Genomic DNA, 57,671 nt, shown 5'->3' with positions numbered 1-57,671 from the left:
CATCACGGCGGATTGGAGGGTTTCCTTATATAAGATTTCCGGCTGGCCGAAGGAAATGGCAAAGCCAAACCGCTCCTTCACCAGCTGCTCCAATACCTCCAATTGAATCAGGCCCATAACCCGAATGTGAATCTCCTGCAAATTTTCGTCCCAAACCACATTCAGAGAAGGCTCCTCGGCCTCCAATATGCGGAATACACCGAGCACCTTCTGCACGTGGAGGGAATCGTCGAATAGCACCTTGGACTGCAGAGTCGGCTCCGATTCATAAACCAGCCTGTCCGAAATCAGGCCCAAGCCCTGTCCGGCCGGAGCGGCCGACAAACCGGCCACCGCAAACAAATCGCCTGCCGCCACTTGTTCCATCGGCTGGGACTTGAAGCCGTTAAACAACAGGAGCCGGGTAACCTTCTCCCCATAAGAGACTCCGCCGCTTTCATAATCAAGCTGCTCCCGAACCTTCAGCCTGCCGCTCAGCGCTTTCATAAACGTCAGCCGTACCCCGTTAGCATCATGCCGGATTTTATAGACCCGCCCCGCAAAAGGGACAGTCTCGTCATAAGTGGCAACCGTCAGCAGGTGGAGCTGCTCCAGGAATTCCACAATCCCCGTATCCTGAAGCGCCGAGCCGTAAGCACAGGGAAAAATCAGCTCCTCCCGCACCATCCGCTGCATGGCCTGCAGCCAGAAAGCGGGGTCATTCCTGCCCGCCAGGAACGCCTCCAATGCAGCCTCGTCCCGCTCCGCCATTGCCTCCCGCAGCGGTTCAGCGACCATACCATCGGCCAAGCTTGAGGTGATAGAACAAATATCCCCTGTCAGCTGTTGGCGTATATCCTCCTCGGTTCTGCCGACATCCGCGCCGGTCCGGTCGGTTTTGTTGATAAAGAAGAAGGTCGGAATCCGGTGCTTGCGCAACAGCTGCCAAACCGTCTCCGTATGGCCCTGGACACCTTCTACTGCGCTGACAATGACAACAGCGTAGTCAATCACCTGCATGGCCCGCTCCATCTCCGGGGAAAAATCCACGTGTCCGGGGGTATCCACCAAATAATAGGTGTCTCCCTTATATTCCATCACGGCCTGATCGGCAAACACGGTAATGCCCCTGGTCCGCTCAATGTCATGGCTGTCCAGGAAAGCATCCTGATGATCCACCCGCCCCCGCGACTTAATGCTGTTGGTATGATACAGCAGCTGTTCCGCAAAGGTCGTCTTTCCTGCATCCACATGGGCAAACAGCCCAATCGTCAGTCGTTTCATACGATCCTACACCTGCATTTTCGTGAAAATAGCCCCTATTCCGCGGCGCGAAACAGAAGCTTATCGTGTTCTGCAATTCCGGCTATTCCAGTATATTTTGCGGCAGCAGCACGGTGAAGGTTGCCCCTGTCCCTTCCCGGCTGCTTATATCAATCGTACCGTAATGATTGTTCCGAATAATATTTTGCGTAACCATTAATCCCAGACCGGTCCCCTTCTCCTTCGTGGAATAAAACGGTTCCCCCAGTTTTTTAAGGACGTCCGCCGAGATACCCGGTCCGTTATCCGTCACTTCAATAGCCACATTCGCCGTTTGATGAAATACTTTGATTTGGATGCTGCCATCCGGACGGTCCATGGCTTCAATCGCATTCTTGATCAGGTTGACCAGCACCTGCTTGATTTGATTTTTGATGCAACGGATATATACCGGACAGCAGCTTAATTCCGTGGAAATGACAGTATTTTTTAATAGAGCATGGGGCTCCATTAAAGTAACCACCTGGTGGATAATATCCCCTATATCCTCATTATTGTATTGGGAAACCGCCGGTTTGGAAAAGGTCAGCAGCTCCTGAATAATGGTCTCGATCCGCTCAAACTCGGAGCTCATAATGGCAATATGCCCGTCATTCACCTCTCGGTTCCGGTGCATAAGCTTCAAAAACCCTTTAAGGGACGTAATGGGATTCCGGATTTCATGGGCGATTCCCGCTGCCAGTTGGCCCACTGCCGACAATTTCTCCCACTCCACAATGAGCTGGTCCGTCCGGAGCTTCTCGGTTATATCCCGGAAAGTGATAACGCTTCCCACATGCTTGCCCTTTTCCATCATGGGCTTGGCGATATATTCCACGGGGAAATTGGAGCCATCCTTCCTCCAGAATATATCATCCTTGATAAACATGCTTTCACCATTGCTAAGAGCACGATAAACGGCACAATGCTGAAGAGACACATGCTCTCCCCGCGGATTCGTATGATGGATGAGATCGTGAAGATTGCGGTCTCCGATTTCCTCCAGAGAGTAACCTGTCAGGCATTCTGCCGCTTTGTTTCCAAACACCACATTTGCATTCAAATCAATTCCATAAATGCCTTCAGCAACGGTATCCAGGACAAGTTGATTGATATGGCTCAACCGGTTAATCTCATTTGAGCTGTCCTCATAATGATATGGCTTTTGGTTTGTCATGGGGCCATTTCCTTTACTCGGTTAGATACCTAAAGTATATCACAGGAAACATAAAATGAAAGAAGGATGGAGCCGACGTTCGCACTCCATCCTTCATATGAGCTCCCCTGCGCATTCCCAAAATGCCTTTCCCCCGTAATCGATTTTCCACTGGGCTTCTTTACTTCCCGCCGCATTAAGAGTCGTTCCTAAACTGATTCAAGCTTTGAGCGTATTCCTTGTACCATTTTTCCCATTCGTTTTCACGGGAGTCAAGGGTTTGTTCATCCAGCAATGCTTTGATTACGTCCAGGCATACATGCCAGCCTGCAAGATCCTTTGGTGTATGACTGGTAAGCTTATTTATCTTTTCAATCAGAACCAACCGACATCCATCAGCTTCAGGAAACAGTTCAAAACGAACCTGATCTTCTCCCCAAGTATACTCCAGCACCGAATGCAATTTGAGCTCGATAATTTTCAGTTCCTCGAATGTGCCATCCTGCATATCGAACTTAATTACCCCGCCTTGGCGAAGGTCTTCCACCTGCAATTCGGAAAACCATTTCTTCAGCTTGTCATTCTCCGTTAGCGAGGCCCACACCTTCTCAACAGAATGCTTTAGATGACGCTCAAAACGAGCAATATATCCATCCTTGGTTTGTTGTAAAACGGCTAACATGCTTTTCCTCCCTCCGCCTCTTTTCGGCATTAACCCTCTTGGTCAAGATGTCTCTCAAGATCATCCAGCTTATTCGACCAAAACCGTCTATACGGCTCGAACCAATTGTCTATCTCCTGCAGAGGGATTGGATTCAAACGGTACAAATGCTGCTTGGCATCCTTTCGCAATACAACTAAACCTGCTTCGCGCAAAATCCGCAAATGCTTTGATATCCCAGGTTGGCTTAAAGGCAATAAATCCACCAGTTCCCCCACAGACCGTTCCCGGACAAGAATCAGGTCCAAAATTCTCCTCCGGTTCGGTTCAGCCAATACCTCAAATAATTTATCCTTAGTCATGTTCATGCCTTCATATTACCCATTGGTTATATTTCTGTCAAGGAATACGTGTCTCGCCGCGGCGGCTGCAGGTTACCTATTCATATTCTCCCTTAATGACAAAAAACGATCCGCGAATGGTTCCCGCCAGCTTGGATTTTTGCGTAGCGAACTTAAACTTTCCTTCCAGCTCCTTGGGTACCTCCATCCCTTCGGAAAGCTTAAACCCAACCGCCCGCTTCTTCGGGTTGTCTATCGTATACATGACATTAATCCCCAGGCCGTCCTCATAAAAAACGAAGGTCCATTTAATATTTTCCACCTGAAAGCTTGATGTTTCCAGAGGTTTGGCCGCGAACTCGAGATTACGCTCTTCCTTCAGAATCCGGTTCACATACTGAAGGGTTTCCTGGCTTTCGCTAGCCGGCACAACCTTAAATTCATGCTTGTATTTATTCATGAAGTAACGGGCTTCATTCGCCCGTAAACCGGCAAGCGCTTCGGCTACAGGGGAGGACTCTACCCCGGCGGTTGACACATTTTTAAAATCAACTGGATTGGACATTCCCATCTCTCCTCCTTCGGCCGCATTATTTCCTGACAACAGGAGTCCACATCTCCCCAAAAACCAATCCGTCCCGCTGTCCCATCAAAACCCGCATCCCCTCTGTTTCCGCCATTCGGATGAGTTGGCCGGTTTCCTTAGCTGTAAACGAGTTGTCATTGTGGTTTTTTAAATCGAGCTTTTTCTGCATGACCCAGTAGATATAAGAAAGCAAACGCAGGAATTCTCATGATGGGAGCATGATCTAGTAAACCATAATCCCCCGCATTTTTTGTTATCAGTAGAGAAGCCGCTGTTAGCCCATCCTTCTTCGACCAATCTACGATAGCCTCAGTCTCTCTTATCTTTGGATTCTCACGATATTTGATTTCAATCAAAATTTTAGAATTGGGCATCATAACTACAATATCTATTTCCTTTTGTGAATTAGAATCTCTGTAATATCCAATCTTAGGGTTAAAATTATAATAAAATGTATTTATATGCTTGTACACAGCGGATTCGACGATCATGCCCATCTGATCTGGGTCCTGCAGCACTTCCTCACCTTGTAAAAGTACAGCATTTCTAATAGCGGCATCCGCTAGATAAACTTTCGGTTTTGCCTTCAGAACTTTCTTTCCATCCATATTAACAGGATAACCCATATAGGTAATGTTTGCCAGTTCGAGAAAATCGAGGTACTTCAATACCGTTGGCCGAGTAATGTCCATGTTATTCGAAATAGTAGTTACTTCCACAATGTTTCCCGTAGTCATGCATAGGTAAAGAAATATTCGTTCCAACTCGTCAATATGCCTTACATTAAAAAGAGATACCATGTCTCTTTTTAAGACCTTATCGACAACGTCTTCCCGGATTATTCTTTGTGCGTAAGACAAATCATCCGTTTGAGCAATTTCGGGAAACCCACCAATCAATAAATATCTGTGGAAATGACGTTCCAATAGTTGAAGCCGCCCCATTAATCCGACAAGCTCTTTCTGGCTCAATTCACTCAAAGCTGTAGGCTTGATTTTTTCATCAATTGTCGGCACCTCAATCCCACGAAGTTCAAGGTATTCATAGAAAGATAAAGTCGGAATCCGAATTTGAACCCAACGCCCAACGCCACTTTCCGGCATTTTCTCACTTAAAGCAGGGCTTGCTGATCCAGTTGCCATTACTCTATATAAAGGGTTGTTATCATATATCGCCTTTAACCACCCATTCCAATCATGGGCATATTGAATTTCATCTAAAAAGAGGTAAATACTCTCGTTAAGGGCAACATTGTTAATAAACACTTTTAGGATTCGGTCTATCTCAGAAACCTTTAGAAGCGGATGATCAAAAGAAACATAAAGAATATTCTTGGATTGAACCCCCGCATCTAATACATCTTGTATAGTCTGATACATAATTGTTGACTTTCCCACTCGACGTGGTCCTGTTAGTATTACATGCCGTCGAATCGTTGTATGCTCGAAGCTTTGTTTAGCATCATAATATGCAAATCTCTTTACAGGTTTGGCAAAATCATCAGGAACCTTGCTGGTTTCCCACCATTTGTTGTATCCCCTTAATACCTGTAAGACCCTTTCATCGGTAATTAAATCCTTCATGCTCCAACACCCCCTCATAACTCCTATTATAAATATTCACACCCAAAATGTAAAATATACTTTCTGTTTTGACGATATTTATTTCGTATTCACTGTTACTATTCATGAGAATCGAAAAACTCGCCGTTATTTGTGATACGATTCCCCGCGCTGTAGCCTCCGCTCCCGCAAGGGCTCAGGCAGCTGCTCAGTCATCTTCTTCCCGGGCGGGAGGGTCCAGGGAGGCGCGGCCGCTTAACCGAAATTCCGTCGGCGTAACACCGAAGCGTTTCCTGAAAAGTGTGAAGAAATGCTTCTTGTTCTCCCACCCGATCCGCTCCATCAGCTCGTCCATGGACAGCTTGGTCTCCCGCAATAGGGAAGCGGCTTCCTTCATGCGGACCTCGGTAATATATTCGGCGATGGAACAGGAGTTGGTTTCGCGGAACAGCTTGCCCAGGTAGGCGGCGGTCAATTGAAAATGATCGGCCACCATATTGGTGGACAGCGCCTTATTGCGGTAGTTCTGATCGATAAACCGGGTTGCATCGCCAATCAGGGAGGCAACCCGGCCGTCCCTGTTCACATTCATCCGCTCGTCCACGGTGCGGAAAATGCGTCCGAACTCGCTCTCGGCTTCGGCCAGCGTTTCGCAGGCTTTGATGGTGCGGTCAAATGCCATGTAATCCAGCCCAAAGGCGACTCTGCCGTTCTTCTCCATCAGGCTTAAGGTCTGGAAGACCGAAGCGGTCAGAATGGGCAGGGCAAAGATCATGTCATTGCATGAGCCTGTCTTCAAGGTTTCGATGATTTCCCGGCAATGGGCTTCCATATCGGTGAGCCGTCCTTTGCGGATCGCCGCAATCAGCTCCTGCAGCGGCTCGTCAAATGGGGGGCTCTCCCGGGGCTCTTCCGGGAGATTACCGGCATGCAGGAGGCAGCCTGTGCCGTATCGCATCCGGTATTGGGAAAGGGGCAGGAGCGTATCGTACAAGGTGCTGGCCTCGCGGATTCCGTTCTCCGTTTCGCTGACGAAAGCGGAGACGGACAGCCGGCAGCACTCAGCGGCGCTTATCTGGATGTCCCGGGCAAGCCCGGTCAGAGACTCCTTGTCTCCGGCGGCAGCATTGGTTATGGCGATGATATGGTCCTCCCCCATGTCCACACAGGCGCAAGCGTGATTCGTGGACAGCACTTCCTCCGCTATATTGACCAGCGCGTATTTCAACAAATCCCGGTCCCGCTTGGAATATCTTTCGCAGAACCCCGCATACCCGTCGATCTTCAGCATCACTAGCGCAATGCCGCCATACGGCTCCACTCCGATCTGAAACTCCCGGAACACCTTCTCCCAATCCTGAGGCACAGCCGCCGTCAGCAGCCCCCGCAGTATGGTTTGCCGCAAATTCGCCTGATTGGACCGTTTGAATGAACTCAGCGACAGCATCTGGTCATGAACCGACGCTACCGTCTCGGAAATAAAGCGGAATTCGTCGCTGCCGCCTGTTGCCGGCTTGATCCCGAGCTGCTGCCCAACCGAGTCGCGCAGGCGAAGAACAGGAGCGTGAAGCCGCTTCGCCAGCAGGAAAGCCGCAGTGATGCAGATCGCCAGCATTGCGCAGCTGATGAGAAGAATAAGGGATCTGATATGACTCACCGTGCCGGCGATGTATTTGTACGGAAGAATGCTCAACAGCAGCCAGTCCGAAGCGGGATCGGTCGAATAGGTGATAACGGACGACTCCCCCTGCACATCAGCCAAATAAACGCCGGATTTGTCCCCGGAAGCCAGCGCCCTCTTGGCATAAGGCTCGTCAGCCACATGGGTCAGGAACAGGCTTTGGTCCTTATCGGCAACCACTAGCCCCTTCCGGTCCACCAGCTGCACATGGCTGCCGTCCAGCGAGTCGTTCTCCGCATAGGATTGCAGGGCGTTAAACAGCCAATCCATCCGGACGTTGACAACAAGCGCGTTTTTGATCTTCGTCCGGTCGGCCATGTGATCCGCCAATATATAAGTAAACACGCTTACACTTCCATTCTCCGGATCGTCCGATACCGGCATCCTCCGGGGAATGGGAGACATGTCTATTTTTGCTCCGGGGTCCTTGAACAGGGAACGGATCTCCCGGTCATAGAACTCGCCGGTGCGAATGACCGGAGTCGGACCAACCGTATAATATGTATCCGTCCTGCCGTTATAGACGTAGACCGAATAAAGAAAAGGAGCGGCGCTGAGGGAGGTTTCCAAAGACCGCATGCTCCTGAGCGTATCGACAATCGACGGCTGCTGAGCCAGCATCAGCTGTGCCGCGTCGGGGTTGTTAAAGAGAGCGTTTGCATATATTTTGGCGTATTCGTCGATTTGCACCGTATTGGTGAACACCTGGTTCATGAATTTTTCGTTGGCGCTGTTGAGCAGACGAAAGCTGAAGCTCTTGAAATTGAAATACAGGAACGCGGACAGCACAAGCACGATTAGCGTGGCAAAAAAGGTGATCGTCATAAAAATCGACAAGAAGTATGGCTGGTTCCTGCGCAGCGGTAATTTTACGAACATGCAACAACCCACCCGTCTCGAAGTTTGGATCACGGTTTATTATAACGCCCCTCCCGCCTCAAACGGAAGGCAAAGACCGCCGATTCCCCGATCTTGAACCGATTCTTCTTTTTTGACCTGCCTCATTCCCTCCAAATAAACCCGTTCGAAAATGTTCTCCCTAGCCTGAATGCTTCTAAGGCGTTTACGATAAGCCCATATCCCAACCACATCAAGAAAGGCGGTAAGCTATGAATGAAATGGAAAGATTTTAGAAAAAACCGATTTTTGCTTGCGCTCACGCTGCCGATGGTTTTTCTCACCTTGGTCTTTCATTATTTGCCCATGTTCGGTATCATTATCGCGTTCAAGCGCTATCAGTACAATAAAGGCATCTTCGGCAGCGATTGGGTAGGCTTCAGCAACTTTCGCTTCCTGCTGCAATCGCCCGATCTACATCGAATCGTCCGCAATACGCTGGGCTTCAACGCAGTCTTTATTGTTCTGAACCTGGTGGCGGCGGTATCTGTGGCGCTGCTGCTCTATCACATATCCAGCCGAAAGCTGCTGAAAACGTACCAGACGATTATGTTTTTCCCCCATTTTCTATCCTGGGTCGTGGTGGCCTATATGGTTTATGCCTTTCTGAATCCCCGGTCAGGCATGCTGAACCAATGGCTGGAGCTGACAGGACTGCCGACATTCGATTGGTACAACGAGGCGAAAGCGTGGATCTTCGTGCTGCCGCTGGCCAATTTGTGGAAGGGACTTGGCATGGGAGCCGTCATCTATTACGCCGGATTGCTTGGCATCGACCCTACCTATTTCGAAGCAGCCCGGATTGACGGAGCCGGAAGATGGCAGATGGTGACCCGCATTATGCTGCCCTTTCTTTATCCGCTTATGACGATTCTGACGATTCTGAACATCGGTCACATCTTCTCCGCCGACTTTGGGCTTTTTTATCAGCTGCCGTTGAATTCGCCGACACTGCTCCCGACAACGGACGTTGTGGACACCTATATCTTCCGCGCGCTGATGTACAGCGGCAACATCGGCATGTCAAGCGCGGCGGACTTCGTCAAGTCGCTGCTGGGCCTGATTATTGTCGTCACTACAAACGCAGTTGTCCGCAAGATTAATTCGGACAATTCCTTATTCTGACCGGGAAGGTGAAGCGGGTATGGCAACAAGGACAAAACAACCATTTTCTATATCACGCATTCTGATCCATGCTTTTTTCTGTATGCTCAGCCTGGCGTTTATTCTGCCGTTATGGTCCATCGTATCGGTTTCCTTATCCGGGGAACAGGATCTGGTCGATTACGGCTACCGGTTGATCCCGAAGCATCTGGATTTTGGCGCTTATTCGTATATTCTGAGCAATCCGATGACCATTGTAGACGCGTACAAGGTAACGGGGATCATTGCTTTTACAGGCACGCTGCTATCGCTGGCCGTGATCTCCATGTGCGCCTATCCGCTGTCGCGGGCCGACTTCAAGTACAGAAGAATCATTACGTTCTACCTGTTCTTCACGATGCTGTTTTCGGGCGGGCTGGTGCCGTTCTACATCATGATGACCAAATATTTTCATTTGCAAAATAACTATGCCGCACTCATCCTTCCTTCTGTAGGAAATGTCTGGTACATGTTTCTCATGCGCACCTTCTTCCAGCAGCTTCCCGAATCCCTGGTCGAATCGGCCACAATCGACGGCGCGGGAGAACTGCGGATCTACTGGCGAATCATTCTTCCGCTGTCCACGCCGGTACTGGCGACAGTGGGCCTGTTTCAATTGCTGGCTTACTGGAATTCCTGGTTCCATGCGCTGCTGTTCATCGACAAACAGAATATGTACCCGCTGCAGTATTTGCTGCAGGTCATGATGCAGAACATCCAGGAGATTCTGCAGAACATGCAGAACAATGTGCCGGTTGATGCCAACCAGTTGGCCAATCTGCCAACCGAGAGCACAAGAATGGCCATGTGTATTCTGACCATCGGTCCGATGCTGTTTGTGTTTCCCTTCTTCCAGAAATATTTTGCCCGGGGGCTGACGGTCGGAGCGGTAAAGGGGTAGCAGGAAGCGGCTGCCCGCAAGGCAAATTAAGATTGGCTGCAAATGCCGCCGATTTTAAGATATAAACTTATAAACTAATAAAGGGGATTGATCGAACATGCAGATTAAGGTCAATTGGAAATTGGGACTGCCTGCGGCGGCGCTGGCGGGAATGATGCTGGCGATGACAGGCTGCTCGGAGGGCAAGGAGGAAGCAAGCTCAGCCCCGCAGACAAGCACCGCGCCACAGGCAAGCGCTGCCGCTCCCACAGATGCAGCAAAGCTGAACCCGGTCAAGCTGACGTGGTACCAACGGGGCTCCGAGCCGAAAAACGCCAGTTCCGTTATCAAGAAGGTCAACGAAATCATTCAGAGCAAAATAAATGCCACGCTCGAAATCAAATTCGTCGCGCCGGGGGATTACAATCAGAAGATGCAGCTTGTCATGTCTGCCAATGAGGAGTACGACATTGCCTACACGGCAGCCTGGACCAACACTTATTTGAACAATGTGAGCAAAGGCGCCTACCTCCCGATTGACGACCTGCTGGCAAAATACCCGGATCTGCAGGGGCTGTTCAGCAAGCAGGTTTGGGATTCGGTGAGAATCAACGGAAAAATCTATGGCATCCCTTCCAAGCAGTCCATTTCCGGCCAAAACGGCTTGTGGTTCAAGAAGGATCTGGTGGACAAATACCAGATTGACCTGAGCACCGTTAAGAAAACCGCCGATCTGACGCCGATCTACCAGAAGATCAAGGATGGCGAGCCGGGCGTTTCGCCGCTCCGCCAAGGCATCAATAACATGTTCGTGCCGTTTACGCCACTCATTGAAGGCTTTGCCGTCGACATGAAGACGGGCAAGGTGTACGACCCGACGACAACAGATTATGCGGAGAACTATAAAATCTTCCGCGATTGGTATCAGAAGGGCTTCTTCCCGCAGGATGTGGCGACGCTGAAGGATGAATCTCCGTTGATCAAGGGCGGCAAAATCTTCAGCCGCTACACCTCCATATCCCCCGATGTGGAAGCCAGCCTCAAGAAGCAGAACGGCTTCGACGTGGCGATTATGCCTTACAGTGATCCGGTAACCAAACAGGGGACCGTTCAAGCCGCGATCAACGCCATCAGCGCCACCTCCAAAAATCCGGAAAGAGCCGTGATGCTGCTGAATCTGGTCAACACGGACAAAGAGCTGTTCAACCTGCTGGCGTGGGGCATTGAGGGCCAGGATTACAAGAAGGTGTCCAACACGCACATCGAACCGATTGCAGGCGCTTACGCCTTCTCCGGCTACCTGTTCGGCAATGCATTTAACAGCTATCTGATTCCGGGACAATCGGATGATGTCTGGGAGAAGACCCAGAAGATAAACGATTCCGCAACTATCGACCCGCTGATCGGCTTTACCTTCGACCGGACGCCTGTTGAAAACGAACTGGCCCAAATCACAGCCATCCGTACGGAAACCGACCCGGTTCTGAACAACGGACTGGATGATGTGGACAAAGTGCTGAAGCTGCGCGAGGACAAGATGAAGGCTGCCGGCAAAGACAAGGTAATGGCGGAAATTCAGAAGCAATTGGACGGATGGATGGCGAAAAATAAATAATTCGGAATAAAGGAGGTTATCGCATGCTGCGCTTCACCGGCAAAGCTTCTGCAAAGCTCCTGAGATTCTGCATCATGTTGGGTCTTGTCTTTTTCGGATTCGGCCATTTGGGGACGGCGGCAGCGGAGACGCCGGCAACTGGGATGCCGACTGCGTTGTACGTCTCACCGGACGGAAATGACGGGAATCCGGGCACCATCGCCGCTCCCTTCGCCACCATCCAAAGGGCCAGGGACGCCGTCCGCAGCTTGAATCCCTCTATGACTGGCGATATTGCCGTTTATTTGCGCGGCGGGGTGTACCGTCAGAACAACCCCGTCCGCTTCACCGAAGCCGACTCCGGAATGAACGGTTATGAAGTGGTGTACCGCAACTACCCCGGCGAGGAGCCCATTATCAGCGGCGGTATGCCGGTCTCCGGGTGGGAGTCTTATAACGGACACATCTACAAAGCTCACATCGGAACGGGCCGAACGTTCTCCACGCTGTATGAGCAAGGCGACCGGCTCATTTCGGCCCGGTATCCCAACGAAGATTACCTGTCCGTCGCTTCTCAAGATGCCGCAGCGCCCAAGTCCAAATTCGGCTTTGCTCCCGGCGAGCTTCCGGCGGTGGCCAACCCCGCCGATCTGCAGGTTTATCTGTGGTCGGGGGGCAGCCTGAATTACGACAACCAGACCGTTGAAGTCAAGACTATCGACTACGCGCAGAACACCGTCGCTCTGAAATCCTCCACCACCTACAATATGGCGGCGGGCTCCCGGTATTACGTGCAGGGGGCGCTGGAGCTGCTGGACGCCCCGGGCGAATATTATTTGGACCGGGCGGCCGGCGATCTGTACTATTGGCCACGGGATAATGGGGCGCCTGAAGGAGTGGAGATTCCGTACACGAAGCGCATCTTCGAGTTTATCGGCAGCTCCGAAGCCTCGCGGGTAAGCACCATCCGTCTGGAGGGGCTCAACATTCAGGAGACGGACGCGGAGTATTCGCTTAAGGCCAGCACCCAGGACGGCGCCATCTATATGGAAAATGCAGACCATATCACCATCCGGGGCTCGCAAATTCACGGCACCGGATTAAACGGCATTTTCCTGAACGGGTACGCCCAGAACAATATCATCTACGGCAACCTGATTTACGATACCGGCTTTACCGGAGTCCGGTTCATCGGGCCCAAGGCCAGCCGGTACATCAACCGCAGCAATCAGGTCACGAACAATCATATTCACGATGTGGGTCAGTTGGTAGGTACGGGTTCCGGCATTACGCTGACCCTGAGCGGCGATAATCTCATCTCCCACAACCGGATTCACAATTCGCCCCGGTTCTGCATTTCATTCAGCACAGGCTGGTATGATACCTATCTCGGGCAAACCATCGACGGTATTCCCGTTACCGAAGACAATCTGTTTGACTTCCTGCATACGCGCAACAACGTGATCGAATACAACGATCTGTTCGACGGCATGAAGGATACGGCGGACGGCGGCGTAATCTATTCGGCCGGTACGGGCAGCGGGAATGTGGTCCGCAACAACCGGGTCCACGATACTGGCTTCAGCAAGTTTTTCGGCATGAGCGTCTATATGGACCGGGATTCGGATCAAGTTCTGGTTACCCATAATCTGATCGATCATGTGGCAGCCTCCGGCGGATTGCTGAAGGACGCCATCTGGCAGGCCGGCAAAAATGACATCGTCACCAACAACGTTGTGGCGGACAGCCGGGCAACCACCGGTGGAGGCGTTGTCGGCACCTATTACGACAACGAAGCGCTGACGGTGAAGAACAACATCTTCTACCAGTTCGATACTGCGGGCGGAAGCAGCAACGTGTACACGTTCAACAAATGGGGCGACAGTCTGATTCAGGCCGCCGACAACAACCTGATCTACAACAGCAGCGGCAGCTACAAGGTCAAGGGATGGCCCATTGACCGAAGCTTCTCCAGTTGGCAGACCGCCTACGACCAGCATTCGCTTACCGTCAATCCCCAATTTGTCGATGCGGATAATGGAGACTACCGGCTGCGCTATGATTCGCCTGCATACTCGCTGGGATTTACGGACATCGATTACGCGTCAATCGGCCTGCTTCCCGATTTTCCCTTTTCCGATCCGGATGATTCGCTTGCGGCCCTGTCCATATCTGCGGACGGCAGTTCCGCTGCCAGCGTTAATCTGGAAGCGAACAGCTCGCTGGGGCTGGAAACCAGCGCCAGGTCGGTAAACGGGTATGTGCTTGATTTGACCAGTGCAACACTTTCGTATGCCAGTGACAATCCTGCAGTTGCCGCTGTTGATGCATCCGGCGCTGTCCTGGCGTTCCAGGCAGGCGTGGCCAGGATTGCCGTCACCGCAACCCTGGCCGGCGTCACCCGCTCGTCTGCGATTGACATTATCGTAGGCGACAGGCTGGGCACCATGGAGCTTACGGCTGCGCAGACGGCTCTTCTGCCGGAGCAATCCCTTGAGCTGCAGACGAAGGTCCGTTCCCAGTTCGGCCAATATTACGACTCCGCTTCGCTGGATATCCAATATGCCAGCAGCGACGATTCGGTGGTGACAGTTGCGGTAGACGGAACGGTGACGGCCCAAGCTTTGGGGACAGCCACCATCACCGCTACCGTCTCGAAGGATGGCGTGACGCTGCAGGACACCTTGACCCTCCGCGTAATGGACAACGTCCTTTCCGGCATGACCCTGGCCTTTGCCAGTCAAAGCGGCGCTTCCGGCTTCATCCCCGTCGGCCAATCCGCAGCTTTGCAGCTTGCCGGAACAATGAGTGACGGATCAACGGCCGATTTGTCTGCGGCAACCATAACATATGAGAGCAGCGACCCTGCAATTGCGGCAGTCGGACCGGACGGCGTCGTTCACGGGCTGGCAGGCGGCAAGGCAACCGCAGCGGCACGGATCGAGCTGGACGGCATCCTGTTGAGCCGCATGCTGCCCGTTATTGTTCTGGCCGATGACGATGTGCCCCCGCCGTGGAGCGTATCGAGGTACGGCACCGGCAACGGGTATGCTGCGGAGCATGATGGCCAGTTCGATCTGCTCGGCAGCGGGAACGTCTGGGGAACGGCGGACGACTTCGTGTTCGTCTCCCGGGAAGTGACTCGCAGCAGAACTTGGTCGGTGGTGTCCATCAGCGCGACCCTGGACTCCATGGAGGACATCAATACGAATGCGGCAGTGGGGATCATGCTGCGGGATAGCCCCGGCGCGAATTCCAAAAACGTCATGCTGAGGGTCACACCCGGCGGCGGGCTGCAGATGACTTACCGTACCATTGACGGCGGAACTACATCGTACGTGTCCGGAAAAGTCCTAAGCTTCCCGACGGAGATCAAGCTGGCGCGGGAAGGTGACGTGTTCGTCTCCTATTACAAGGAAAACGGAAGCTGGGTGAAATACAAGGAGGTTTCGACCGTTGTCATGGATGACAGCATGCTGGCCGGCTTCGGCGTCTACTCCGCTGTCGATACGGCGGCGGCCGCATCCGTCAGCCAAGTGACGGTCACGGAGGAAACACCGCAGCTGGCCCGGCTTGAGATCGCCACCGATTACCCGTCCATCGCAGCCGGTGACAGCGCCCACCTGTCCCTGACCGGTTATGCGGGCGGACAGCCGATCGATCTGAGCGCCGCAGACATCAGCTTTGCAAGCAGCGATCCGGCGGTCGCAACTGTAGAGCCTGACGGTACGGTTACGGGGATTGCCGACGGCCTGGCGGTGATTACAGCGACGGCCACGCTGGATGGCATTACCGTAAGCGCGTCCCTGCAGATTGTTATAGCTTCGCCCCAGCTGGCCCGGATTGATCTGTCCGGCACCACTACCGGCATGGCCCTCGGCGGCAGCTATCAGCTGAGCGTACGGGCGCTCCTGGATAATGGCGCAGTGGCGGCTCTTGAATCCGTCACCTCTGTAACCTATGCCAGCTCCAATCCCGCCGTAGCGGAAATCGCTGCAGACGGAACGATTACGCCGCTTGCAGTTGGCGTAACGAAGCTGACCGCCGAGGTAACGCGAAACGGCGTGGCAAAAAGCGCTTCTGTTATAGCGGTTGTTGCCAACGGCACGTATTTCTCCGACGGCTTCGAAAACGGGCTGGGCCAATGGACCACGGTGTCCGGCACGCCAAGCGCTCCGGTGACGGAACGTCCGCGCAGCGGCAGCTACAGCTTCAAGCTCGACAATGACGTGGAGACGATCAGCCATACGCTGCCGGAAAGCGTCAACGGCGTAGTCGAAGCGTGGTTCTATGACAGCGGGGCGCCCGGTCTGTCGGGAGGCCTGTCCATCCAGAACGATTACTTCGCCGGACTAAAAAACGACAGCTCGGCCACCCACTATCTGGAGCGGTACGGCAACTACTTTAATCTGGCAGGACCGCGTCAGGAGGGCTGGCATCAGATTATCTTTGACCTGTACACAAATCCCGGCAAGGTCAACATCTATATCGACGGCATTCTCGCCATGCAGCGGACGAGAGCAGGCGTATCGATCCTGAAAATTCAGGACATCTGGAGCGGCAAAGTGTCCAATCTGTATTTTGACGATGTTGCGGTGTATAAGATGGCGCCATAACTGGAGGTACTTCATATCATGACGATTATGCGGGAAGAAAGCGGGACGAAGGAGGAACAGCGTTATTCCTTCATCTGTCCGCCTGAATTCGGGGAAGCGAGAAGCATCCGGCTTACGCTGGAAGCAGACAGCCCCCAGCATGAAGCATACGAGATTGTGCTGCTTGCCCCCGATGAACAGAACGCTTATGCCATTCCCGAAATTCGCGCCGATTGGGCCGGAACAACCTTTTTCCAGCTGGATCTGGACAATTGGACAAAACGCGGAACGCCGCAAGGATGGGACCGGGCAACCGGTCTTATCCTTCGTCGGCTTCGGGACGGTTATGGAAACAGCGGCGTGGGGATTGCGGACTTTGAAGCGCTGCCGACGAATATGGAAATCAAGGTATATGACGACGAGACGGTCATCGACTATCAGTATATGGACTACCTTAGCCAGTTTCCCCAATGGCGGGCTTCCGGGCCAATTTCCGGCAAGCAGGGAAGCTATGCGGGCGGAAGCTGGAGACTGCTGGAATCCTCTGCCTCCTGTCCGACAATTCATCGGGAGCTGAGCATCACGCTTGAGGGATTCCGGGCTTTGGAATTTTACGGAACAGCCGCGCCGCAGCTGCAATGGAGGCCGCGCTTCCTGATCGACGGCAGCACGGTGACAGGCGACTGGCAGAACGGGGAAGGCAAGCTGGTCAAAGCCTTGTTTGTGCTGCCGGAAGAAGCGAAGCGTCTGGCAAGCATCTCAATCGAGCTCAGGCGGAACGGACCGTCGCAGCCAGGCGTGCCCGCTACCCTTGTCATGTATACCATCGCCAAAGTAAAGCGGACGAAGCCGTGGACGGACACACCGCGGTCAATTCCCGCCGATCTGATGAAGATTTGCCCCGCAGGAGGCGTTCCGCCCCGGCCGGAGGGAACGTTCCTGTTGAATGCGGCGGAGTTCGCCCGGTTTCGCGAAGCCGCCCGGGAAGGATTCGGCAGGCCGGTTCTGAGCTTCTGGAGAAGCTGCGCCGACCGTCTGGCTGCCGTAGATTTTCCCGCTATCGCCGGCACGATACTGCCGGCCCGCTATTGCGGAGCGGACAAATATCCGGGCTGCCTGGACGGCTTGTATTCCGAATGGAGCCTGAATCTGCATACGAATATGGATTTTGGCCTGGCTTGGAGCTTAAAGGTTTTGACCCGCGCTTATTTGGCCGACGGCCGCCCATCCTACGGGGAGACCCTTGCGCGTTTGCTGATCGCCGTATGCTCTATCGAGAAGTGGCTGTGGGTTCATGTCGGCAGCTTTCCCAACGGAGCCAAGCAGGATTTGCCGTTCGCCAAGGAGATTGCTCCGGATGTGGCGGAAGCCTACGATGCGGTCCGGCACCTGCTCTCGCCTGCGCAACGGGAATACGCGCTGGATGCCATCGTCTTCAAAGGGCTGTATCCGACCCATGATTACGTGCGGCGCAACCCTTCCGTGATGTCCATGAACCAGGGACTCGTCTACGCCGCTACGTTGGGGCTTGGCGCCATGCCGCTGCTCCGCGACCGGCCGCAGCTGCAGGCCATTTTCGACGATGCGGAGCGCTGGCTGTACGCAGCCCTTGACGGCTACCTGTTCAGCGACGGCGGCTGCGCCGAGGGAACTGCCTACTGGATGTATTCGCTGGAGGTGGGCAGCCGCTTTCTGGCCGCTCTGGCCAAGCAAAACCCCCGGCGCTTCCGCGAGAAACTGCCGGAAGGAGCACGCCGGACGATGGAATATCCGATCTATCTGCGCTCCAACTCGTTTCTGGATGGCAGCGGCGCCCTGGCGCGGGTCGGCGTCAACATCAACGACAGGGGCTCGCCCCTGTTCGATCTGAAGCTGCCGGCCTGTTTGCTGGCCAAATATGCGGACAGCGAGGCGGCGCGGAAATGGCTGGCCGGCCTGGAGCTCGATTTGGAGCTATTGTGGTGCTGGCCCGACAGCAGAGAGGAGCTGGGCGAAGGTCTTGGCGGCGAGCCGTTGGGCCGATTGTTCCCGGTATCCGGCTTTATTGTTTCCCGCTCCGGGTATGAGTTCGGAGATTTTCTTGTGCTGCAGCAGAATGGGCCCCACCGGCCGGGAGGGCATACGCAGCTTGACCGCGGAGCGCTCTTGATCGAGTGTTATGGCGAGCAGCTTGGGCTGGACTCGGGGACGATCAGCTATGAAGACCCCCGTTCGGCGCGGTTGAAGGACACCGATCTGCATCCCCACACGATCACGATCGGCGATTCTGCGCGGCAAAGGATGTTCGGACCGGGCGGTGAGCCTGCGGCGCAGGTGACCCGCTATCTGCATTCGCCGGCGGCGGATTACAACCGGGCCGATCTGACCGTCGGCTACCCGGAGCTGACGCTGTATGAGCGGGACCTCTTCTATTTTCGCCCGCATCTGCTTCTCTGCATTGACCGGATGGAGGCGGAACAACCGTTTGCGGCACATTATCATCTCAATTCGGAAGGCGTGACAACTGTGGAAGGCAGCCGCGCCGTCTCCTCCGCCTCCTTCTCCAAGCTGGTCTCCCGCTTCCTGCCGCCTCCGGACGCCTCCGGCCCCATGTCGGTTTGGCCAACCAACAGCCGGGCCCTTAATCATCATGTGGACCTGACGTTTGCGGCGGCGGAGGGGACTTGCCGGCAAATAGCGGCGGTGCATGAAGTCCTGCAGCAGGGTGAGGAGGAAGCTTTTCTCGATGCGGCAAAGGATGGCGGCTTGCTGACGATCCGCAAACGAAACACCATGATTGTGTTCGCCTGTCAAGCCGGCTCAGAGCCCATCGAGAATGGATGGTTCCGCTCGGATGGACGCTACGCATATGTGATTTATGAGAAAGATGAGCCTTCAGGCTTCGGCGTGGTGGATGGCACCTATTTGTCCGTAAAGGGTAATGACCATGGGACAGGAAACGGATTCGGGCTGGTCTGCGGCACCACGCTCTGTGCGTTTGCAGAAATACGGAAAGACGGCAGGCTGGTGCTGGCGCCATCCGCCGGGAAAGAGGAGAAGCTGCGGGTAAGCTTGCCGCCGGGCTTTGCAGAGGATCGGCGAATCTTTGGCTGCTCCCCCTCAGGCTCAGGAACAGTCCGGGAGCCGGAGGACATCCAATGGGAGCCGGCGGCTGGTTCGGCTGGGCTTCCGGGAGCCGTTTCGTTTCGGCTGCCGGAGGATACAGGGGACGCGCAATGGATTCTCATCGGCGGGGCTCCGCCAGCCATGCCGCTGCAGGCGGAAGCGTGTACGGTGGAGGTTGCCGTAGACGGCGCAACGTTTCCCTCCGGAACCCGGGTTCCCTACGGACATACGCCCCGACGGATTGAAGCGGTGCTGCATTCGCCTAACGTCCCCTTTGACCGGGAGCTGCTTGAGATTAGCTTGGATGGCCGGGATATGGCGAAACTAGCGGCTGTCAGGTGGAGCGAGGCAAACCGAACAGTGAAGGTTGCTGTGGACATTCCGCCGGATGGCGGAGCCCTCGACCGCAGCCGCCACGCCCACTCCTTATCCGTTCGCGCGGTCAACAGCGGCATTGGGAAAAGGCAGGCTCATGCGTTTGTCCAGTTCTATACGGAAATCGCCGGCGCCCAACCGATTCCGCTGACGGAATGGCCGGTACAGATCGTATCGGGCAGAACCGTTACCGGATGGATTCGCCCCAATCCCCAACTGATGACCAGCTGCTACCGGAGCGGCGGATATCCCATCAAGGCATGTGGAGTTGAATACGGAGATGCGGTCCACTGCGAGCTGGGGCGGCATGCCGCCTTCGAAGCGGTATATGAGCTTCCGGCGCTTAAGGGAAGCTGGCTGTTCACAGGCGCCTGGGCCATAGACGACGGAGCCGGAGTGGATGAGCTGCCCGGACGGGCCACAATCGAATTGGCGGCCGCCGGGGAAGAAGCATGGAAAGCTTCGTATGAAAGCCCCCCGCTGAAACGGTACGGTGAGCCCGCTCCGTTCTCGATTCGGCTGGACGGAGCGAAACGGATGAGGCTCCGCTGTGTGCAGGGCAGCTCGATTGTGCTGCTCCGCCCCAGGTTCACCCCCCCAGATTAGGAAACGAAGGGAGCCTGGGAGCCTGTTGGAATCATATTCATGAATCGTTTTTTTCGGAGGAGAGACAAAATGAAGGAAACAGAACACGCGCCGTCGCAACCGGTCCGCCGAATGGCCGAATGGAACAGGATCATCGTCAGGATCGACCGCAACATGGAACGGTTTACGGCGGAGAATACACCCAGCTTTACCATCAACGGCCGTTATACGGAGCGGCATGAACCGTTCCATCGGATGGACCAGTGGACCCATTCATTTTTTACCGGAATGACGCTTCAGGCGTTTCAGGCAACGGGTGATCCCCGTTATCTTCGTTACATATACAGCCTGCAGGAGGATTATCGGCGAAAAGTGACGGCGGATGCGCTGGAGACGATGCACGACCTTGGCTTTTTGTATTCGCTCAGCGAAACGGCGCTTTACCGGACTACCGGCGACCGCGAGGCGCGGGCCATCGGGCTGCTGGCCGCCACCGAACTGGCCAAGCGGCTTAACGTCCAGGGGCGCTATATCGATGCGTGGAGCCGAATGGACCGGACAGACGAGGAAAAAAGCGGCCTGATGATTATTGACTGCATGATGAATTTGCCGCTGCTGTTCTGGGCGTGGACGGAAACGAAGCACCGCTTCTTCCGCGATGCGGCTGCAGTTCATGCGGACACAACACTGGAGCGGCTGGTACGGGACGATTTCTCTGTATGCCATGCGTTTCAGTTCGATCCCCTGACGGGCGAGCCGCTGGGAGAACGGAATTATTGCGGTTATGGAGTCGGCACGGCGTGGGCGCGCGGCACAGCATGGGCGCTGTACGGCTTCGCGGTTGCCTTCCGTTACACCGGCAAACGGAAGTACCTGGAGGCGGCGGAAGGGATCGCCCGCTATTACGCTTCGCAGCTGCCGCCGGACTGCGTTCCCGTCTGGGACTTCCGGCTGCCTCCCGGCGGCCCGCAGCTGGTGGATACGTCTGCCGCCGCCATTTCCGCCTGCGGCCTGCTGGAGCTTGCGGAGCTGGAAGGCGCGCAGGAGCCGGCAAGATGGCGCGACCTGGCGGAGCGCATGATCCGCTCGCTGTCCCGGCCCCCTTACCAAGCGGAGGAGGAGGAAGAAAGCATTCTGCGGCTGGCCCAATGCGGCGATCTTCAAGCGGGGGCCATCTGGGGAGATTATTTCTATATGGAAGCGCTGCTTAGGCTGGAAGGCAGGGCGGGGATTTTCTGGTAGATAGCAGGGCAGACTCCCGTTCCACATCTTCAAGGAACGAGAGCCTGCCTTTTTGTCCGGAAATTTACCGGCTATGAACCAACGGCCTCATAAATGCCGCCAAACGTTCCCCGATTTCAATCATGCCGCTGTTGCCCGGATGGAGCAGATCATGAGACAGGCCGTCCCAGGAGGTCAGCAGCTCTCTGCCGTCGATATAATGGAGATTCGGCAGCCCGGATTGCTCCACAATTTCGCGCAGCGCACGACGGTACTCATCGGCAGTAGCCTGCGGGCTGCGCTCCGGCCAGACGAGGCCCAGGTCGGCAAAGCTGGGGAACAGGCCGATGCAGATCACCGGCTTGTCCGGGTTGCGGGCAGCCGCCGTACAGGCCAGATACGCCGCCTTGTCGCGAAATTCGGAAACCGGCACACCCTGATTGAGCATGTTGATGGAGACGCATAAGGTAGCAATGTCCCAGTCTCCGCGCCCGGCGATGTGGTCGGCGATAGCCTGCTCGCAATGGGCCGCTCCGGCCAGACCCAAGTTCAGCACATCCAGGCCAAGCCGTCCCCCTGCCTGCCGGATATAGCTCAGATCGGGAGAAGTAGCCTGAACTCCTTGCGTAATGGAGGTGCCATAGGCCAGGTATTTCTTCTCCGGCGTCTCTCCGGCCTGGGGCGGACGCAGCTCCTCGCCCTTGGCGCTCAGCAAATGCACCTCGCCGCCTTCCGCAACAAGCCGCCAGACGCGGGGGGAATAGGCCGGCTTCACCGACACCGGCTGCGCATCCGGCAGAAATCCCGGAAACGGATAAGCGATTTCGATTCCCAGCGGTTCCGGTCCGACGGCATATTCCTTCACCTGATGCCCTCCCGCATACACAAGGATGCGCGACGGCGATTGATAGGCTGCAAGCTCGATAACAGCCGGCTCCCTCCCCTCATTCACGAAGCGGATCTCGACTCCGGCGGCCCGCCGTGCAACGCCCTGCGCTCCTTCCTTCAATTGCGTGCGGACCGCCTCGGGCACCCGCTGCAGCAGCACTCCCGCCCGGCCGGGCACTTCAACGGCCTCCTCCACATTAAACAGCTCCACTTTTCCGTAAATCATCGCTTCCGTCTCCCTTTCTTGTTCCTTAGCTTTGTCCTTTCTTTCATTTTAGAAGTGATTTCCGGCTTTGAGAATGTACATTATTTCATGCAACCATACACAATTTTTCCGCTTATGCCCCCAGCTAGATCCCCCCAAAAAAGGTATCGAGCTGCTCCCAACGCTCGGCAGTGAGAATCATTTCTTCGGCGAAACGGACAGGGACCACGCTGGACGATTCCAGGGACGGCCGAATCCACCAAAATGATTCGAGACACCAAACATACTTGATTGCCCTCAAAAGTGAACCGCGCGGCAGCGGCCGCACACTGCGGTAGCCTTCCGTGAAGGCGGCCACAGCGTCCTTCTGGAATCCGCGCCCGCTGAGCGTACCGGAAAGGACCGCCCTCCCCAGGTCCAGCGCAGGAAACGAGTAGCGTGCCCGGTCAAAATCAACGATGGCGGCCAGAGCATCCCCTTCGAAAAGCAGGTTGTCCGCCCACAGATCCAGGTGGGCCCAGCCCGCAGCCAGCGGCACAAAGTCATCCTCTCCAAGGGAATCAACAATCGCCTTTTGCAATTGCAAGGCGTTCCGGACACGTTCGGTGGAGTCACGGGATGCCTCCCAATTTGCCTGCCAGGTGCGCGCCATCTCCCTGCGGGACAACTGCCAAGCCGGTTCCCCCGGCGGGACTGCTGCTCCCAACCCCGATGCCGCCGCGGAATCCCAAACGCTATGCATATCTGCAGCAGCCCGTCCAAGGGAGTGCATCCCATATTCGCCGATCATGCCAGCAGATACCATAGCGCCTGGGCAGCATGTCATGGCAGTTATGTATCTTCCGCAGGGCAAGAGATGCATACAGCGCCCTTCCAGCGTCAACGGCTCAGGGCATTTTCCTCCCGACTGATAATAAAGCAGCTGAAGCTGCAGCGCATATTCAATCTTGCCCCGAAACTCCGGATCATGCATCTTAAATCGCCCGGGGTGATAGCTCTTAACAAATAACCGCCCCTTGTTTGTCTCCACAATCCACTTCTCGTTCTTTAATCCCCGCCTTACACGCTTGGCAGAAAGCCACCCAACCGCAAAATGCTTTTTCAGCCAGCTCCCGATTTCGTCTACCAATTGGTCCTCAGTCGTTAACGGCATATACGGACAACCTTTCTAAATGAAAAACCACCGCGAATCGCGATGGCTCCATTATATCAAGCTTTATTAACCCAGGCCTAAGAATGCGCGGGTTCTAGTCTGTTGGGGATTTTCGAACAGCTCCTCCGGAGTGCCGGTCTCGATAACCTCTCCATTGTCCATCAGGATGACCTGATCCGCCACCTCCCGGGCGAAGCCCATTTCGTGGGTGACAATGACCATGGTCATCCGCTCAACAGCCAGCTCGCGGATGACCTTCAGCACCTCGCCGGTCAGCTCCGGGTCAAGGGCCGAGGTAGGTTCATCAAACAGGAGGATATCGGGCTTCATCATCAGCGCTCTGGCTATGGCTACCCGCTGCTTCTGCCCGCCGGACAATTTGGCCGGATATACATCCGCTTTATCCTCCAGTCCCACCTTCTGCAGAAGCTCCAGGCTGTTGCGGCGCACATCCGCCGTCTGCTGCCGACGAACCGCGTGGCGCGGGGCAAGCTCCAGATTGGCCCTTACGGTGAGATGGGGAAACAGATGAAAATGCTGAAACACCATTCCCATTGTGGAGGTCATTCTTTTTATATCCGCTCCGCTGCAGTAAGCGCCTTCCCGGACCAGATAATCGCCTCCGATCCGAATGCTTCCCTCATTCACCTGTTCCAGATGGATCAGGCTGCGCAGCAGGGTGCTTTTGCCGGAGCCGGAGGGCCCGATAATGGCCACCACCTGATTTTTCTTTATCTCCAGGCTTACGCCCCGCAGAACGTTCAGCTGGCCGAAGGATTTCCTCAGTCCGTCAACTTGAATCATGCTCATGTGCCGCCATTCCTTTATTCGAATTTAAATCTTTGCTCCAGCCACTTGAACAGCAGCGTCAGCACTACCGTCATCAGCAAATAAATCACACCGGCCACAAACAAGGGCGCAATGGTGGAGTCCCGGTTGACTGCGGTCTGGGCAAAATGCAGCAGCTCCGGGACGGCTACGGCGTACAATAGCGCCGTATCCTTAACCAGGGTTACCGATTCATTGGCAACCGCCGGAAGGGCAACCCGGAACATCTGGGGGATAATAACCAGCGTCATGCTTTTCCAGCGGCTCAAACCCAGCACTTGGGCAGCCTCCTGCTGGCCTCTGTCAACTGCAAGCAGCCCGCCTCTGAAGATCTCGGCAAAATAGGCCGCATAGTTCAGCACAAATCCCAGGCAGGCCGCAGTAAAACGGTCCATCACCAAATATTCGCCCACAACAGGCAGCATCGGCAGCCCAAAGCAGATAAACAGCAGCTGAAGCAGGAGCGGGGTCCCCCGCATGACATAAATGTAGGCGCCTGCCAGCCAGGACAGAGGCTTATATCTGCTTTTGACCGCTATAGTACACAGAAACCCAAGAGGAATGGACAACAGAATGGCAATGAGAAACAGCATTACCGTTGTTTGTGCCCCCTCCAGCATGGGCTTGCCAATACGAATGAGATAATCCAGATCCATCAGCTCTTAAAGCTCCTTCTAACGCAGGAAAACCAGATTAGCCTTAATCCAGTTTTCGCCGCTTGCTTCAAATTACTTCAACACCCTGTTCTCGCCAAACCATTTGTTAGAAATCTCTGCAGCCTTGCCGTTTTGATTCAGCTCGTCCAGCGCCTTTTGCAGCTCGTTCAGCAGCTTTTCGTTGCCCTTTTTCACGCCTATGCCATACTCCTCGGGGGCCAGCGTTTCATCCAGCAGCTTAAAGGCGCTTTTATCCTTGGACATATGGTATTTGGCCACAACCTCGTCAATGACCACAGCCTGAACCCGGCCAATCTTCAGATCGGCAAGGGCCAGCACATTATCGGGAAACTCCGTAACCTTTTTAATCTGGGCTTTGATCGGGTTGCCGTCCAGCGCATCAGCTGCAGACGACAGGGACTGGAGCCCCACTTCCTTGCCGGCCAGATCCGCAAGCTTGGTGATGCCGGAATTGGCCGCTACGACCACAACCTGGCTGTTCTTCAGGTACGGCTTGGTAAAAAGCACCTTTCCCTTGCGCTCATCCGTAATGGTATAGCCGTTCCAGATCAGGTCGATCCGGCCGCTGGAGAGCTCGGTTTCCTTGGTCTTCCAATCGATGGGCTGGAAAGTCACCTTATAGCCCATCTGCTCGCCGGCTGCCCGGGCGTAATCAATATCGAAGCCAACAATTTCATTCTTTTCGTCCCGGAAGCCCATTGGGGCAAATTTGTCGTCAATGCCGATTACCAGTTCCTTGTCATCCTTGCCTGAGCTGGAGCAGCCCAAGGCAGCCATCATCATGACCAATAGTGTCATGCCCAATATCGCAATCCTTTTCATGCTAACCCTCCATTATGTAGGAAATCATTCACAAAGCAAGACAAAACGCTTTACTCCATTACCACGTTATCACAGAAATCTATCATAACATACCCCTTACATAGAGTCGATAGTTTGCGAGAACGAATTAACCATTGTCTATTTTTAGACAAAAACAGCTCTGGCAGAAAGATTAATTAATACGGCAGCTGAATAATAAACCGTGTTCCCTGGTTAAGACTGCTTTCAACTTCAATTGTGCCCTGATGGGAGAGGACGAATTGTTTGGCAATGGCAAGACCTAAGCCTGTTCCCCCGCCGTCTCTTGTCCGCGCTTCATCGCCCCGGTAGAAACGGTCGAACAGATGGGGGATATGCTCAGGAGCAATGCCAATACCCGAATCCTCTACCACAATGGCAAGGTTTTGTTGAGTATCATTCCGAAGCCGCAAGTGAACTGTTCCTTGGTTTGGCGTGTAGCGAATGGCATTCGTGAGCAGGTTGAAAAGCACCTGTTTGATTCGGCTTGGGTCTGCGAAGATGATGGGTTGGACCGTATTTATTTCGCATTGGATTGAAATACTCTTTTCGTCCGCGAGAGGTTCTATGGCTGAGCAAACTTGCTGCAGCAGCCCCGCAATATTAGTCGCCGCTTTATGGAGGGTTAATTTCCCCGCTTCCGCCAATGATAAGGTTCTTAAATCTTCGACTAACCGGTTTAATCGTATGAGTTCATCCTGAATCGGCAGCAAGGTCTCAGGCCGAATGGATTGTCCCTGCTGCTGCAAATCATCCAGCTTCCCTCCCATAATTGTCAAAGGAGTTCTTAGCTCATGTGCGATATCCGCCGTAAGGCTCCGGCGCACAGCCTCCGCCTTCTGCAAATCCATTGACATACGATTGAAGGCATGGGCGATCTCTCCATACTCATCATTCATGTTAACCTCCGCCTGCACGCCAAGCTCGCCTTTTCCTAACCGTTCAATCGATGGAAGCAGCACCTTCAGCGGAGAGGCCAGCCATCCCGACAATTGATAGGCAATGAACAAGGCAATAATAATAAGCAGCGTGCCGCTTCCAATTAACGCAAGAACCACTGATATGGGAATGCCGATCATGATCTTATTGAAATAGGCAATCTCCGGGTCATAATAATACAATTGTCCTACTGATCTTTCATTTATAATGATGTCATTTCTGACTCCCAAGCGGGTTATTAATTTCAAGGGCGCCTCCCCTTGTTTGAAAATCTCCCGTTTAGCCGCATCCAATACAAGGATGCTCGGACTTTCCCGGTCAACATCCTGCAAGAGATCGACTAGTTCCGGGCCAATAGCTCCCTCAATGAAAAAGGTTTTGTGAGATAATCATCCGCCCCGACCTCAAGACCGATTATCTTATCCATCTCGTCCGCTTTGGCGGTAACCATAATAATGCCGATCCGGCTCTTTTTCCGCAGTTCGCGGCAAACATCCAGCCCGTTCATATTCGGCATCATCCAGTCCAACACTACCAACGCCGGATTCGCGGCTTCCACTTTAGCGAGGGCTTCCACCCCTGTCCGGGCCGTAACAATCTGAAAGCCTTCATTTTTTAGAAATGAACTCATAAATTCAAGCACCTTTTCTTCATCGTCCACCAATAATATCGTTTCGGCCACATCACAGCCTCCTCTTTTCCATCCTGCTGTCATTATATCCGAAAATTCCATCCCATTTTTAAAGTGCACAGGATTCGCAACACATCGTCATAAGTTCACAACATTTCTTTGTTAAAGTATAAACCAGTTAATGAGAGGAGCTGAGTTTTAATGAGCACTAAAGGAATTGTAAAAGATAACTGGCGGCTTATTCTTGGATTAGGCGCATTGGCGCTGGTGAGACCGACCCCTCATGAAGATAACAGGGGTTATGGATTTAATCGGCCAACAATTTGGAAGCATTCTAATGACAATCCTCATATCCTTGGCCTGGCTCATTATTGTCTTGGTGAAAAGAGTTCCGAATCCCGTTGCCGTTCTTGTTTACGCGGGATTGAGCTACGCATTATTCGCCATCCTGCTCAGCGGCATCCTATCTCCTATTCTTGACGGGAAGCTGCAGGGCCCTTTGACGAATCCGATTGCCTTTATTAGCGTCTTAACGGTAAATGCCCTATGGGGGCTGGTTGTTGGCGGAATTGCTGCAGCACTGCCAAAGCGGAAATAAATTTCGGTCTCTTTTTACAAAAAGCGCTTACACTATTTTTATTGAGAACAGGCCGCCGGATGGTTATACTTATAATGTCCAAATACGCGCAAGCCGAATTGGGGAGATCATTCCATGTTTCGAGTTCAACAGGCTGCACGAAAGCTGTTTGCGCATTATCCCGGCGGCGGAAAAATCAAAAAAAACCTCCTGATTTCCTTGATCATTTTATCCACCATTCCGGTGGTCATCATGGCGCTTGTTTCCTCTTATCTGGGCAACAATGTCATCAGCAGGCAGGTTAACCAGATGCATCTGGTCTTTTTGAGCCAGGTAGAGAAGGATATGAACAGCCAGTTCAAGAAGTTCGACGAGCTGATGCTGCAGTATACGTACAACAACTCCGCCCTGCTCCGTTATACGAAGGAGGAGCTGGACCACACCAACTATACGGCGGTGAATGATCTGGGCAATATTCTGTCCAATCTGAAAAGCGGAATGGAGCATGTGGCCGAGATTGATTTTTACAGCAAACCCTTCGGCAAGGTTGTAACCTCCGGCGGCCCGGTGCTGAGTGTGGAGGATTTCCACGATTCGGTGGCCCTCGACATAACCAACGAGAACCTGCATTACGGCAAATGGGTCGGCACCCGGACCAATGTGAACAGCCGGCTGGGCAAACCGGTCATTACCTATGTCAGACCCTTGAACATTTACGATTCCGGACAAAGCGCCGGCTACTTCATCCTGTATTTGGATGCCGCGTCACTAAGCAACAAGCTGATCAAGCACGACGAGTTTAACGATCCCTCCATATACTATGTTGTAAACTCGGCCGGATCTGTTATGCTGCATTCCGACCCTTCCTTTCTGGGAGCCAATATCCATTCCGGCTCATTCATGTCCGAGCTATCCCATGCCAAAGGAACCTCTTATTACAGCTTCACCACCAATCTGGACGGAAAGCGGACCTCCATCAGCACCGTTTATTCCGGCAATCACGAATGGTATTATGTCTCCGTCATTCCCGTCGGCCTCATTACCAAGGAGACGGACCAGCTGCGGAACATGCTGCTTGGCATCTGCCTCCTCTCCATTCTGGTCATGATCGCCATTTCCTTCAAAACCAGCAGCATTGTTTATTTCCCTATGCAGAAGCTGCTGCAGCACATCGGCAAATACAAGCCTCTGCCGCAAAACAAGGATGAGGCCAACCATATTCTGGCCTATATTGACCAATACCGGAACGCCGCGGAAAACTACAGCCTGTTAAGTCTGCTATCGGGCAATGTCAAGGGCGAGGACGTCCATATCGAAAACTTCGGGCCGAACAGAATTGTCATCCATCTTATTGAGCTGGACCAGCTGTTCCTCCAGTCCAACTATTCGATGAAGGATCAATTCCTGTTCTACTATGCCCTTGAGAATATTGCCAATGAAATTCTCGGCGCCAACGGCCCTTCCAAGACGCTGATGATCCAGCCGGGACTGTTTATTGTCTTAAGCCAGCCCCGCAATGAAGTGCTTCCCTTATACCGCTCCTATGCGGATACGCTGCTTAACGCCATTCGCACCTATTTGAAAATCAACTGCGTCATTTCCATCAGCTATGCGGACTCCGGCATCCATGATCTGCATGAGGCATATATGCAGGCCCGTCATGCGCTCCGCTTAAGCTTTACCCTGGGCGCCAACCAGGTGATCATCAGCGACGAGCTGGACCCGTCCATTTCGGATGAAGCCAGCATTCTGACCGATATGGAAACGCAGATTATCCATTCCCTGCAGTTGTTCAAGTATGAGGAAGCGCGGCAGCATTTCGCCAGATTGGTGCAAATCATCAAAGAGGATTTCTCCCTTACCTCCGATGTTTTGATGAGTTATTTCTCGCAATTGCTGGGGGCCATGATTCATACCGTCAAAAAGCATAACAGCAATCTCTCCCTGCACCTGTCCACAAAAGAAGTTCCGATTGAATTGACCAAGCTGCGGAATCTGGCGGAAATCGAGGCGTTTATCCAGAAGCGGTTCTTTGACGGCATCCGTTCCCAGCCCCAGGCCACCGCGGGAAAAGAGATGAACGAACAGAAGCTGGTGGAGCAGGTTATGGAGCACATCCACCACCATTATTTCCAGGATATATCCCTGCAGCATTGCGCGGAGCTGGTTGGCATGAGCGCCTCTCAGCTCAGCCGCTCCTTCAAGAAGGTGGTCGGCGCCAACTTTGTCGATTATGTCATCCAGTACAGAATCAAGATCGCCAAGGATCTGCTGGCCGACCCGGCCAACTCCATTCAGGACATTGCCGACAAGCTGCGGTACACCTCGGTCAACAGCTTTATCCGGGTATTTAAGCAAGTAACCGGGCACACGCCGGGGAATTACCGGAAGGAGTTTTTGTCGGGCAAGGAAAGCCCCGACTGATCGCACAAAAGGGGCTGTCCGAAAAGTAGGCCAAGGGAATACATATTCGGCAGAAAGGACCGGGAGGTAAAAGGTTTTCTGCAGGAAAACCGGCTTCGGAAACATACGTCTGCGGACAAGCCGAATCTGGCTAACGAATCTCTCTCACGCTATTTCGCGAAAACGGGCATGATAAAAAATCTAACGAATCTATAGCGCGTTATTCGCCTGTTTGAACGCCTTTCGGCGCACATTCGGACAAATAGCGATCCTACGATTCGTTAGATTTCAAACAGGCTCATCTATAGGCAAATAGCGATACATAGATTCGTTAGAGTTTCTCCCGGACAGCCTCCTTTTTTTCGCAATCGAATCGCAATGGTTCACATCGCAAAGCGCAGCCTCTCTTTTACCCCGCCGCATTGCTGCCGGTCCCGGTTCCGGCCGCCGCTGCAGGGCGCGCAGGCAGCTTAACCCCCGTCTGCATCCGGTCCCGCTGCACCAGATACATGGAGACAAGCACACCTGCGCCGCCGATAATCTGGTACAAGTTAACGGTCTCGCCCATCAGGAAATAGCCGGCCACCGCTGCCGTAATCGGCAGGATATAGCCGTAGAACGAGGATTTGAACGGCCCGAGCCGGGCCAGGGACCAATTATGCACCGTAAACCCGACCAGCGTGGCCAGAAAGGCCGTGTACAGCAGGCTCATCCATCCCGAAGGGCCAATGCCTGCAAAATAGGCGGCATCCGCCTTCCACAAGACATAAGGCAGCATGGACAGGGCGCCGGCCGTCATTTCCCAGGAGATCAGCAGCATCAGCGAATATTTGGCCGTCAGCCTGCTCATGCCGATCAGATAGAAGGCGCCGAACAGGCTGCGCAGAAGCAGCAGCACATCGCCCCGAAGGGTATCGGGCCCGAAGTGCAGCCCCTGCTCCCCTCCGGCGACAATCAGGACGACGCTGGCGAATGCAACCGGCAGACCGACCAAAATACGGGGAGTCAGCCGGATCTCCCGGATCACAAGGGAGATCATGACGGTCAGAATCGGCATAAAGCCCCGTCCAAGAACGGAGCCGTTGGCCGCGTTGGAATATTGGAGGGCGTAGGACAGCATCGCCTCCATGCCCACCGCCGAAAGAACGCCGAGGAACAAAATCAGCCCCAGACTCCGGGCCTCCATGCGGAGGCTTAAGCCTTTTTTCCGGAAAGACAAATACGTATATGCCCATAAAACCGGTGAAATCATCAGGTAGCGCAGCCCGTTGAACATGACGGGGTCCCATTCCCGGCCGCCGATTTTCATTGAGCTCATGTTCAAGCCCCAAATCAGGTAAACCAACAAAAATCCAAGATGGGGATAAAAGCTCTTTAAAGACCGGGATTCCATTTGCTTGAACTCTCCTCTGCAGAAAACTGGCTCGGAGCCGGTACTCCCATAAGCCGAAAATTTACCCTTCCGTCCGGCAAACCTCCCTTACCCTTTTACGGCGCCCATAGTCAGTCCCTTAACAAAATATTTCTGAAGGAACGGATACAAGACGACGATGGGAGCCGAAGCCAGCACGATGGTGGCCATTTGGGTGGACAACGGCAGCGGCATCGCTTCTCCCGAGCTCAGCGCCGAGTACACGTCGGCCTGGCCTACAAGAACTACCTGCCTCAGCAGGATTTGCAGCGGCCAAAGAGAGGATTTATTTAAATATAGAATCGCCGCAAAATATTGATTCCAATGGCCAACGGCGTAAAACAAGGTGAACGTGGCCAAAGCCGGCACCGAAAGGGGCAAAATGATCTTGACGAAAATCCCCAAATCGTTGCAGCCGTCAATTGTCGCAGATTCGATAATGCTTTCATGGATCGATTCGAAAAATTCCCGCATGACCAGCAGGTTAAAGGCCGATACGGCAGAGGGGATGACCAGGGCCCACAACGAGTTCATCAGTCCCGTTGCCTTGACGACAATGAAGGTGGGAATCATCCCGCCGCTGAACAGCATGGTGAAGAGCACCATGAACAGCAGCGTCCGCCGGCCGCTGAACTTCTTCCTTGAACAAGTATAAGCCAAAAGCGAGGTAACGGCCAGGTTTACAATAGTGCCGACAACGGTAATCCACACTGTATTTTTCAGCGAGGTAAAGAATACTCCGGTATGAAAGATATAGCGGTAGGCGCTGAAATCGAAGCTGCTTGGCCACAGAATGAACTTTCCCGATATAATATCCTTCAACGGCGCAAAGGACATGGCAATGACGTTTACCACCGGTATGAAGCAAATCAGAGTAAAAAGTGAAATCAGAACGATATTCGACGAGTCAAATATTCTGTCTTGCAGTTTAGTCTTGTTCATCGGTTTTCTCCCCGCTTGTTCAGGAGGCCGCCCCAAATCACCCGGGGCAGCCTCTGAACGGATTTAAGCTGCTCTTTACTTTCTGGCGTTCCAGGCTTCGTTCATTTCCTTCAGAACTTGGTCGCCGCCTCTCTTCTTCCATTCCTCAAAAATCTTATCCAGGTAATCGACAGGCTCTTTCCCGACAATAATTTTCACAAATTCATCTGTTGCAAACTTGCCGAGCTCCGCGCCCTTTTCCGCATTTGTCTTGGAGAAGAGGCCGATTTCCTGCGGCGACCAGGACTTGCCTTGGCTGGCAACGGCAAACGCATTCTGCTTCAATTTTTTTGTTTCGTCCGAATCGTTGGAGGCCAGAATCCATTCGTCCACATGGGCATGGTTGGTCAATTGATATTTGCTCGGACCTTCGTTTTTGCCAATATCAGTTACGGCCTTCTCGCCGTTGTTTGTGGTGTAGTGAACTCCTTCAACGCCCCACTTGAAGAAATTGGCTCCCTCGTCGCCGATTTGGTCATCGAGGATTTTCAGCACCTTCTTCAGCTTGCCTTCGTCCTTTGCCAGCTCTTTATTCAGGGCGAATACGCCGAAAAATCCGGGTTCATTGCGGTAGCCCGATTCCGATCCGTCGGGAGCCTTCAGCGGCGGGATGGAGACCATCTCGAATTTGGGATTGGCTGTTCTTGCTTTATTCAACCGGTCCACGTTAAATGCGGTATATGCCATGTTGCCGATGGAACCCGTTTTGCCAAGCAGGAAATCATCCTCGGCCTGCTGTTCCTTCTTGATGGTGAAATCCTGGGCAATCAGGCCGTCCTTATACAATTTGGCAAGGAAGCCAAAGGCTTCTTTGGCATTGGGAGCAAATTCCCCGGGGACGATTCCCCCTTTGCCGTCTTCCACCCAGCCCAGGCTGGGTCCAGCCTTCATCGGGGCAAGGAGAGCGCCTATCATAATGATGGCTCCGCTGTTGACGCCGATCGAGGTGCCGTAGGTATCCTTTTTGCCGTTGCCGTCCGGGTCGTTTTCTGTAAAGGCTTTCATCACATTGTACAATTCGTCGTAGTTTGTGGGCACCTTCAGCCCCAGGTTGTCAAGCCAGTCTTTGCGCAATGTGATCGTATGTCCCGGAATGCCTCTCAACCGCGGTATCCCGTAAATATGCCCCTTGTATTTCAGATTGTTCATAACCTCTTTGGGCAGATTGGCCAGATTCGGAAAGTTCTCTTTGTCATTCAAATATTGCTCCAGCGGCAGGAAGCGGTCGCTGTCAATGGCATTGAAATAGAGCGAATCCAGGCCCGGGAACAGCAAGGCGTCCGGAATATCCCCCGATGCCAGCGTGACGCCCAGCTTGTTATTGTATTCGCCGGAGGCCACCGGTATAAATTCGTAATCGATGTTATACCGCTCCTCAATCGCTTTCCGTCCCGTGCCGTTCTCAGGCGGCGCAGCGCCGTAAAGAATGCTCATTGCGCTGACCTTGTATTTCTTGTCCACGGCCGGGGAAGGCTGGGACGTTTGGGAGGACGAAGAGGCGATGCCCGGCTCCGCTGAATCGCCGTCGGAGCCGCAGGCCGCAAGCATGGAAGAAGTTAATGCAACAGCCGTAATGATGCCAACCGTTTTTTTATTTATTTTCACAGATACCCAACCCTTCCAAATTGGTTTTAGTAAATGCCTCTTTCGCCGAATATCCGGGCCAGTCTGTTGGCCGAGACAATCAGGATCATGCCGACCACACCCTTGAACAAACCGACAGCCGTCGTAAAGCTGAAATTCCCGTTGACGACCCCTACTCTGTAGACATAGGTATCCAGAACCTCGCCAACCTCGGATACTGCGGAATTGAGCATCAGATACACCTGCTCGAAGCCCACATCCAATACTCCGCCCAGACGGAGAATAAAAAGGATGACAATGGTCGACCGGATGCCGGGCAGCGTCACATGCCAAATCTGCCTCAGACGGCCGGCTCCATCGATTTTGGCCGCCTCGTACAGCTCGTTGTCAATTCCCGTCAATGCGGCCAGATAAATAATCGTGCCCCAGCCGGATTCCTTCCAAATTACCTGAGCCACCAGCATTTCCCGGAAATTATCCTTGCTTGAAAGAATGTTGATGGGATCAAAGCCCATGCCGGTCAGGAAATGATTAAAGGACCCTTCACTGTTGAACAGCATGTAGAATATGCCCGCAACGACAACCCAGGACAGGAAATGCGGGAGATACAGCAAGGTCTGAATCACTCGTTTGAATACCACGGACCTTAGCTCGTTGAGCATAATGGCAATGAAGATCGGCACCGTAAAGGCAAATACAATTTGGTAAAAGCTGATAATAACGGTATTCATAAAATATTGGCCGATTTCCGGTGTTTCGAAGATGCGCCGGAAGTTATCCAGCCCTACCCATTCGCTGTTCAGAAAGCCCTTGCCCGGCGAATATTTTTGGAAGGCGATCACGACCCCCAGCATGGGCACATATTTATAGATTACAAAATAAAGAATGCCCGGCAAAGCCATTAACCATAAATACCTTTCCTTGACCAGCAGTCTGAGCCACTTGTTGCCCGCAGCGGGTTTTTTTTGCGCTTCTGTCTTCCATACCATTTCTCCATTCATCGTCTCTTTCCTACCTCCTCTCCCCTTGTATTTGTTGTATGCCCCCGCTTTCACCCTGATCTTAGTTCACCCAAGAGCGCTTCATCAATCTCCACTTTATGCGGAAATAAAGTGAGCCTTGCCCCCAGTATCGGCGGTATTTTGAGGCGGTCGGACATAAATAATGTGTATTCGCTGCAAAAAAAGCGTATCGTCCGAACGGGGTAAAAGGCGCGCAAGGAAAGTTATGTTTGTTCATGCATAAAGTGTTGATTGCCGCAAGGTTTGGGATAAGCTACCATCGTTTTTGTAAGCGTTGCCAATAATATCCGCTTCAGCGCTTACAACTGCCATCATGAAGGAGGTGCGGCAAGCCTGGTTGGTAAAACAATTCATTAATATGGAGGAGAGTGTCCATTATGGCTGCAATGATGAAACGGTTTAAACGTCCGGTGTGCCTAGGTCTTTGCTTTGTTCTGCTGTTTGGTTTATGCCTTGTGCGTCCGGCCGTCTCCCGCGCTGCGGGTACTGTCGTCAAGATTGCCGTGAGCCAGGCCGGGTATTCGGCAAGCGACTATAAGGTTGCGTATGTGATCGCCACCGATGCTCTGACCGACACCAGCTATCAGATTCTAAACGGCTCCACGGTGGTAGCCAACGGCTTCATGCAGGATGAGGGCGTCACCTGGAACAGCCGGGTGTACAGCATCGATTTTTCCGCCGTTGCGCAGACGGGGGCGAGTTTTACGGTGAAGAGCAACGGCGTTTCATCGTATCTTTTCCCGATCCAGTCTAATGTATGGAGCGATTATAAGGATGAAATGACCGCCTTTTACCGGATTCAGCGCTCGGGCATGGCAACGTCGGACGCGTATCCCGCCGGTTACAGCAGCGTGGCTCCTTCCGCCAAGGTGTTCCATCCGGCCAGCCATCTGGATGACGCCAAGTCCCAGGACGGCACGGTGCATTATGATTTGTCGGGAAGCTGGTACGATGCGGGAGACTACGGCAAATACGCCGGGAACCAGTGGGTTGCCGGAGAAATTGCGCTGGCGTATCTGCGCCATGCGTCGTCCGCCGACGTCCGCTTCGACAACGACGGCAACGGCGTGCCCGATCTGATCGACGAAGCCCGGTTTGGAAGCGAATATCTGATTAAGTTCGCCGACCAGTTGGGCGGGGCGCTGTACAATCTGAGCAATAATGCCGGTTTCGTGCATCCGGAGAAGTCCACAGACAATATTCCGGGCACCGCCGACGACCGGAAGCTGAACACGCCTGGCGTGGGAGGCTCGGGCAAAGCGGCCGGAGCGTTGGCGGCTACGGCCAGAGCCATCAACAACGCGCTGGCCAACGGCCACATAGCCCCTGCCCAGACGGCTGATTTCCAGACCTTCTCCGCCGCATGCCAAGCGGCTGCCATCACCTTCTACAATTATACGGTAGCCAATCAGACCGGCCCCGGAGGTTCCTACGCCACAAACGGCGGCATTCCCAACACGCTTTTGTGGGCGGAGGTGGAATTATATCTGCTGACCGGCAACGCAGCTTACGGAACCTCAGCGACCAACCGGATCAATGCGTTGACATTCTCCGATCTGTACACAACCAATTATTGGGATCTGCGTCCTCTTTCGCTGGCGGAGTTTTATCCGGCGGCGAATCCGGGGACCCAGACGCATATCCGCAATCTGTTGAAGAAACAGGCCGATCTGTTTATGTCCCTTGCCGACGACACGCCTTACGGGGTGGTCAACCGGTTCGGCGATTTCGGCGTGAACGAACCGTTGGCGTCCTATCTGGGAGATATGGTCAGATATTATGAGCTTTTCCAAGATCCGGCCGTTTTACGCAGCTTGCAGAAGGGATTGTATTGGATATTCGGCGCCAATCCCTGGAACATCAGCTGGGTGTCGGGCATTGGCACGGACCATGTGGACTTTCTGCACACGCGGCTGGACGAGCAGGCTTACAGCCACGCGAATACCGGAGTGGTCATTCCCGGAGCCATGGTCAGCGGACCGGTCATTAAAGACACGAAGAACAAAAAAAGCGTCAGTCCCTGGTACCAGGACCGGCCGCTGTGGCAGGATGACACGCAGCAATGGCGGTACAACGAATACAGCATCAGCATTCAGGCCGGCCTGCTGTATACCGTCATGGGGCTAACCAATCTGGGCGGGACGGACACCTCCGGCGGAGCGTATCCCGTTCATATGCCCATAACGGCTCCTGTCATCGGCAGTTACGTCACCGGCAGCGTAGGAATTTTCGCCCAGCCTGCCGGCCCGCTAAGCAGCATCGAATACAAAGGACCCGGCTTGGCGGATTTCACGCCCATGAGCCCCGACGGACGGGCCCAAGGGGTTTATACCGGAACCATCAATACCTCAACGCTCACGCCTTTGTCCAATATCCGGGTAGATATCAGAGGCACCGACCCGGCGGGCAGCACAACCAACAGCAGCACCCACTTCACTGTGGCGCCGCCTTTGCCGGACCCGACCCATCCTCTGCTGTATGATGACTTTGGCGGAGGCGGCACATGGGGCAGCCAAGGCTCCAACTGGGTAAACTGGTGGAACCAGGACGGCGGAACAGGGACCTACGCCAAAACCACGGTTGACGGCAGAACAGCGGGCAAATTCGCGCAGACGCCGTCCTCCAGCAAATCCTGGGCCAAATTCGAGCCGGAAAAGGATGCGGCCGAGCTGTCGGGATACCGTTATCTGACGATTCCGATGAAAAATCCCGGATATCCCAACAGCCGAATCCGGATTTCCATTGAAGACGGCCAAAGCACATATTATCTCTCCGGCTGGCTCAATGTTCCCGCAGCATGGACGGACTACAATTTTGATCTGAACGCCTACCCGGCGCTGAATAAGAGCAGCGCCCACATTGTTCTGTGGCTGAGCCAAACCGGGGGCCAATACGGCGAGATGCTGGTGGACGAAATCAAAGGGACCAACCAGGCAAGCGGCACGGCTCCCACACTAAGCTCCCTTGCCGCAGCTCCGACGGAGGGCGGAACGGACACGGAATTTACGTTCCACGCCACTTATACGGATGCGGACAATCAGAAGCCGTTTGCGGTTAATGTGGTATTGACGGCATTATTTACCCCATGACAGAAGCGGTCCCGGCGGATGCAACCTATACGGACGGCAAGCTCTATACGCTTGCGGTCCGGCTACCGCAGGGAAGCCATACCTATTATTATCAGACAACCGATACGACCTCCGACGCGGTTACAACGCCGAGCGCTCCATTATACGTTGCCGATTATCTCTTTACGCCGACGGACGACGCTTACGTAAGAGACGGAACCTACGCCAGCCAAAATTACGGCGCAGACCCGCTTCTGGAGGTTAAGTCGGACGCAGTCGACTATAAAAGGAAGTCTTACCTGAAGTTCGACTTCGGCGCCTTTGGCGGCTCCGGCGCATCATCGGCCAAATTGTGGCTGTATGTGACCAATGCCGGCAGCAGCACCTCCAGAACAGTCAAGCTGTACGCCACAGCCGACGAAAGCTGGAGCGAAACGGCATTGACCTGGAGCAATGCTCCGGCCGGCAGCACGTTGATCAGGCAGGCTGCCATGAACAACGGGTTGAACAAATGGTACAGCTTCGACGTAACCGGCTATATCAACAGTCAGATGGCGGACAAGAAGGTGTCCTTCCTGCTGGTGAACGAAGGCGCGGCCAATTCCCAAGGCATCATCGGGTTCGCCTCCAAGGAGGCCGGGGCCAATAAGCCGCAGCTGATCCTTGCTCCCTGACTATCCTACAGCTTGACCCGGTCCCTTCCGCCAAAAACGGCGGAGGGGACTTTTGCTTTCTGCAAGCAAAAGTCCCCCTTCAATTGAAGGCTACATATGAATCGCAGCCTTAATCTGCTTCGTGTAGAAGAATCGCACAATGAAAAAGTAAATGATTTGGATAGCCAGGAAAACGCCCAGCACAATCGCCGATTCCTTGGCCAGATCATAGAAGAACAGGCGGGATAGGGCCGTCAATGCCACTGCCCCGTGCAGGAGCGCGACGATAATGGGAGCGAAAAACAGGATGACTGTTTGCCGGTTCAACACCTTCTCCAGTTCCTTTTCACTTAAGCCCATTCTGGCAATTGTCATGAATTTCTGTTTATCTCCGTCCACATCCATATACAAGCGGAAATAGAGAAAGCTTCCGGCGGAGACGAAAAAGACAATTCCGATAAACAGTCCGACAAACAAGATCGGTCCGTATTGTTTCATAATTTGGTAGACCTCATACTCGCCGGAACTGATTTGCTTCGGCAGTTTTTCATACAGCTTTGCCGCGGTGGCCAATACATGCTGCTTTCCTTCCGTCGCTTGCCAGGCATAAAAGCTTTCTTCTCTCGCCGGGGCCGGAAGTTTTTCGTAGTCTATGTCCGAGACGACATAATACGAATCCCATGCGTGCAATGCCCTTGAACGCAGCGTTCCCTCCGGATGCAAGGCGGCGCCTGACGGGAGTACAATCGTTTTGTTCGACAGTTCTTTTTTCTGCCCAAAAGACATCACCTCAAGCTCGACAACCAGCGCTTGTCCATCCTTAACATTGACCGTGTTTTCCCCGATCAGCTCTGCAAAGCGGTTAAAATCGGATTGTTTGGCGATGAGCACTTTGTCGCTGCCTACTTCAAAATAACGAAGAACAGCGTGCGCTTGGTTTGCCTTAATCTGCTCCTCCTGCAGCGTCCCGTTAATCAAGGCCACATCCTGCGCTTCATTTTCATCCCCATAATAAGTGAACGTATTCGGGTTGGTTGCCTTGATGCCTGCGGTCAGAAAGGTTTGAAATCCGAACAAGGTCCCGATGGCGCTAAACGCTACCGTTGAAATGACGGCTACCAGGAAGAACGTCCGGGCATTATCCTTCATCCGGTGAGAGAGATCGGAGAACAGAATCATATTGGTTTTACGCCAAAACAAGGTCTCCCTATTCTTCAAACGGCGTACCACAAAAACGCTTAATTGGGTGAAAAGCAGATACGTGCCGATAATCACCATTATCACCACCGGCAGCATAACAGCTATTACAAGCGTTCCCTGCACAATCAATGCAATCGCGTAGCCTGCGCCAAGCAAGAGGGCGGCAATAACGGCTAAAGCTATATTCGCCTTTGGCTCCCCTTTGGACTTCTTGTCTCCCCTAAGCAGCTCAATCAGCTTTCTGCTTCGCAGCACGTAGGAAACAAACAAAGAAATAAAGAAAAACAGGACGATAAAGGAACCGAAGGTTAACATGACCGCCAGGGCCGGTATATAGAAGTTCAGCTTATTTTCGATGATCAGCGCGTTCTCGGCCAGCAACAAAATAGCCTTGGCAAATACCAACCCCAACACAATGCCGCCCAATGTGGCGAAAAAGCCGATAATCATGTTCTCCAGAAACACCATCGAGCGGATTTGCCTCATGGACATCCCATGGATCATCAATAGGCCGAACTCCTTCTTTCGCGATTGCAAAAAGGAGCTCATCGAATACAGGATAAAGAAGAAGGAGAACACATAAATAATCCCCGCGGCAATGTTCATGCCCTGGGCAACACTGCCATCCATCCCATCTCCGCTTAACGCAGGGTGAAATCGAAATATGGCGAAGGTAAAAAACACCATAACCGTAAACATGCTGCTTAAGAAATAGGCGGCATACAATCTTTTGTTGCGGGCGACGTTATTAAACGCGAATTGACGAAAGGTCATTGGCGTGCCCTCCCAGCAACGAAAGTGTGTCGATGATCTTCTGGAAGAAGGCCTGACGATTGTCGCCTCTGTGGATTTCCGAATACAGCCTTCCGTCGCGGATAAACACCACCCGGTTGCAATAGCTGGCCGCCAGCGGATCATGGGTGACAAGCATCATGGTCGTCCGCTCATTGCGATTGATGGATTCCAGCATTTCCATCACATCCTTGGAGGATTTGGAATCCAGATTTCCGGTGGGTTCATCGGCAAGCAGCAGCTTCGGAGAATGAATCATCGCCCTGGCAATAGCGGTTCTTTGCGCTTGTCCGCCGGAAATTTCATACGTCCGTTTTTTCATGATTTCCGTAATTCCCAGCTTGTCGGCGATGGTGTATGCTTTTTGCTTCATCTCCGGTACCTTGCTTCCATCCAAGGTTAACGGCAGCACGATGTTCTCTTCCACCGTCAGCGTGTGAAGCAGATTGAAATCCTGAAACACGAAGCCCAGCTCCCGGCGGCGAAACTTGGCCAGTCCATCTTTTTTCAGCCGGTGGGGGTTGCTTCCATTAATGAGCACCTCTCCGGTGGTCGGCTCGTCAATGGTGGCGATGATATTAAGCAGGGTCGTTTTTCCGCTTCCGGACGGACCCATGATTCCGACAAATTCTCCCGCTTCAATCGTTAAATCGATATCCGTTAAAGCGCGGTAGCTGATTTTTCCCTCGTATATTTTGCTCACCTGCTTTACACTCAGCATGCACAGAATCTCCTCTCCGTTACGATCATTGGATCTGCTGTTAGGGTGTGTCTGAATACTCGCTTGAGGGCATCTTTCACCGCCTTTTCGCCCCTTGCTTCGTTACTTTTGCTTGACGTACCCCCGGTACGCCTTCACAAAAGTGCCTTGCCTGGAACGAAAATTCACTGAAATCTGCTCCCCTCGGAGTTTTCAGACACACCCTAGCATACCGTTGCCCCGCGTCTTTAACTATCGATTCATCTTTCAATTCCCTTACACGGGTGTAAGGTTTTGCGTCCGGGAGAATATAAGCCGGATTTCCGTCCCTTTGCCCACCTCCGAATCCAGCTCAATCCGGTGGCCAAGATAGCCGGCCGCCTCCTTCGTCAGGTAAAGCCCCATTCCGGTGGATTCCCGGAAGACACGCCCGTTTTCACCTGTATAAAAAGGGTCGAACACCCGTCTTTTATCCGCTTCCGGAATGCCGGCGCCACAGTCCTTCACTTGCAGTACCGCTTCTCCAGCCTTTTCACAGACCGTCACGACAATACTGCTGCTTTTCCCGGAGGAATACTTGACTGCATTATGGATCAGTTGGGATAGCATAAAAAACAGCCATTTTTCATCCGTTTCCACCGTAATGCCCGGCTTTTCCTCTTCAAGCCTCGGGTATACGTTGTTGCGGATATAAAACCGCCGGTTCTCCTTGTTCACCTCATGTACGATCTTGGACAACAGGACAGGCTTGATGTGAAAATCCCGTTCAATGGACCGAAGCCTTGCCATATACAGAATTGTGTTCAAGCCTGTTTTCATCCGGTCCGTCTCTTCCCGGATATTGGATGAATCGGGTTCGTCCAGATTTTGCGCGGTCAGTTCAATGACGGACAGCGGCGTTTTCATCTGATGCACCCATTGATCCATAAACTGCAAATGCTGCTCCTGCTGCTGCTCCAGCGTCTTGAGCTGATTCATATAATACCGGTATTGATCCCGCAGCAGCTTATCCAGCGCATCCGATGCGGGCCCGTGTTCCGTTCCCTTCAAGGAAGCATCCAGTGAATCCAGCGGTTCGCTGAGACGCTTGTAAAACCCGCGGCGGCTGACATAATGATAGGCGAGGTAGCAGGCCAGAAAGAAAAAGCCAAGGAACGTCGCATAAAGCGCCGGAAGAATAAAGCGGAAGCCGGCGAGCCAATAAATGGACAGGACGACGAAAAGCTGCAGCGCCTGTATGGCAATCAGCAAGGAATGCTCCCTAAAAAACAGCTTCATCGCTTTCCCTCGCTCTTCCAACTGACGTTCAACCGGTAGCCTGCGCCGCGGACGGTTTCCACTGCATCCGGGATTCCGAGCTGCTGAAACTTCTTCCTGACCCTGGCTATATTCACATTCAACGTATTTTCATCCACATAGGACTGGTCATCCCACAGCTTCTCCAGAAGGTCTTCCCGGCCGGCCACCCGCGGATGCCGGTCCATCAAGCTTTCGATAATATCCGCTTCATTCTTCGATAACGAAACCATTCTTGCTTCCCAACACATTTCCAGCCTTTCCGGAAACAGCTTCAGCCCCTCCCGCTCCAGCACTCTCTCCTCCGCTTTTGACGCATACTCTCCATACGCGCGGCGAAGCTGGCTGCGGATTTTCGCCATCACCACTTCCGGAGAGAAGGGCTTCGTAATAAAGTCGTCACCGCCATTTTCCAAGGCCATGACCTGATCCATTTCCCCCACTCTTGCCGAAATAAAAATCACCGGGCAAATCGATTCCTTGCGGATTTGCCTGCACCAATAGTAGCCGTCATAACTGGGAAGATTGATATCCAGCAGGACCAAATCGGGGGAATGCTCATGGAAGGCGTCCATGATGGCATGAAAATCGGTTACTTTGACAGCTTGGAAACCATATTTATGAATGTAAGTTTGCAAATGCTCCGCAATTTTCGGGTCATCTTCCACAATCAACATCTTCTGCATCGCCGCACCTCTGTTCCAGACTATTGTTTCACAGCCGGCCTGTTTCCATAACCATACCAATTATACAGTAGTCTGCAGGGCAAACGGCAAGTTTCATTGCAGCGGTTTTGTACTTCGGTGCAGGCCGTTCAGGAGCGGGTGTGCTCATCCCGGAATTGTCCCGGAGTAAGCCCCGCTTTCTTCTTGAACACGCGAATGAGATAGGATGGCTGGTAGCCTACCCTCTCGGCTATTTCATTGATCTTCATATCCGTTTCGGCCAGCAGCGCCTTCGCTTTCTCTACCCGGACATCGGTAAGATAGTCGATGAAATTCACGCCGGTGACATGCTTGAACGCCCGGCTTAACGTAAACGGATTTGCCCCCTCAAGCTCGGCGCAGCTTTCAAGCGACAGGTCTTTGTCGTAATCGCGCAGAATCGTGTCGATCACCCGCTCCACCAGCTGCTTCATCCTCATGTTCTGGGTACGGTGCAGCTCCTCCATGTACGGGGCAATGACCCGGCTTACGAACCAGCCGGTCAGATGATCCAATTCCCGCATATCATGCAGTTCCTCGAACAAATTGGCATCGCGGTATATGTTTCCCGGCTGAAAGCCTGCTTCCCGCACGGCATGCTGAATCGAGCCGAGCAGTTGGAGCGCGCCGTCCTTCAGGAACTTCTCCTTTGCCGACGAAGCCGCAAGCTCCGCCATGAAGCGCTCGGTCAGCCGCCCGCATTCCTCCTGTTTGCCCATACGTACGGCATGCACCAGCTCCCTTTCCGCCGCAAAAGGATACGACGCCTCGCCATCCCCGCCGGTATGGACACCGTCCATGTCAAGAATTTGATACGTTTCCTGCAGATCGCGGTAGTTCAGCCATTTGCGCGTTTCGTCCAGCATATGCGGAATCTCCTTGATCGCTGGCGTCAGCTTGCCGATGATCACGGTGACATCCAGCTTGAGCAACCCGTGCAGCGATTGCATCAGCTCTTGAGCCAGCTGATGCAGGTCCCGCTTGACCGCTTCCTTCGGCTGGTCCAGCGGATACGTTTCCAGTAGACCGACGCTCAAATCCTGAAAATTGACCACCTTGGTCTGCCCCGGCCGGGATGCGGTCATTTCTGTAATGATGTTGGCGGCGGCGAAGGTCATCAGCTGCTCATCATTCTCGAAGAACCGTCCCTCAAGCCGCGAGAATCCGGTCAGCCGCACCATCAGAACGGCATAACCCCGGCCCGTCAGCTCCCAGCCGAATTGCTCCATCCGTTCCTTCAATTCCTCTTCCGTATACGAATACAAGTGCCCCTGCACAAGCTGCAGCAGAAAGCTCTCCATCATTGAAGGAAGCACCTGCTCAAGCCTTGACTGAAGGGAGCGGCTCTCCCGGGTCAGATGCTTCCATTGATTCTCGATGAATGTGATTTCATCGCGGTCTTCACCGCCGCCGTTATCCTTGCCGGTTTCCGCGAACAAATCCACCAGACGGTGAATCGGCTTATAGAGGCGCCTTGAAGCGACCCAGGATAAGATGAACGCGGCGGCAAGCCCAAGGCCGCTGATGGCCCAAATCGCCCTGGAGAGCACCACAACAGGCTTGACCAGCTGCGATAGAGGAGCCGCCGTCACATAATACCAGGAAAAGCCGAGACGGTTCAGATTCCCGAAGGAAACGGTGTAGGTGGTGTTTTTCCAATCGTAGAGAAAGGAACCGTAATCCCCCTTGCGGCTCATCGCGTTATCCCGCAGCGCCAGCTCCAAAGCTCCGGCCTCCGTGTCTTCTCCCCCGCCTCTTGTAATCCAGCTTCCGTCCTGCCGCACAATAAAAGCAATGTCGTTCGGGTCCGTCGTCAGCTCCCTCGCCAGCTTATCTATCTTGGCCTTGTTCAGATGAATCAAAAGCGCGCCGTAAGCAGGCCCCGCTCCGCCGGGGAGCAGATGGACCAGCGTCACCGGCGATTCTCCCCTCCCGGCAAAACGGGGCAGACTGTCCTGCCAGAATACACGCTGCTGCTTGTACTCCAGCATCCTCCGCAGCGTTTCCCGGTCCGCCGGATCGTTGAGCCGGACGATCCCGTCATCGGAGATAACGGCGCCTTGATCCCTCAGGTACAGCTGAATCCGGTCGATGACTGGATATGTATTTTTCATGACCAGAAGCGAACGGAACATATTCTGCAGCTCGTTGTAGCTCAGCTTAAGGTCGATATCCTGCAGCCGCTCATCGAAGTTCGGGTCAAGCGCCCATTGGGTTGCCATCAGCTCCAACTGGGCAAAATCCCCGTCAATCCGCTGGATCGCTTTTTTGAGCAGCACCTCGGAGTTCCGGTTCACCTGCTGCTCGATATGTGTGCGCCCCGTGAAGTACATGGTTCCGCCCACCGCCGCCATCGGGATGCTTGTGATGCACAGCACGAGAATGAGGCTCCGTCTGTAAAAATGATTCCGCATCCGCTGGCTCGGCATCCGCCCGGCCAAGCCTTTCATGAATTTCTTCAGCATCTCCCGTGCTCCTTTGGACCTTGGCCGCTTGAATGCGCATAAGCCAAAAAGGCAACCCGACGAGATGCTTTAAAAAAAGCTCCCGGCAGGCTGCTTTAGAGGAGGCGGCTTATTGGGCTCCAGCCATCCGTTTTTGATAGGATTCGTTCAATTCGTTGGTGATCTTCACCATATCGGGGTCAGTCTTCAGCTTGTTCACGTAATCGTCCCAAGCGGAAATCGGCTCTTTGCCGATGATGATCTTGGTCTTCAAATCCTGAATCTTCTTGCGAAGCTCCGGTCCGGACTTCGTGTTCGTGTCCGAATTCAGACCCACGGAAGGATCGGGAACGCTGATCTTAGTCTTCTCATCGATAATCTTTTTATTGCGCTCCAGCACGTCGGGCGGCATGCCGACCCGATAAGCCCGCAAATACTTGTCGTACTTGCCGAAGATTTGGCCGAACGCCCCCTGCGCCACAATATCCTTCTTGGCCTGCTCAGTAGCCGTATAAATGCCGTCCTTTTGCGTATAATGCACACCCTCGAAGCCGTAGGCGGCAAGATCGTAGCCCTCGTCGGAAGCTCCATAATCCATAAATTGCAAAAGCTTCTTCATCTTCTCTTCCGGCACTTTCTTCGGAATTGCAAACATGCCGAAGAATCCGGAATCGCGGTTGGAATAGCCGTTCAAGCCGACAAGCGGCAGGAAATCCGCCTTCGGGTCGCTCTTGCGCAGCTCCTCCGTTGGCTCCCACGCTGCTTCCACAGTATCCTGGAAGGCGCCGCCGCGGTTGGATTTAAGCAGATCCTTGGCCTGCGTATTCTTCAATACGGCGAAGTCCTCGGGAATGACCTTTTCCTTATAGGCCTTGTTCAGCCAAACCAGCGTCTCTCTTGTGCCCGGCAGAAGGTTGACGTTGACCAGCTTGCCGTCGACCAGCTTCCAATCGCTGTTTACCTTATTAAACGTGTTCTGGAGCTGGGTGAAATACGACATGCCGGTCTGATCGACAAAGCCGACAAAGCCGATGGTATCGTCCTTTCCGTTGCCGTCCGGGTCTCTATCTGTAAACGCCTTCATGACGTCATAAAATTCATCGGTGGTTTGCGGAACCGTAAGGCCGAGCTTATCCAGCCAGTCCTTGCGGATATAGATATATCCGCCGCCTTCTACCGGACGCACGCGGGGAATGCCGTAGTTTTTGCCGTCCGCCTGCTTCGTGTTGTTCCAGGTTTCGGCCGGATATTTCGACAGGTTCGGATAATCCTTCAGGTACGGGGTAATATCCCAGAAAGCGCCTTGGGCCACCATCATCCTCACCTGCGCATGGAACGGATCGTCAAGCAGCATGAGGTCGGGAATATCGCCGGAGGCAAGCGTAACATTCACTTTGTCGGTATAGCTGTTCGGCGATACCCAGGTGATCTTCAGCTTCGTATTCGTGCGCTTCTCGATTTCCTTGACCACAACATTGTCCTCTCCCGGCGGCTCCGGGGTATAATACATGGTCATGATGCTGATTTCCGTCGGTGCCTCCTGTTTCTTCCCGGCGTCAGTCTGTCCGGTTCCGTTCGCGCTTCCTCCCCCATCCTGTCCGCAGGCCGATAAAACGGATGCGAGCAGCAGCGCAGCGGCGGATAGGAATGCCAGCCTTTGTTTGATGCGCATGGTGTACAACCTCCCTGTTCTTGTAATTTCGTCGTGCTATGTGATCATTCCTTCACGGAGCCGACCATGGCTCCTTTGGCAAAATGCTTTTGAAGGAACGGATACACCATGAGAATCGGAACCGTCGCGATAACAACCGCCGCCATCTTCAATGTTTCCGGCGGAATCCGCTGCTCGGAGATCATCTCTTGAGCGGCCGAACCGCCGGCAGCTGTCGATGCGTCGATCAGCATATTTTGCAGCAGCACCTGAAGCGGGTGCTTCTTGAAGTCGTTGATATAGAGCAAGGCGGTGAAGAAGGTATTCCAATAAGCCACCGCATAGAAGAGGCCAAAGGCGGCCAGCGAGGGCAGCGACAAGGGCAGAATGATGCGCAGCCAGACGCTAAAATCGTTGCAGCCGTCAATACGCGCCGCTTCCTCCAGGCTCGACGGGATACTGTCGAAGAAGCCCTTCATCAAAAGCACGTACCAGCCGCTTGTCAGCACCGGCAGGATCAGCGACCAGATGCTGTTAATGAGATGCAGGTCGCGCACCAGAAGGTACGGCGGGATGATGCCGGGATTAAACAGTGTGGTCAAGAGAATGAGCAGGAGGAATATCCTGCGGCCCTGCAGCCTGCGGCGGGAGAGGGCATACGACAGTCCGGATGTGACCAAAAGACTGAACGCCGTTCCTACGGTTGCAAGGAATGTACTGTTCCCGATTGCCTTCAGGAAGGCGTTCGTCGAGAGCAGATAACGGTACGAGACCAAGGACCACTTCTTCGGAAACAGGATGACGCCGCCTTTGATAAACTCCGACGGGTCCGTGAATGAAACGACAAACACATAATATAAAGGAAAGAACGTGATGAGCGCTATAATTCCGAGAACGGTCACGTTCACAACCGTAAATGTCCGGTCGGCAAATCCTTGTTTCATCTGCAGCCCCTCCTCAATAGACGCCCTCTTCGCCGAATTTTTGAGCCAGCTTGTTGGCGCCGACCACAAGCAGAAGACCGACAACGGATTTAAACAAGCCTACCGCCGTGCTGAAGGAGAACTGGCCCTGTCTTACGCCCAGCCGGTACACGTACGTATCGAACACATCTGCAACCTCGGATACGGCTCCGTTGGCCATCAGAAATGCCTGCTCGAAGCCAACATCCATAATATGCCCGATCCGCAGAATAAGGAGGATGACGACAACCGTGCGAATGCCCGGCAGCGTAACATGCCACATCTGGCGAAACCGTCCGGCCCCGTCGATCTTAACCGCCTCATACAGCTGCGGGTCAATGCCGGCCATCGCCGCGAGGAAAATAATCGTTCCCCAACCGGCATCCTTCCAGATGGATTGCAGGGTGAGCAGGCCCCAGAAATAGTTTTTGTTAGTGAGAAAATCGATCTTGGAGAACCCCAGCGCCACCAGCATCTTGTTGATGACACCATCCCCCTGGGACAGCATGAGAAAGGTAATCCCGACGATAATAACCCACGAGAGGAAGTGCGGCAGATAAATGATGGACTGCACAATCCGCTTGTACGTTTTCTGACGCAGCTCGTTCAGCAAGAGCGAGAGCAGAATCGGCAGCGGGAAGAAAAACACGAGGCTGAGCAGGTTAATGGCCATGGTATTTCGGAACAGAATGAAGAAATCGGGATTCGAGAAGAAACGGGTAAAATGCTCGAAGCCGACCCAGGGACTGCCCCATAAACCTTGGTAAGGGGAATAATCCTGAAAAGAAATGATGACGCCCCACATGGGCACATATCGGAACAATAAGAAGTACATCAATCCGGGCAAGGCGATTGCATACAGAAATTTGTCACGTTTAACGCCCGACCATACCGTTTTCCATCGGGTCGCCTTACGGTTGGCGGCCGCGGTCTGATTCGAGCCGGAGACGGCTCCATCTGCTGCGGGTTGTGTCATGACGATACCTCCTTCGCTGGTTACCGCTCTTCTGGTTGACGGCGGCGGCTCTACCCTTACCATAGCCATGGGCCGCATTTCCGGCTAGAGGAATATCTTGATTTCCCCGTTTCACAGCATCACCATCTTTTGACTGCGCTATTTCCAGGCATCTCACTTTCTTGATCATGAGCGAAAAAAGGGCAACAAAAATGGGATGGTACTCGAAAAAAACCAAGGAGCTAAGCGGCTTGTTCTCGCTTAGCTCCTTGGTTTCTCCTGCTAACATTCACTCGTTCCCAACTTCCTGGCTCATCCCTTAACTTAAGTCAATGAACGTAAAAACCCCCTTTGTTACAATGAAATCACTACGTAAAACAAGGGGGATTTTTATGGATATGCCACGGGGACAGCTTTCGTATCAGCGAAAATCGGCTCTAACGGCCGGCACAGCCCTCATGATCATGGCGCTTGCCGCGGCTTTTTCATATGGCTTTGCGCATGGAAGCCTTCTGGTCCAAGGGGATGCGCACGCCACGCTTCAGAACATGATTTCCCGTAATAATCTATTTAAAGCTGAAATCTTCGGCTGGATTATTATCCTGATAAGCGACATTGTGGCCGCCTGGTCGCTGTATATCTTCTTTGAGCCAATAAACAAAAATCTATCCCTGCTCGGTGCATGGTTAAGGCTTGTTTATGCAGCTATATTGGGAATAGCAATTATGAATTTACTATTTGTGCTGCTGCTTTCAAGCGGAACGGTTTATTTGTCAACGTTTAGCCCTGCACAACTCGGCGCACAAGTCATGCTGCATTTGCAAGCCTTCGACTCCATTTGGTCTGTTGGGCTAATTATTTTTAGCGGGCATCTGCTGATTCTCGGGATGTTGGCTCTCCGATCAGGGAGCGTGCCGAAATGGATCGGCATTTTACTGCTGATCGCTTCAATCGGCTACTTCCTCATTCACCTATGTGAGCTCTTTTTGGCGGATTACGAAGGAATCAGGAGGAGCCTTGAATTTGTGTTTATTATACCCATGACAGCGGGAGAAATGAGTCTTGGTTTATGGATGCTGTTTAAGGGAGGAAAGTGACGGTCCAAGCCAAGCAGGACATGCAGCTATTGATGATCTTGGCACATTCTTTTCTTAATCCTGCTCAAGGACTCCGGAGTAATTCCCAGATAACTTGCCAATTGATGCTGAGGCACCCTGTCGATTAGAGAAGGACGTTTCGTTAGCAGTGCCTTGAAGCGCGCTTCAGGCGAAGATGCGATAAAATCGGCAAATTCCCTCTGCACCTCACTAAAGCTCTCCTCAATCATCTTGCGCGTCATGGTCTCCAATTGAGTGTACTTGCTGTACATGTCTTTTTCTGTATTCAATTCGCCCACGACCATCACCGAATCTTCAACTGTCGTGAACGTAAACTCGGACGCCTTATCATCCTTGTGATGATTGAAAACAGCGATAGCTTGCTCTTCGGTATAGAAATTCGAAGTGACTTCTCTTCCCGCCTCATCAATTGAATACTGCCTTACGCATCCCTTTAAAATGAAGTAACATTTTGTGGGAACCTCTCCTTGTCTGAAGAGTACAGTCCCCTTCTTAAATGGTTCTATCTGGATCTCCTCCACGATGGCTTGCTGTTCCGCTTCGCTAAGGGAGGTCAATCTCGTCATATATTGGAATAAAATGTTTTTCATTGCGGATTTCCCTCCTCTCCCTCTATTCTGCTTATTATCCATAAAATATACCGGCAATTCAACGGTTTAAAAAAAGGAGCTGCCCGTTCGCATAGCAGCGAAGGAGGGCAGCTCCTCTGGGCCGGTCCGGTTATTCTGTCCTCTTGGGGCGGTCCGCAGGATAGGGCGGCAAAGGGGATAGACCATCCTGCTGCCACGGATCATACCCGGAAAACCCATACTCATGGCTGCGCGGGTCCCGTCTGAAGCTTTCTTCGGGGCAAGGGTCCCAATCCGCCAAGCCCCCGGGCTTCCCGTCCCGCATAGGAGATCGGGCGCCCTCCCCGTTGCCGTTGACGGCGGATACACAGTAGCCGTACACAGCTCCGTCGCTGCCGCAAGCCTCCCTGTCCTCATATTCGTGCATATCCCCTTCATACACAAGCTGCCCGGACCCGGCAGCCGCCGAATCCTCCGCCCGGCCGTCCAGCCTCATCCGGTACAGCCGGTATTTCCCGGCGCCGGAAACCTGTCCCCAGGAGACACGGAGGCCGCCCCCGGATCTCTTGACCCGCAGCCCGGCGGGAGGAGCAGGAGGCTCGGCCGAACCATAGACGGGGTACTCGCAGCTCCATGGACCGGTGTGGTCCCGGTTGAAGGCCTGCACCTGTACGATGTACTTTCTGCCGGGAACGACTTCCGGCAGGCGCAGCGACAACAGGTCCGCCTTGCATGTGTACTCCCTGCGAGCCCCGTCCCCTGTCTCCCTCACCGCAATACGGTACATGTCTGCACTCGGCGCTCCTGACCATTCAAGCAGCACTCCATCTGCCGAAACAATGGCCCGGCGGATCGCAGGCGCGCCGGGGCATGGCAGCCGGTCAGTCCACTCCCAGGAATGGAAGCCCGCCTCCAGGTGGAGAACCAGCGAACCGTCCTCTCCCGGAAGAGCGTTCTCCTTGGGAACGCCGTCCATATACAGAAAAAAGTCCCGCCCCTCCGCCTGAAACCGCGGCAGCTTGAGCACGGCAGTGCAAGGCGCCTCAGTATGCCAGGCGCCGGTTAGGCGGTTTTTCTCCCTTTTGCAGGAAAAGCCGGCTTTGGGAAGAAGGCCCTCGGGAGACTGGGGCTTGAGCTCTACTTCAAAGTCCGCCGTCCGCATCCGGGTTCCGTCGAATATGGCCGCATCCGCCAAGCCGCCTTCTTCGTCCAGACGGATCACCCCCGCCCGCCCCGTAAAGCCCAGGCCGCTCTCCTCCCAACGGACTACAGCCTGATGGCGAAACACGTAATCTGTACGTTTCCCGACGGATACAATAGCGCCAAATTCTACCGCCTTAGCTGTCAGCTCTTCCTCCGGCAGATGGCTGACCAAGGTGAGGAAATCGCCGTGCCCGTCATAATACCTTCCGCGAACCGGCGCATCGGGGGCATCGTAGCTGCCGGACCAGTCCACCGGCCTGCCCACCGCCGCTTCAATACCCGCCGCTCCCGGCTTCAGCTGCCATAGGGCGGGAAAGGGCTCGCCGGCATGCACGAACCAGGAAAACCGTCCCTTCACCCGCATATCCGCCACTTCATCATAGATAACGGCGTAATCAGTGCCGGACAGCAGAACGCTGCGGGCTCTGTAATCCTGGCGCTCCGATGAATCCGACACAATGCGGGCATATTGGGCAAAGCCGAAATCATGCATTGGCTCCGTCAGCTCACAGGAACCGATTCCGCGGAATACCCGATCCCGGACAACGGCAAAATTGGTGCAGGCCTCCGCGTCGCCCCGGTTTACATCTCCCACATCCTCCGGGCCGTTCCAACTGTAGCGCTGTCCTGCGGCGTAATAGTACAAGACGCCGTTCCCGCCGTCGGAGGCCCGGCCCCAGCGGTAATTGGGGCCCCGGTCCAACTGCTGAAGATGAAGGGACACCTCCTTCGGCGTTCCTGCCCCCGACCGCAGCACATAACCGTAGCCCGTCAGCTTCACCGACCTCCATTGGGGCGCAACGCCTTGGTCTTGTTGACTCCCCTCTACGGAAGCGCCGCTTCGCTCATCAAGCAGCCTGCGCCATACGGCATCCTCGCCCCCCTTCTCCGGGGCCAGGGCATCAAGGGCGGCTCCGTGCCTAATTTGCTCCGCCAGTCCGGGGAGATAGTTCTGCAGCAAGGCGCCGAGGTCACGCAGCGTATGGGGAATACCGCGGGAGCTGGCATAATCGGCGTGAGCCCCCTGGGGCGGATAGGTGCGTTTGCCCCCCACGGGAGCGCTTAGCGCATGCAGCAGCCACTCCGCCACCTTGGCCAGATTGGGATACAGAATCGGACAGTCTCCACCGACGGCCAGCAACACCGCCGTACGCACCATCGGCTTTAGGGCCGCCCATACGTATACCCCCAGATTTTCTGTCCAGCGGCCCCCCTGGGCTTCCCAAGCCTCCACATCGGGACGGGTATGGTACTTCAGATTAAGAGCCATGGCCCGTTCAAAATATTCCCTCCACACCGCCCCGTGGGGATGGCCGGGAAACAGCGCCGCCATCAAGCCGGGCACGGAGGCCACATCGGCCAAAAAGTTGGGATGCCCTGCAAGCATTCGCCGGACCGGCATTACATTCTCGTCCATATGGACGTAAGCCATAAAAGCGCTGGCCGCCCTGAGCCGCTTGTACTGGGCATCCGTCATCGCCGGAGCGCTCAGATCAAACAGGGGCGCCCATCGAAAAAATTCCCGGGCCGACACCGGATTGATCCTGCGAATTTCGTTAAAATTGCGGCATTCGGCAGCCGCCATCCGCTCCATCTCCCCCGGTCCGGCGGCAAACGCCGGGTCCGGGCGGAAATGCCGGGGAGCGGCGGGCCGTGGCTCCTCCCAATCCAATATCCAATCCTTCACCTTGTCCAGATGGAGAAGCGAGTACCACAGCCTCAGGTGCTCCACATCATCCGCCGCTGCCGGGCCCTTCAGCAAAGCAACGGCCGTGGAACGGGTGCCGTCTGCCAGTGGATAGCGCCACACCAGCGATTCCCCTTCGCAGCGAAAGGTGATCCCCAGCTTCGGCAGGGAACCCCATAGCGCATAAGCGCCGTCATCCCAGCCCGCCGCATCGCGGACGAACACGCCGGCGGCAAACCTGCCGGAATCCGGTCCGCCGCTGCCGGAGCCCCATGGCGAGCCTGAGCAAAACGCCGCCGACTTCTCATGCCACCAGGAGTTCCAGTTCCGGTAAGGCAGGATCATAAACGGCAGCTCGCCGCCGGAACCAAGATAAGCGTCCACAGGCTCCTCCCCACGGTTTGGCGTATACCTGGTGCCGAAGCCTCCATTTCTCCAGATAAGATCCAGATGCATAGCAGCCGCCCCGTCCGGCATCCCGCTTATGCATTCCTCCAGCTCCACAAACGGCAAATCGGCAAATACGCGCAGGAGAAGGGAATACTCCCCCTCCTCCGTCAACGCACAATTGATCTTAAACTCGGCAAACAAAGGCCCCCGGGACCGGCATACGACTGTCCGGGATTCCGGTACAGGCGCTTCTCCTTCTGCCTCCGAAGTCAAATAGCCCCAGCCCTCGCTTCCCCCGCCATCCGCAAGGCCAATCCGGAACAGGGGCACCCCCGGCGGCTCTTCCTGCCCTTCCCGGGGAAAGGCAGCGTCTCCCCATACGCCGAGCCGCAGCTCCGCCGATTCGGCACAATACCCCCCATGCTGCGGCGACACCCGCAAGCGGGGGAGGCTTGCCGCCTCCCGGCCGCCTCCTTCCTGCAGGTCATCCTCCCGTTCATTCCCGTTGGACTCCGCTGACTGAAGAATGAACTCCTTTCTCGCGCCGGACGGCAGGTCCGTACCGATGCAGCATACGGCGGATACCGCCCAGCCATCCTCCGTCACAATATCCGATAGCTGGAACAGAATCTCCCGCTGCCCGCCGCCGGCCTTTTCACAAACCTTCAGTTTGCCCAGCTCCTCCTCCCGCACCTCCCCCGGCTCAAACCGGACGGGAAAGCGCAGCAGCGTATACGGCCATTCATAGACAGGATGGTGAAGATGCTCCTGCAGCACCAAGCTTTTGGCAAGCATAGTCCTATCCCCCTTGCGTACTCGTACGGCGGCATCTCCGCCTGCCGGCCGTTCCTTCCCCCATGCTACGCAAAGGCGGATTCCACTTCAATAATCAATATTTTGGGGCATTATTCGGTTTGGAGAATCAGGATGCCGCTTAGGCTGTTGGCCAGATAGATCAGACCATCCTCCTCCACCGTCTGAAATCCGCTGCTGGTTAACGGCAGCTGGGTCACCATCCGGGGATGGGACGGGTCGGATATCCCCGCCACAACCAGCTTGTTCATGTATTCGCCCAGGAACGCATAAGGACCCGCCAGCTTCACGTCCACCGTGCCGGAGCCCGTGTCAAGGCGGCCGACGTATGCCGGAGACGCCGGGTCAGTCACATCCAGAATGAGCAGTCCGCCTTGCCCGGTATTGGTGGAATCCGCCACATACGCCAACCCGTCCCTTACCGCCACGGCTCTGGCCGAAATCACGGAGCTGTATGTGCCGACCACTGCAGTCTGGGCAGGAACGGAAATGTCAAGGATCTTCAACCCCTGCAGTCACATACGCGTAATTTCCCTGCACCTCCAAATTGGATACATTGCCTAGACCGGACACGGTCTTCACTGCAGCAATGGATGCCGGATTGGCAGTATTGTAGATGCTGAACCCGTTGGTTCCCCTCGCCACATACACCATATCCCCCGACACGCGGATGTTGCTGCCGTTAGTGACCGCCGTGCTTCCGAGAATAACCGGCGCGGCCGGATCGGATACATCCAGCACATAAAGCCGGGCCGAATCCGTGGCGTACAGACGGTTTCCGCTTAACGCCAATGCCGCCGTATTCCCATTGAGCGTGACGCTGCCCAGCTCCTGAACCGAATCCGGTTGAGCCACGTCCAGCACCCGGATGCTGCCCTGATCCGCCACATAGGCCACCCCGCCTGAAACGGCTATCTTGAAAGCGCGGCCCGGGGTATCATACGCGCCTGCCTGCACCAGCTCCATTTTTGCCCGGGTGGTATAGGGTACTCCCGCATCATCGTCATTGTAGGCCTGGAGCTGGTAATAATATGGCAGACCCGCGGCATTGACATCGATGTAAGACGTATTCGCTGTTGACCCCAGCAGCTCATAAGGCCCTTCCTCATAGAGCGAACGGGAAACCGTATAACCCTCGGCCCCGGCAACGGGAGCCCATGACAAGCGGGCGGTTCCGTCCAGGCCCAGAGCAGCTGTGCCCAAGGGCATGTACAGACCGGCTTGACCGTTGCGGACCCATGTAGTCCGGATGCTGCCGCTGTCCGCGTATGCCGTTCGGTTGCCGTCAAAATCATTGTCCGCCAGCACCGTATCATAAGAGCTATCCGCCAGATGCACCCCGGCATAAGCATCGCGGACCCGGTTGCCCTCCACGATGACCCCCTGTGCCATGGGGTAGGAAATGGCGCCCGGAGTAGAAACAACAATCCCGCTTCGGGTTACGTATCTTTGTTGGAAGCTGCCGCTGTAGGGCACATCCGTCCCGATGGAGGTCAGCCGGTTGCCGCGAATTTCCGTACCGTACAAACCTGTGGAAGGAAAGACCGCATTGGGCTGGGCCTCAATTCCCCCGTCCGAGCCGGGACCGATGGCCAGTGTGTTGCCTTGGCCGTGCCCGGGCTTGGAGCTGCCGGTCAGGATGTTGTTTTTTACCACTGTGAAGT

The 57,671-nt window shown here is 54.1% G+C and carries 40 protein-coding genes and 1 pseudogene (2 of these 41 cut by a window edge); 11 read left to right on the top strand and 30 right to left on the bottom strand.

Annotated elements, in window-relative coordinates; genetic code table 11:
* The 7 genes from DQG13_RS14840 to DQG13_RS14810 all read right to left on the bottom strand — a co-directional run.
* Positions 1–1,263, bottom strand: the 5' portion of a protein-coding gene (locus tag DQG13_RS14840) for an elongation factor G (protein WP_113020564.1). 693 nt of this gene lie to the left of the window's left edge; 1,263 of the gene's 1,956 nt are visible here — the first part of the coding sequence; the start codon lies at positions 1,261–1,263; the stop codon falls past the left edge of the window.
* A gap of 82 nt (positions 1,264–1,345) precedes the next feature.
* Positions 1,346–2,458, bottom strand: a complete 1,113-nt coding sequence (locus DQG13_RS14835; RefSeq protein WP_113020563.1) for an ATP-binding protein — start codon at positions 2,456–2,458, stop codon at positions 1,346–1,348.
* Positions 2,459–2,633: 175 nt separating this feature from the next.
* Positions 2,634–3,119, bottom strand: a complete 486-nt coding sequence (locus tag DQG13_RS14830) for an SRPBCC family protein (protein WP_113020562.1) — start codon at positions 3,117–3,119, stop codon at positions 2,634–2,636.
* Between the two features lie 29 nt (positions 3,120–3,148).
* Positions 3,149–3,460 carry an ArsR/SmtB family transcription factor gene (locus tag DQG13_RS14825; RefSeq protein ID WP_113020561.1) on the bottom strand — a complete coding sequence of 104 codons (312 nt, stop codon included), beginning with the start codon at positions 3,458–3,460 and terminating at the stop codon, positions 3,149–3,151.
* A gap of 76 nt (positions 3,461–3,536) precedes the next feature.
* Complete coding sequence (locus DQG13_RS14820; RefSeq protein ID WP_113020560.1) at positions 3,537–4,004, bottom strand: phage tail protein; 468 nt, start codon at positions 4,002–4,004, stop codon at positions 3,537–3,539.
* 155 nt (positions 4,005–4,159) lie between these two features.
* Positions 4,160–5,608, bottom strand: coding sequence for an ATP-binding protein (locus tag DQG13_RS14815; RefSeq protein WP_113020559.1), 1,449 nt, complete (start codon positions 5,606–5,608; stop codon positions 4,160–4,162).
* A gap of 187 nt (positions 5,609–5,795) precedes the next feature.
* Positions 5,796–8,147 (bottom strand): AraC family transcriptional regulator, encoded by a 2,352-nt coding sequence (locus tag DQG13_RS14810; protein WP_113020558.1) that lies wholly within the window; start codon positions 8,145–8,147, stop codon positions 5,796–5,798.
* Between the two features lie 234 nt (positions 8,148–8,381).
* Between DQG13_RS14810 and DQG13_RS14805 the strand changes: the two genes are divergently transcribed.
* The 6 genes from DQG13_RS14805 (at position 8,382) to DQG13_RS14780 (ending at position 21,684) form a co-directional block, all read left to right on the top strand.
* Entirely contained in the window at positions 8,382–9,290 is a 909-nt protein-coding gene (locus DQG13_RS14805) for an ABC transporter permease (protein ID WP_113020557.1), read from the top strand.
* A gap of 19 nt (positions 9,291–9,309) precedes the next feature.
* Positions 9,310–10,209 (top strand): carbohydrate ABC transporter permease, encoded by a 900-nt coding sequence (locus tag DQG13_RS14800; RefSeq protein WP_113020556.1) that lies wholly within the window; start codon positions 9,310–9,312, stop codon positions 10,207–10,209.
* A gap of 97 nt (positions 10,210–10,306) precedes the next feature.
* Entirely contained in the window at positions 10,307–11,803 is a 1,497-nt protein-coding gene (locus DQG13_RS14795; protein ID WP_113020555.1) for an ABC transporter substrate-binding protein, read from the top strand.
* A 23-nt stretch (positions 11,804–11,826) separates the two neighbouring features.
* Positions 11,827–16,398: an Ig-like domain-containing protein gene (locus tag DQG13_RS14790; protein WP_113020554.1), complete on the top strand. Its 4,572-nt coding sequence runs from the start codon at positions 11,827–11,829 to the stop codon at positions 16,396–16,398.
* A gap of 18 nt (positions 16,399–16,416) precedes the next feature.
* Complete coding sequence (locus tag DQG13_RS14785; RefSeq protein ID WP_113020553.1) at positions 16,417–20,463, top strand: heparinase II/III domain-containing protein; 4,047 nt, start codon at positions 16,417–16,419, stop codon at positions 20,461–20,463.
* A 69-nt stretch (positions 20,464–20,532) separates the two neighbouring features.
* Positions 20,533–21,684, top strand: a complete 1,152-nt coding sequence (locus DQG13_RS14780; protein WP_181592753.1) for a glycoside hydrolase family 88 protein — start codon at positions 20,533–20,535, stop codon at positions 21,682–21,684.
* A gap of 64 nt (positions 21,685–21,748) precedes the next feature.
* Here the strand turns inward: DQG13_RS14780 and DQG13_RS14775 are convergent, their stop codons facing one another.
* The 7 genes and pseudogenes from DQG13_RS14775 to DQG13_RS14745 form a co-directional block, all read right to left on the bottom strand.
* Entirely contained in the window at positions 21,749–22,777 is a 1,029-nt protein-coding gene (locus DQG13_RS14775) for a GDSL-type esterase/lipase family protein (protein ID WP_113020551.1), read from the bottom strand.
* Between the two features lie 124 nt (positions 22,778–22,901).
* Positions 22,902–23,909 carry a phosphotransferase gene (locus tag DQG13_RS14770; RefSeq protein ID WP_113020550.1) on the bottom strand — a complete coding sequence of 336 codons (1,008 nt, stop codon included), beginning with the start codon at positions 23,907–23,909 and terminating at the stop codon, positions 22,902–22,904.
* Positions 23,910–23,975: 66 nt separating this feature from the next.
* On the bottom strand, positions 23,976–24,719 hold the full coding sequence (locus DQG13_RS14765) for an amino acid ABC transporter ATP-binding protein (RefSeq protein ID WP_113020549.1): 744 nt from the start codon (positions 24,717–24,719) through the stop codon (positions 23,976–23,978).
* A 14-nt stretch (positions 24,720–24,733) separates the two neighbouring features.
* The gene (locus tag DQG13_RS14760; protein WP_113020548.1) at positions 24,734–25,393 is read right to left on the bottom strand and encodes an amino acid ABC transporter permease; all 660 of its coding nucleotides are present in this window, start codon (positions 25,391–25,393) and stop codon (positions 24,734–24,736) included.
* A 72-nt stretch (positions 25,394–25,465) separates the two neighbouring features.
* The gene (locus DQG13_RS14755) at positions 25,466–26,236 is read right to left on the bottom strand and encodes an amino acid ABC transporter substrate-binding protein (protein WP_113020547.1); all 771 of its coding nucleotides are present in this window, start codon (positions 26,234–26,236) and stop codon (positions 25,466–25,468) included.
* Positions 26,237–26,412: 176 nt separating this feature from the next.
* A complete protein-coding gene (locus tag DQG13_RS14750) occupies positions 26,413–27,441 on the bottom strand; it encodes a sensor histidine kinase (RefSeq protein ID WP_146767158.1) in 1,029 nt (342 codons plus the stop codon).
* A 98-nt stretch (positions 27,442–27,539) separates the two neighbouring features.
* A pseudogene (locus tag DQG13_RS14745) lies at positions 27,540–27,875 on the bottom strand (response regulator transcription factor); the annotation flags it as partial.
* A 232-nt stretch (positions 27,876–28,107) separates the two neighbouring features.
* Here DQG13_RS14745 and DQG13_RS14740 point away from each other — a divergent pair.
* Together DQG13_RS14740 and DQG13_RS14735 are read left to right on the top strand one after the other, a co-directional pair.
* Positions 28,108–28,422: a hypothetical protein gene (locus tag DQG13_RS14740; protein WP_258525681.1), complete on the top strand. Its 315-nt coding sequence runs from the start codon at positions 28,108–28,110 to the stop codon at positions 28,420–28,422.
* 114 nt (positions 28,423–28,536) lie between these two features.
* On the top strand, positions 28,537–30,825 hold the full coding sequence (locus DQG13_RS14735) for a helix-turn-helix domain-containing protein (RefSeq protein ID WP_113020544.1): 2,289 nt from the start codon (positions 28,537–28,539) through the stop codon (positions 30,823–30,825).
* 388 nt (positions 30,826–31,213) lie between these two features.
* Here DQG13_RS14735 and DQG13_RS14730 read toward each other — a convergent pair whose 3' ends face one another.
* The 4 genes from DQG13_RS14730 to DQG13_RS14715 form a co-directional block, all read right to left on the bottom strand.
* Complete coding sequence (locus tag DQG13_RS14730) at positions 31,214–32,197, bottom strand: DMT family transporter (protein ID WP_113020543.1); 984 nt, start codon at positions 32,195–32,197, stop codon at positions 31,214–31,216.
* An 87-nt stretch (positions 32,198–32,284) separates the two neighbouring features.
* Positions 32,285–33,157: a carbohydrate ABC transporter permease gene (locus tag DQG13_RS14725; RefSeq protein ID WP_113020542.1), complete on the bottom strand. Its 873-nt coding sequence runs from the start codon at positions 33,155–33,157 to the stop codon at positions 32,285–32,287.
* A 75-nt stretch (positions 33,158–33,232) separates the two neighbouring features.
* Entirely contained in the window at positions 33,233–34,801 is a 1,569-nt protein-coding gene (locus DQG13_RS14720; protein ID WP_113020541.1) for an extracellular solute-binding protein, read from the bottom strand.
* A 26-nt stretch (positions 34,802–34,827) separates the two neighbouring features.
* The gene (locus DQG13_RS14715; RefSeq protein WP_113020540.1) at positions 34,828–35,781 is read right to left on the bottom strand and encodes an ABC transporter permease; all 954 of its coding nucleotides are present in this window, start codon (positions 35,779–35,781) and stop codon (positions 34,828–34,830) included.
* A gap of 398 nt (positions 35,782–36,179) precedes the next feature.
* Here DQG13_RS14715 and DQG13_RS14710 point away from each other — a divergent pair, with 398 nt between their 5' ends.
* Positions 36,180–38,891: a glycoside hydrolase family 9 protein gene (locus DQG13_RS14710; RefSeq protein WP_113020539.1), complete on the top strand. Its 2,712-nt coding sequence runs from the start codon at positions 36,180–36,182 to the stop codon at positions 38,889–38,891.
* The gene (locus DQG13_RS14705) at positions 38,888–39,544 is read left to right on the top strand and encodes a CBM96 family carbohydrate-binding protein (RefSeq protein ID WP_113020538.1); all 657 of its coding nucleotides are present in this window, start codon (positions 38,888–38,890) and stop codon (positions 39,542–39,544) included. Before DQG13_RS14710 ends, DQG13_RS14705 begins: the two co-directional genes overlap by 4 nt.
* A 90-nt stretch (positions 39,545–39,634) precedes the next feature.
* On the opposite strand, the gene DQG13_RS14700 is transcribed toward DQG13_RS14705, so the two are convergent.
* The 8 genes from DQG13_RS14700 to DQG13_RS14665 form a co-directional block, all read right to left on the bottom strand.
* A complete protein-coding gene (locus DQG13_RS14700; RefSeq protein ID WP_113020537.1) occupies positions 39,635–41,497 on the bottom strand; it encodes an ABC transporter permease in 1,863 nt (620 codons plus the stop codon).
* A complete protein-coding gene (locus tag DQG13_RS14695) occupies positions 41,472–42,236 on the bottom strand; it encodes an ABC transporter ATP-binding protein (RefSeq protein WP_113020536.1) in 765 nt (254 codons plus the stop codon). The genes DQG13_RS14700 and DQG13_RS14695 overlap by 26 nt, the downstream gene beginning before the upstream one ends.
* A gap of 255 nt (positions 42,237–42,491) precedes the next feature.
* On the bottom strand, positions 42,492–43,493 hold the full coding sequence (locus DQG13_RS14690) for a sensor histidine kinase (RefSeq protein ID WP_113020535.1): 1,002 nt from the start codon (positions 43,491–43,493) through the stop codon (positions 42,492–42,494).
* Positions 43,490–44,197 (bottom strand): response regulator transcription factor, encoded by a 708-nt coding sequence (locus tag DQG13_RS14685; protein WP_113020534.1) that lies wholly within the window; start codon positions 44,195–44,197, stop codon positions 43,490–43,492. The genes DQG13_RS14690 and DQG13_RS14685 overlap by 4 nt, the downstream gene beginning before the upstream one ends.
* Positions 44,198–44,325: 128 nt before the next feature.
* Positions 44,326–46,680, bottom strand: a complete 2,355-nt coding sequence (locus DQG13_RS14680) for an AraC family transcriptional regulator (RefSeq protein ID WP_113020533.1) — start codon at positions 46,678–46,680, stop codon at positions 44,326–44,328.
* A gap of 109 nt (positions 46,681–46,789) precedes the next feature.
* Entirely contained in the window at positions 46,790–48,331 is a 1,542-nt protein-coding gene (locus tag DQG13_RS14675) for an extracellular solute-binding protein (protein ID WP_113020532.1), read from the bottom strand.
* A gap of 44 nt (positions 48,332–48,375) precedes the next feature.
* Entirely contained in the window at positions 48,376–49,254 is an 879-nt protein-coding gene (locus DQG13_RS14670) for a carbohydrate ABC transporter permease (protein WP_113020531.1), read from the bottom strand.
* Between the two features lie 13 nt (positions 49,255–49,267).
* Entirely contained in the window at positions 49,268–50,107 is an 840-nt protein-coding gene (locus tag DQG13_RS14665; protein WP_397333974.1) for an ABC transporter permease, read from the bottom strand.
* Between the two features lie 512 nt (positions 50,108–50,619).
* Here DQG13_RS14665 and DQG13_RS14660 point away from each other — a divergent pair.
* On the top strand, positions 50,620–51,324 hold the full coding sequence (locus tag DQG13_RS14660; protein WP_258525680.1) for a DUF4386 domain-containing protein: 705 nt from the start codon (positions 50,620–50,622) through the stop codon (positions 51,322–51,324).
* A gap of 26 nt (positions 51,325–51,350) precedes the next feature.
* On the opposite strand, the gene DQG13_RS14655 is transcribed toward DQG13_RS14660, so the two are convergent.
* From DQG13_RS14655 to DQG13_RS14640, 4 genes are all read right to left on the bottom strand, one after another.
* Entirely contained in the window at positions 51,351–51,935 is a 585-nt protein-coding gene (locus DQG13_RS14655) for a Crp/Fnr family transcriptional regulator (RefSeq protein WP_113020529.1), read from the bottom strand.
* A gap of 130 nt (positions 51,936–52,065) precedes the next feature.
* A complete protein-coding gene (locus DQG13_RS14650; protein WP_113020528.1) occupies positions 52,066–55,989 on the bottom strand; it encodes a fibronectin type III domain-containing protein in 3,924 nt (1,307 codons plus the stop codon).
* Positions 55,990–56,099: 110 nt separating this feature from the next.
* Positions 56,100–56,513, bottom strand: a complete 414-nt coding sequence (locus DQG13_RS14645; RefSeq protein WP_113020527.1) for an LVIVD repeat-containing protein — start codon at positions 56,511–56,513, stop codon at positions 56,100–56,102.
* Positions 56,500–57,671, bottom strand: the end of a protein-coding gene (locus DQG13_RS14640) for a glycosyl hydrolase family 28-related protein (protein ID WP_113020526.1). It continues 2,080 nt past the right edge of the window; only the last 1,172 of its 3,252 coding nucleotides appear in the window; its start codon lies off the right edge, out of view; it ends in the stop codon at positions 56,500–56,502. Before DQG13_RS14640 ends, DQG13_RS14645 begins: the two co-directional genes overlap by 14 nt.

Origin of the sequence: Paenibacillus sp. YN15, assembly GCF_003285005.1 — a bacterium.
GTDB lineage: Bacteria > Bacillota > Bacilli > Paenibacillales > NBRC-103111 > Paenibacillus_AR.
This window is presented reverse-complemented; position numbering and strand designations above follow the sequence as displayed.

Bases quoted from the DNA above. Each gene is read 5' to 3' on its own strand.
- DQG13_RS14740 (WP_258525681.1), top strand. From the start codon at position 28,108: ATGAAGATAACAGGGGTTATGGATTTAATCGGCCAACAATTTGGAAGC.
- DQG13_RS14790 (WP_113020554.1), top strand. From the start codon at position 11,827: ATGCTGCGCTTCACCGGCAAAGCTTCTGCAAAGCTCCTGAGATTCTGC.
- DQG13_RS14805 (WP_113020557.1), top strand. From the start codon at position 8,382: ATGAAATGGAAAGATTTTAGAAAAAACCGATTTTTGCTTGCGCTCACG.
- DQG13_RS14650 (WP_113020528.1), bottom strand. From the start codon at position 55,989: ATGCTTGCCAAAAGCTTGGTGCTGCAGGAGCATCTTCACCATCCTGTC.
- DQG13_RS14780 (WP_181592753.1), top strand. From the start codon at position 20,533: ATGAAGGAAACAGAACACGCGCCGTCGCAACCGGTCCGCCGAATGGCC.
- DQG13_RS14680 (WP_113020533.1), bottom strand. From the start codon at position 46,680: ATGCTGAAGAAATTCATGAAAGGCTTGGCCGGGCGGATGCCGAGCCAG.
- DQG13_RS14830 (WP_113020562.1), bottom strand. From the start codon at position 3,119: ATGTTAGCCGTTTTACAACAAACCAAGGATGGATATATTGCTCGTTTT.
- DQG13_RS14700 (WP_113020537.1), bottom strand. From the start codon at position 41,497: ATGACCTTTCGTCAATTCGCGTTTAATAACGTCGCCCGCAACAAAAGA.
- DQG13_RS14695 (WP_113020536.1), bottom strand. From the start codon at position 42,236: ATGCTGAGTGTAAAGCAGGTGAGCAAAATATACGAGGGAAAAATCAGC.
- DQG13_RS14735 (WP_113020544.1), top strand. From the start codon at position 28,537: ATGTTTCGAGTTCAACAGGCTGCACGAAAGCTGTTTGCGCATTATCCC.
- DQG13_RS14670 (WP_113020531.1), bottom strand. From the start codon at position 49,254: ATGAAACAAGGATTTGCCGACCGGACATTTACGGTTGTGAACGTGACC.
- DQG13_RS14705 (WP_113020538.1), top strand. From the start codon at position 38,888: ATGACAGAAGCGGTCCCGGCGGATGCAACCTATACGGACGGCAAGCTC.
- DQG13_RS14725 (WP_113020542.1), bottom strand. From the start codon at position 33,157: ATGAACAAGACTAAACTGCAAGACAGAATATTTGACTCGTCGAATATC.
- DQG13_RS14810 (WP_113020558.1), bottom strand. From the start codon at position 8,147: ATGTTCGTAAAATTACCGCTGCGCAGGAACCAGCCATACTTCTTGTCG.
- DQG13_RS14775 (WP_113020551.1), bottom strand. From the start codon at position 22,777: ATGATTTACGGAAAAGTGGAGCTGTTTAATGTGGAGGAGGCCGTTGAA.
- DQG13_RS14825 (WP_113020561.1), bottom strand. From the start codon at position 3,460: ATGACTAAGGATAAATTATTTGAGGTATTGGCTGAACCGAACCGGAGG.
- DQG13_RS14665 (WP_397333974.1), bottom strand. From the start codon at position 50,107: ATGTACTTCTTATTGTTCCGATATGTGCCCATGTGGGGCGTCATCATT.
- DQG13_RS14765 (WP_113020549.1), bottom strand. From the start codon at position 24,719: ATGAGCATGATTCAAGTTGACGGACTGAGGAAATCCTTCGGCCAGCTG.
- DQG13_RS14685 (WP_113020534.1), bottom strand. From the start codon at position 44,197: ATGCAGAAGATGTTGATTGTGGAAGATGACCCGAAAATTGCGGAGCAT.
- DQG13_RS14800 (WP_113020556.1), top strand. From the start codon at position 9,310: ATGGCAACAAGGACAAAACAACCATTTTCTATATCACGCATTCTGATC.
- DQG13_RS14820 (WP_113020560.1), bottom strand. From the start codon at position 4,004: ATGTCCAATCCAGTTGATTTTAAAAATGTGTCAACCGCCGGGGTAGAG.
- DQG13_RS14795 (WP_113020555.1), top strand. From the start codon at position 10,307: ATGCAGATTAAGGTCAATTGGAAATTGGGACTGCCTGCGGCGGCGCTG.
- DQG13_RS14660 (WP_258525680.1), top strand. From the start codon at position 50,620: ATGGATATGCCACGGGGACAGCTTTCGTATCAGCGAAAATCGGCTCTA.
- DQG13_RS14655 (WP_113020529.1), bottom strand. From the start codon at position 51,935: ATGAAAAACATTTTATTCCAATATATGACGAGATTGACCTCCCTTAGC.
- DQG13_RS14785 (WP_113020553.1), top strand. From the start codon at position 16,417: ATGACGATTATGCGGGAAGAAAGCGGGACGAAGGAGGAACAGCGTTAT.
- DQG13_RS14710 (WP_113020539.1), top strand. From the start codon at position 36,180: ATGGCTGCAATGATGAAACGGTTTAAACGTCCGGTGTGCCTAGGTCTT.
- DQG13_RS14715 (WP_113020540.1), bottom strand. From the start codon at position 35,781: ATGAATGGAGAAATGGTATGGAAGACAGAAGCGCAAAAAAAACCCGCT.
- DQG13_RS14770 (WP_113020550.1), bottom strand. From the start codon at position 23,909: ATGCCGTTAACGACTGAGGACCAATTGGTAGACGAAATCGGGAGCTGG.
- DQG13_RS14815 (WP_113020559.1), bottom strand. From the start codon at position 5,608: ATGAAGGATTTAATTACCGATGAAAGGGTCTTACAGGTATTAAGGGGA.
- DQG13_RS14675 (WP_113020532.1), bottom strand. From the start codon at position 48,331: ATGCGCATCAAACAAAGGCTGGCATTCCTATCCGCCGCTGCGCTGCTG.
- DQG13_RS14690 (WP_113020535.1), bottom strand. From the start codon at position 43,493: ATGAAGCTGTTTTTTAGGGAGCATTCCTTGCTGATTGCCATACAGGCG.
- DQG13_RS14835 (WP_113020563.1), bottom strand. From the start codon at position 2,458: ATGACAAACCAAAAGCCATATCATTATGAGGACAGCTCAAATGAGATT.
- DQG13_RS14760 (WP_113020548.1), bottom strand. From the start codon at position 25,393: ATGGATCTGGATTATCTCATTCGTATTGGCAAGCCCATGCTGGAGGGG.
- DQG13_RS14730 (WP_113020543.1), bottom strand. From the start codon at position 32,197: ATGGAATCCCGGTCTTTAAAGAGCTTTTATCCCCATCTTGGATTTTTG.
- DQG13_RS14755 (WP_113020547.1), bottom strand. From the start codon at position 26,236: ATGAAAAGGATTGCGATATTGGGCATGACACTATTGGTCATGATGATG.